At 61.0% G+C, this 56,055-nt stretch carries 54 protein-coding genes, 1 tRNA gene and 2 pseudogenes (1 of these 57 only partly in view); 27 read left to right on the forward strand and 30 right to left on the reverse strand.

The window, feature by feature from the left end; genetic code table 11:
- The 6 genes and pseudogenes from MLD24_RS00250 to MLD24_RS00275 form a co-directional block, all read left to right on the forward strand.
- Positions 1-157, forward strand: the 3' portion of a protein-coding gene (locus MLD24_RS00250) for a DUF2442 domain-containing protein (protein WP_248163137.1). The gene continues 128 nt to the left of window position 1, outside the view; the window shows 157 of its 285 coding nt (coding positions 129-285); its start codon lies off the left edge, out of view; it ends in the stop codon at positions 155-157.
- Between the two features lie 500 nt (positions 158-657).
- Positions 658-1,110, forward strand: a complete 453-nt coding sequence (locus MLD24_RS00255) for a hypothetical protein (protein WP_248163138.1) — start codon at positions 658-660, stop codon at positions 1,108-1,110.
- Between the two features lie 499 nt (positions 1,111-1,609).
- Positions 1,610-2,008: an aegerolysin family protein gene (locus MLD24_RS00260; RefSeq protein ID WP_227174072.1), complete on the forward strand. Its 399-nt coding sequence runs from the start codon at positions 1,610-1,612 to the stop codon at positions 2,006-2,008.
- 148 nt (positions 2,009-2,156) lie between these two features.
- Positions 2,157-2,867, forward strand: coding sequence for a hypothetical protein (locus MLD24_RS00265; protein WP_248163139.1), 711 nt, complete (start codon positions 2,157-2,159; stop codon positions 2,865-2,867).
- 23 nt (positions 2,868-2,890) lie between these two features.
- Positions 2,891-3,187, forward strand: a pseudogene (locus MLD24_RS00270) (integrase core domain-containing protein); the annotation flags it as partial.
- Positions 3,188-3,364: 177 nt separating this feature from the next.
- Positions 3,365-4,255 (forward strand): LysR family transcriptional regulator, encoded by an 891-nt coding sequence (locus tag MLD24_RS00275; protein WP_248163140.1) that lies wholly within the window; start codon positions 3,365-3,367, stop codon positions 4,253-4,255.
- Here the strand turns inward: MLD24_RS00275 and MLD24_RS00280 are convergent.
- The 6 genes from MLD24_RS00280 to MLD24_RS00305 are packed head-to-tail and all read right to left on the reverse strand — an operon-like array spanning position 4,237 to position 8,531.
- Positions 4,237-4,701, reverse strand: a complete 465-nt coding sequence (locus MLD24_RS00280; RefSeq protein ID WP_248163141.1) for a GNAT family N-acetyltransferase — start codon at positions 4,699-4,701, stop codon at positions 4,237-4,239. The two genes, MLD24_RS00275 and MLD24_RS00280, sit on opposite strands and share 19 nt — an antisense overlap.
- On the reverse strand, positions 4,698-5,081 hold the full coding sequence (locus MLD24_RS00285) for a hypothetical protein (protein WP_248163142.1): 384 nt from the start codon (positions 5,079-5,081) through the stop codon (positions 4,698-4,700). The genes MLD24_RS00280 and MLD24_RS00285 overlap by 4 nt, the downstream gene beginning before the upstream one ends.
- On the reverse strand, positions 5,078-6,058 hold the full coding sequence (locus MLD24_RS00290; RefSeq protein ID WP_248163143.1) for an aspartate-semialdehyde dehydrogenase: 981 nt from the start codon (positions 6,056-6,058) through the stop codon (positions 5,078-5,080). Before MLD24_RS00290 ends, MLD24_RS00285 begins: the two co-directional genes overlap by 4 nt.
- On the reverse strand, positions 6,055-6,975 hold the full coding sequence (rarD, locus tag MLD24_RS00295) for an EamA family transporter RarD (RefSeq protein WP_248163144.1): 921 nt from the start codon (positions 6,973-6,975) through the stop codon (positions 6,055-6,057). The genes MLD24_RS00290 and rarD overlap by 4 nt, the downstream gene beginning before the upstream one ends.
- A 48-nt stretch (positions 6,976-7,023) precedes the next feature.
- Positions 7,024-7,779 (reverse strand): iron-containing redox enzyme family protein, encoded by a 756-nt coding sequence (locus MLD24_RS00300; protein WP_248163145.1) that lies wholly within the window; start codon positions 7,777-7,779, stop codon positions 7,024-7,026.
- Positions 7,780-7,796: 17 nt separating this feature from the next.
- A complete protein-coding gene (locus MLD24_RS00305) occupies positions 7,797-8,531 on the reverse strand; it encodes a HalD/BesD family halogenase (protein ID WP_248163146.1) in 735 nt (244 codons plus the stop codon).
- Positions 8,532-9,091: 560 nt separating this feature from the next.
- Between MLD24_RS00305 and MLD24_RS00310 the strand changes: the two are divergent.
- Both MLD24_RS00310 and MLD24_RS00315 read left to right on the forward strand, forming a co-directional pair.
- Positions 9,092-9,445: pseudogene (locus tag MLD24_RS00310) on the forward strand (integrase core domain-containing protein); the annotation flags it as partial.
- Positions 9,446-9,544: 99 nt separating this feature from the next.
- Entirely contained in the window at positions 9,545-9,724 is a 180-nt protein-coding gene (locus MLD24_RS00315) for a hypothetical protein (protein WP_248163147.1), read from the forward strand.
- A gap of 198 nt (positions 9,725-9,922) precedes the next feature.
- Here the strand turns inward: MLD24_RS00315 and MLD24_RS00320 are convergent.
- From MLD24_RS00320 to MLD24_RS00335, 4 genes are all read right to left on the reverse strand, one after another.
- Positions 9,923-9,998 (reverse strand) — tRNA-Phe (locus tag MLD24_RS00320).
- 120 nt (positions 9,999-10,118) lie between these two features.
- Entirely contained in the window at positions 10,119-10,391 is a 273-nt protein-coding gene (locus tag MLD24_RS00325; protein ID WP_227174075.1) for an oxidative damage protection protein, read from the reverse strand.
- 63 nt (positions 10,392-10,454) lie between these two features.
- Positions 10,455-11,519 (reverse strand): A/G-specific adenine glycosylase, encoded by a 1,065-nt coding sequence (gene mutY, locus MLD24_RS00330; protein WP_248163148.1) that lies wholly within the window; start codon positions 11,517-11,519, stop codon positions 10,455-10,457.
- A complete protein-coding gene (locus MLD24_RS00335) occupies positions 11,519-13,723 on the reverse strand; it encodes an AsmA family protein (protein ID WP_248163149.1) in 2,205 nt (734 codons plus the stop codon). The genes mutY and MLD24_RS00335 overlap by 1 nt, the downstream gene beginning before the upstream one ends.
- Positions 13,724-13,987: 264 nt before the next feature.
- Between MLD24_RS00335 and MLD24_RS00340 the strand changes: the two genes are divergently transcribed.
- The 5 genes from MLD24_RS00340 (at position 13,988) to hisF (ending at position 17,472) form a co-directional block, all read left to right on the forward strand.
- Positions 13,988-14,449, forward strand: coding sequence for an SRPBCC family protein (locus MLD24_RS00340; RefSeq protein WP_227174079.1), 462 nt, complete (start codon positions 13,988-13,990; stop codon positions 14,447-14,449).
- A 175-nt stretch (positions 14,450-14,624) separates the two neighbouring features.
- Positions 14,625-15,218, forward strand: coding sequence for an imidazoleglycerol-phosphate dehydratase HisB (hisB, locus tag MLD24_RS00345; protein ID WP_248163150.1), 594 nt, complete (start codon positions 14,625-14,627; stop codon positions 15,216-15,218).
- A 20-nt stretch (positions 15,219-15,238) separates the two neighbouring features.
- A complete protein-coding gene (hisH, locus tag MLD24_RS00350; RefSeq protein WP_248163151.1) occupies positions 15,239-15,892 on the forward strand; it encodes an imidazole glycerol phosphate synthase subunit HisH in 654 nt (217 codons plus the stop codon).
- Positions 15,893-15,933: 41 nt separating this feature from the next.
- Positions 15,934-16,665, forward strand: coding sequence for a 1-(5-phosphoribosyl)-5-[(5-phosphoribosylamino)methylideneamino]imidazole-4-carboxamide isomerase (gene hisA / locus MLD24_RS00355; RefSeq protein WP_227174084.1), 732 nt, complete (start codon positions 15,934-15,936; stop codon positions 16,663-16,665).
- A gap of 33 nt (positions 16,666-16,698) precedes the next feature.
- The gene (gene hisF, locus MLD24_RS00360) at positions 16,699-17,472 is read left to right on the forward strand and encodes an imidazole glycerol phosphate synthase subunit HisF (RefSeq protein WP_248163152.1); all 774 of its coding nucleotides are present in this window, start codon (positions 16,699-16,701) and stop codon (positions 17,470-17,472) included.
- A gap of 57 nt (positions 17,473-17,529) precedes the next feature.
- On the opposite strand, the gene MLD24_RS00365 is transcribed toward hisF, so the two are convergent.
- The 4 genes from MLD24_RS00365 to gpmM all read right to left on the reverse strand — a co-directional run bounded on the left by MLD24_RS00365 (position 17,530) and on the right by gpmM (position 22,664).
- Entirely contained in the window at positions 17,530-18,366 is an 837-nt protein-coding gene (locus tag MLD24_RS00365; RefSeq protein WP_248163153.1) for a divergent polysaccharide deacetylase family protein, read from the reverse strand.
- A 4-nt stretch (positions 18,367-18,370) separates the two neighbouring features.
- Complete coding sequence (locus MLD24_RS00370) at positions 18,371-19,780, reverse strand: S41 family peptidase (protein WP_227174090.1); 1,410 nt, start codon at positions 19,778-19,780, stop codon at positions 18,371-18,373.
- Between the two features lie 117 nt (positions 19,781-19,897).
- Positions 19,898-21,001, reverse strand: a complete 1,104-nt coding sequence (locus tag MLD24_RS00375) for a murein hydrolase activator EnvC family protein (RefSeq protein WP_425562305.1) — start codon at positions 20,999-21,001, stop codon at positions 19,898-19,900.
- 115 nt (positions 21,002-21,116) lie between these two features.
- Positions 21,117-22,664, reverse strand: coding sequence for a 2,3-bisphosphoglycerate-independent phosphoglycerate mutase (gene gpmM, locus MLD24_RS00380; RefSeq protein ID WP_248163155.1), 1,548 nt, complete (start codon positions 22,662-22,664; stop codon positions 21,117-21,119).
- Between the two features lie 141 nt (positions 22,665-22,805).
- Here gpmM and MLD24_RS00385 point away from each other — a divergent pair, with 141 nt between their 5' ends.
- The 8 genes from MLD24_RS00385 (at position 22,806) to MLD24_RS00420 (ending at position 31,321) form a co-directional block, all read left to right on the forward strand.
- The gene (locus tag MLD24_RS00385) at positions 22,806-23,222 is read left to right on the forward strand and encodes a rhodanese-like domain-containing protein (RefSeq protein ID WP_227174094.1); all 417 of its coding nucleotides are present in this window, start codon (positions 22,806-22,808) and stop codon (positions 23,220-23,222) included.
- A 160-nt stretch (positions 23,223-23,382) separates the two neighbouring features.
- Positions 23,383-23,880 (forward strand): protein-export chaperone SecB, encoded by a 498-nt coding sequence (secB, locus tag MLD24_RS00390; protein ID WP_227174095.1) that lies wholly within the window; start codon positions 23,383-23,385, stop codon positions 23,878-23,880.
- 316 nt (positions 23,881-24,196) lie between these two features.
- Positions 24,197-26,236 carry a TonB-dependent receptor plug domain-containing protein gene (locus tag MLD24_RS00395; protein WP_248163156.1) on the forward strand — a complete coding sequence of 680 codons (2,040 nt, stop codon included), beginning with the start codon at positions 24,197-24,199 and terminating at the stop codon, positions 26,234-26,236.
- A gap of 90 nt (positions 26,237-26,326) precedes the next feature.
- On the forward strand, positions 26,327-27,499 hold the full coding sequence (locus MLD24_RS00400) for an HmuY family protein (RefSeq protein ID WP_248163157.1): 1,173 nt from the start codon (positions 26,327-26,329) through the stop codon (positions 27,497-27,499).
- Between the two features lie 4 nt (positions 27,500-27,503).
- Positions 27,504-28,616 carry a hemin-degrading factor gene (locus MLD24_RS00405; RefSeq protein ID WP_248163158.1) on the forward strand — a complete coding sequence of 371 codons (1,113 nt, stop codon included), beginning with the start codon at positions 27,504-27,506 and terminating at the stop codon, positions 28,614-28,616.
- Positions 28,607-29,458, forward strand: coding sequence for a heme/hemin ABC transporter substrate-binding protein (locus tag MLD24_RS00410; protein WP_248163159.1), 852 nt, complete (start codon positions 28,607-28,609; stop codon positions 29,456-29,458). The genes MLD24_RS00405 and MLD24_RS00410 overlap by 10 nt, the downstream gene beginning before the upstream one ends.
- The gene (locus MLD24_RS00415) at positions 29,448-30,488 is read left to right on the forward strand and encodes a FecCD family ABC transporter permease (RefSeq protein WP_248163160.1); all 1,041 of its coding nucleotides are present in this window, start codon (positions 29,448-29,450) and stop codon (positions 30,486-30,488) included. The genes MLD24_RS00410 and MLD24_RS00415 overlap by 11 nt, the downstream gene beginning before the upstream one ends.
- On the forward strand, positions 30,488-31,321 hold the full coding sequence (locus MLD24_RS00420; RefSeq protein WP_248163161.1) for a heme ABC transporter ATP-binding protein: 834 nt from the start codon (positions 30,488-30,490) through the stop codon (positions 31,319-31,321). The genes MLD24_RS00415 and MLD24_RS00420 overlap by 1 nt, the downstream gene beginning before the upstream one ends.
- Positions 31,322-31,360: 39 nt before the next feature.
- Here the strand turns inward: MLD24_RS00420 and trmL are convergent, their stop codons facing one another.
- The 5 genes from trmL to traF form a co-directional block, all read right to left on the reverse strand.
- On the reverse strand, positions 31,361-31,825 hold the full coding sequence (trmL, locus tag MLD24_RS00425) for a tRNA (uridine(34)/cytosine(34)/5-carboxymethylaminomethyluridine(34)-2'-O)-methyltransferase TrmL (protein WP_248163353.1): 465 nt from the start codon (positions 31,823-31,825) through the stop codon (positions 31,361-31,363).
- A gap of 5 nt (positions 31,826-31,830) precedes the next feature.
- A complete protein-coding gene (locus MLD24_RS00430) occupies positions 31,831-33,009 on the reverse strand; it encodes an acetyl-CoA C-acetyltransferase (protein WP_248163162.1) in 1,179 nt (392 codons plus the stop codon).
- Positions 33,010-33,110: 101 nt separating this feature from the next.
- Complete coding sequence (locus MLD24_RS00435) at positions 33,111-33,908, reverse strand: pteridine reductase (protein ID WP_248163163.1); 798 nt, start codon at positions 33,906-33,908, stop codon at positions 33,111-33,113.
- Positions 33,909-34,183: 275 nt separating this feature from the next.
- On the reverse strand, positions 34,184-35,302 hold the full coding sequence (locus tag MLD24_RS00440) for a tRNA nucleotidyltransferase/poly(A) polymerase-related protein (RefSeq protein ID WP_248163164.1): 1,119 nt from the start codon (positions 35,300-35,302) through the stop codon (positions 34,184-34,186).
- A gap of 114 nt (positions 35,303-35,416) precedes the next feature.
- Positions 35,417-36,661: a conjugal transfer protein TraF gene (traF, locus tag MLD24_RS00445; RefSeq protein WP_248163165.1), complete on the reverse strand. Its 1,245-nt coding sequence runs from the start codon at positions 36,659-36,661 to the stop codon at positions 35,417-35,419.
- Positions 36,662-37,334: 673 nt separating this feature from the next.
- Here traF and MLD24_RS00450 point away from each other — a divergent pair.
- The 5 genes from MLD24_RS00450 (at position 37,335) to MLD24_RS00470 (ending at position 45,026) form a co-directional block, all read left to right on the forward strand.
- Positions 37,335-37,997: a hypothetical protein gene (locus MLD24_RS00450; RefSeq protein WP_248163166.1), complete on the forward strand. Its 663-nt coding sequence runs from the start codon at positions 37,335-37,337 to the stop codon at positions 37,995-37,997.
- A 10-nt stretch (positions 37,998-38,007) separates the two neighbouring features.
- Entirely contained in the window at positions 38,008-39,030 is a 1,023-nt protein-coding gene (locus tag MLD24_RS00455; RefSeq protein ID WP_227174114.1) for a DUF4402 domain-containing protein, read from the forward strand.
- A 33-nt stretch (positions 39,031-39,063) separates the two neighbouring features.
- Complete coding sequence (locus MLD24_RS00460) at positions 39,064-39,903, forward strand: fimbrial biogenesis chaperone (protein WP_227174115.1); 840 nt, start codon at positions 39,064-39,066, stop codon at positions 39,901-39,903.
- A 129-nt stretch (positions 39,904-40,032) separates the two neighbouring features.
- Positions 40,033-43,146, forward strand: coding sequence for an SPOR domain-containing protein (locus MLD24_RS00465; RefSeq protein WP_248163167.1), 3,114 nt, complete (start codon positions 40,033-40,035; stop codon positions 43,144-43,146).
- 248 nt (positions 43,147-43,394) lie between these two features.
- Positions 43,395-45,026, forward strand: a complete 1,632-nt coding sequence (locus MLD24_RS00470; RefSeq protein ID WP_248163168.1) for a flagella assembly protein FlgT middle domain-containing protein — start codon at positions 43,395-43,397, stop codon at positions 45,024-45,026.
- Between the two features lie 21 nt (positions 45,027-45,047).
- Here the strand turns inward: MLD24_RS00470 and MLD24_RS00475 are convergent, their stop codons facing one another.
- The 9 genes from MLD24_RS00475 to trhP form a co-directional block, all read right to left on the reverse strand.
- Positions 45,048-45,506, reverse strand: a complete 459-nt coding sequence (locus tag MLD24_RS00475) for a SufE family protein (RefSeq protein ID WP_227174119.1) — start codon at positions 45,504-45,506, stop codon at positions 45,048-45,050.
- Complete coding sequence (gene sufT / locus MLD24_RS00480) at positions 45,507-46,061, reverse strand: putative Fe-S cluster assembly protein SufT (protein WP_282450378.1); 555 nt, start codon at positions 46,059-46,061, stop codon at positions 45,507-45,509.
- Positions 46,062-46,102: 41 nt separating this feature from the next.
- On the reverse strand, positions 46,103-46,456 hold the full coding sequence (locus tag MLD24_RS00485; protein ID WP_227174121.1) for a HesB/IscA family protein: 354 nt from the start codon (positions 46,454-46,456) through the stop codon (positions 46,103-46,105).
- Positions 46,457-46,471: 15 nt separating this feature from the next.
- Positions 46,472-47,737, reverse strand: coding sequence for an aminotransferase class V-fold PLP-dependent enzyme (locus tag MLD24_RS00490; RefSeq protein WP_248163170.1), 1,266 nt, complete (start codon positions 47,735-47,737; stop codon positions 46,472-46,474).
- Between the two features lie 3 nt (positions 47,738-47,740).
- Positions 47,741-49,027 (reverse strand): Fe-S cluster assembly protein SufD, encoded by a 1,287-nt coding sequence (sufD, locus tag MLD24_RS00495; RefSeq protein WP_248163171.1) that lies wholly within the window; start codon positions 49,025-49,027, stop codon positions 47,741-47,743.
- Positions 49,028-49,041: 14 nt separating this feature from the next.
- On the reverse strand, positions 49,042-49,812 hold the full coding sequence (sufC, locus tag MLD24_RS00500; protein ID WP_227174124.1) for a Fe-S cluster assembly ATPase SufC: 771 nt from the start codon (positions 49,810-49,812) through the stop codon (positions 49,042-49,044).
- Between the two features lie 88 nt (positions 49,813-49,900).
- Positions 49,901-51,349, reverse strand: coding sequence for a Fe-S cluster assembly protein SufB (gene sufB / locus MLD24_RS00505; protein ID WP_248163172.1), 1,449 nt, complete (start codon positions 51,347-51,349; stop codon positions 49,901-49,903).
- A gap of 492 nt (positions 51,350-51,841) precedes the next feature.
- On the reverse strand, positions 51,842-52,288 hold the full coding sequence (locus tag MLD24_RS00510) for a hypothetical protein (protein ID WP_248163173.1): 447 nt from the start codon (positions 52,286-52,288) through the stop codon (positions 51,842-51,844).
- A gap of 12 nt (positions 52,289-52,300) precedes the next feature.
- Positions 52,301-53,608, reverse strand: a complete 1,308-nt coding sequence (gene trhP / locus MLD24_RS00515; protein ID WP_248163174.1) for a prephenate-dependent tRNA uridine(34) hydroxylase TrhP — start codon at positions 53,606-53,608, stop codon at positions 52,301-52,303.
- Positions 53,609-53,775: 167 nt separating this feature from the next.
- Between trhP and MLD24_RS00520 the strand changes: the two genes are divergently transcribed.
- On the forward strand, positions 53,776-54,291 hold the full coding sequence (locus tag MLD24_RS00520; RefSeq protein ID WP_248163175.1) for a helix-turn-helix transcriptional regulator: 516 nt from the start codon (positions 53,776-53,778) through the stop codon (positions 54,289-54,291).
- A 12-nt stretch (positions 54,292-54,303) separates the two neighbouring features.
- Here MLD24_RS00520 and fabB read toward each other — a convergent pair whose 3' ends face one another.
- Together fabB and fabA are read right to left on the reverse strand one after the other, a co-directional pair.
- Positions 54,304-55,515, reverse strand: coding sequence for a beta-ketoacyl-ACP synthase I (gene fabB, locus MLD24_RS00525; protein WP_227174131.1), 1,212 nt, complete (start codon positions 55,513-55,515; stop codon positions 54,304-54,306).
- A 9-nt stretch (positions 55,516-55,524) separates the two neighbouring features.
- Positions 55,525-56,052: a bifunctional 3-hydroxydecanoyl-ACP dehydratase/trans-2-decenoyl-ACP isomerase gene (gene fabA, locus MLD24_RS00530; RefSeq protein ID WP_227174132.1), complete on the reverse strand. Its 528-nt coding sequence runs from the start codon at positions 56,050-56,052 to the stop codon at positions 55,525-55,527.
- Between the last annotated feature and the right edge of the window lie 3 nt (positions 56,053-56,055).

Below are 56,055 nucleotides of genomic sequence, written 5' to 3' on the forward strand. Positions count from 1 at the left end.
GGCGCAACTTCTGGATCTGGAATATTTCCGGAAGGTGGAGCTTAATGACGGCGGGAACCTAGAGTGGCCTGATGGGCAGGATTTTAACCCGGAAGCTCTTTACAATTGGGAGCGCTTCGAGAAAATTTACATTGAAGACGCTAAGAAGAAAGGATAAAGGAAGGAGGCAGGTAGATATTTCAAGCTGAGTCAACGTTTAGGGTATCAGTTTATTTTTCAGAAAATGTAAAGGTGTGCTAAGCCTTATGGAAATTCCAAAATCATGGGCGCCAATGCTGGTGTCTGCTGTCAGAGATGCCGTTCGATACAATGAGCGCTTGCTCACAAGCGAAACACTACGAAACCGAGCTGACTATGAAGAGCACCTGGTCCAACTCACCCAGTTTCTTGAATACGTGAAGGACGAGTATCAGACAATCGAGGGGGACGTTGGCATCCCGCTAAAGAAGCTGCTCTAAATCGCATTAGTTGATTCTGAGGCCGACAGGAAGTCAGGCCGGACGCGATACCTGCCTATTGGTGTGACGCTGCCAGGGATAGTTCTGGTTCTATAGTCTTGAACGACATCCTCTACGACACTCCGATACTATTGATATAGTCTTGTCGCCGGTTCCGTGAGCTGGGGGCGCTCACAATTACCTTGGGGATCATAGGGATATGAAAAATAAGTTGATCATTTCTTTTTTTGTGGCTTTTTTGATCGTTCTTGCCTTGCCTTTCGTTATCAAGGGGCAATCAGTCAACTTGTCGGGCGTTGAAATAACCTTGTTTCCTGGGCACCCGGCACAAGAAGTCTTGGACGAGTTTTCAATCCCTGACCCTTATGGCGCGAGCGGAGAAGTGGAGTTGATAAACCTTGATGGGAATAAACCCTATATTGCCTCTGTTGGCTTTATGGTTGAAGACGAAGCGGCTGTATTTTTGGCAAGAGAGTATTATATAAATCAGTGCGAAAAAAATGGGTTTTATGAGCCTGGTGACATGGAGCTAAGTTCAAGTCCTGGGTTGCTGTGTAAGAATAAGGGGAGTGATTATGTGCATAGATTTTTATTTGAACACAGTTGTGGTTCCAGTGGGTGCGAAGTATTTGTCCAAGTAAGGTCAATATAGAGAAATTTTAAAGATGAATTTCGTATGGCTGAAAGATCAGATATTGTGCCAAACTCTAAAGGTTGGAGTCGGCTGAGTTATACATATCATTGCGGTTGGGTTGACCGGGGACATGTAATGCCCGAGAGGCCTGATCGACCAACTGAGAAATCAAGGTCTTGGGAAAAATATGGCACCGGGAGAGCTGGATATAGTCTTTAATGGAAAAACCGGCTTTTATAATGAAGTATCGCCAGTATATGGGTTGGAGAAGTATTAGAGTTGGAACGCCCCGGCACTGGAATGTAAAAATAAGGCCTGACTGAACAAGAACTTCTAAGCGTTCGCGCACATCGCTATAAAAAGAAGATTCTTATTCAAATTTCATCCAACTCCTCGGCCACTAAATCCCCTGTTCGACTTTGCCCAATCAAACCTGATGGACTATCTTATTTTAGCTTGTCTCAAGTAGTCTGTTGTAGTGATAAGCATGTTGATGAATCATAAAAGGATGAATGATATGGCTTATGCGCAATGGATTAGTATTACCATAGAACCCAAAAACTATGATGTAACCATTAAAAACGTCACCAGTGATTGGGGTAAGTTCTACTCTGGCAGTAAAGACAACGAGGTATCCCCGGAAGATATTGAGGGGAAAGTGATCAAAGCCGGAGAGAAGTTCACCATCAGTTCGTGCGGACGGTCAGACTCAGCTTCCGGCACGGAAGGCTCTTTTGATCTTTACCATGGCAGTTCGCATGTGGGTAACTACTACTGGGATTGTCCCTGGGGTAGCAAAACCAACACCTCCACCTGGACCGCCGACAACTCCGAGTACATCACTCAGGTCACCGGCGGAAACCTCGACAGTGGTGCAATCGGGAACGTACAACTGGTGAGCTTCTACACCAGCTAATCGCCGTGTTCCTCAGCAGTAAGGCCTGGGAAATTTCTCAGGCCTTCAAGACATAACACTCTTTTACATCCTCCCCCCTTAGCGAACCCAACCCTGTAGGTTAGTATCTACTGATCAACGGACGAATCACCCGTCAACGGAGCTGACTGTGGGTTTTCTAAAGATCTTCCTCGCGGTAGTCGCCGCTCAACTCGTCATCCTGTTGATCCTGGCCGTAACGGCTGTCTTCTTTATGGAAGACAGTGCCGTCGAGCTGGCGCGGGACATCGGTATCGACCTGAATGGCCTGACCATCACCATTGCCGGGGAAGACTGGATCGTCTTCGACAACCAGAACACGCCAGACAACACTGTCCACCCCTACGTCGCCAGCGTAGCGCCGACCGTGCCTCCCTGGGACAGCAATCAGCCCTCCCGATCGAACCGCACCAACGATAACAACCGCCGCAACACCCTCAGCTCGGCGGCCCGGTCCTCCAGGGACATGTGCCGGTTCTGGCATGCGGAATTCGTAAAGGATCGCTCGGAACAAAGCCGCATCTACCGGGAAAGCGCCTGTAAACGATACGAACGCTTGAGCGGCCGCAGCCGCAGCACCATCGTGGGCAACGTTAACCGACAGCTCGACCGGGTCGACCAGGAACGGGAACAGGTACTTGCCCGCCGCAGAGAACAGCGGGAAGACCGACAACGGGAACAGGCTCAGCTACAGGCCAAGTGTGATCGCTACAACCGCCGCATCGACGTACTAGACGCCAAACTCCGCAGCGGCTATACCGTCTCCCAGGGTAATCGCTGGAGGGCGGAGCGAAGGGAGGTCAGTCAGAAGTATTCGAGGGAGTGTATTCTGGGGCGGTGAAAATAGATCTGACCCCTTTTTGCCAGGGAAGCCAGTATCCCAGTCGTAAGTTCCGTCAGAGGCTCTGGCGTTATCGAATGACCCAAAGCATGAGCCGGCGTGGCAACTGCTGGGAAAATGCCCCGATGGAGAGACTGTTCCGGAGTCTGAAATCTGAGTGGGTACCGGCCCTGGGATACCGGAATCTGCCGGAGGCCCAAAAAGATGTTGGTAGCTATCTGATGGACTACTACAACCGGCAGAGACCTCACGCATTCAACGGTGGCATTTCGCCTGTTGTTGCTGAGGAAAACCTTAAAATACTGTCCTGGATTAGTTGACCACTACAAAACCAACCGTAATTTGCTCGGGCTGTGAATCTGCCAACTCGATCACGCCATCGAGCACTGTGTTAAAAAAAACGGAAAATAACTAATCAATTAGCAGTGTTTTTTGCTAGATACTCCCCCTAAGATTGATCGTGAATTTCGCAAACGCGTTTAAGGAGGTTGTAACCCATGGATATTGGATCGCTGGAATCTTTCGTTTTGTTTTCCGAACTTGGCTCGTTCGCCAAAGTTGCAGAGAAACGATTTAGAACCAATGCGGCGATAAGCGCACAAATGAAGCGGCTGGAGGAAGATTTTGAAGCCCAGCTCTTCCAGAGAGAGGGACGCAATGTAATATTGACGCAAGCCGGTAAAGATTTGCTGCCTTTCGCTCAGTACATTCTGGACCTGAATCGCCAGGCAAAAGACTGCTTGCTGCAGAGCAGCAAGCCGCTGACGCTCGTTGTCGGCACCCCCACTGACTACGCCAACGACTTTTTGATGGTGATTCTGAACCATGTTCAGGAGATCGTCCCCGACCTCTCTACCAAGCTGATAATCCGACCGACCGCCGAGCTGAAGACGGCGTGGGAAAACAGTGAGATCGACATCATGCTGTTTAGCAGCGAATCGCTAATCAGTGAGGCCTCCGTCATCGGAAAGATCCGAGGGGTCTGGGTGAAAGCCCAAGGTGCTGAGGTCTCAAGCAACCCATGGCCCATCGTGCTATACGATGACTCGTGCTTGTTTAACCGTCACGCCATTCGCGGATTCAAAGTGGCCGAGATTGACTATCGTTTGGTCTCAACTAGCTCTGATACCAACGTGATCCACCACCTGCTGCATAAAAACCGTGTGATCGCAGCTATGGGCGATGCCTGTCTGACCAGTGGATTAGAGCAGGTAACGTCGACGCAGTTGCCTTCGTTGCCTACCGTTTATCTCATGGTTCGCGTATCTGAGCGGTTTTCCGCAATTGATCAGGACAATTTGGCGCAAGCGTTGCTGGGCATCTTGGACGATAGGATTGCGTCCTACCTGACACCGCGAGCGGGGATAACTCAGAGAGCCATGACATAATCAATTGCCTCGTCCGACTTGTCGGCGCGAATCTTTTGATAAAAGCGCTGAGCGACAACATTGGTTTTCAGCGCTTGCCATCGCAGCTCTCGACACCCCAATCCCTTTGCGACGGTCTTCATCTCTTTGACGACCCTCTCTCCCAGACCACGTCGGCGGACGCTTTCCTCTAGGTAAATATCGTCGATGAATAAGATTGGCTGTGCGCTGGAAGAATTGATGCCGGTGTATCCAGTAACGTAGCCGACAATTACTTCATCGAAGGTGATGAACCAAGCAAGTCCAGGTTCACCCGAGAGAAAATTCTCTCGGATGTCGCTTTCCTTGGCACTGACCGGGTGTGGCAGTTCGATTGCATCCGCCATTTCCACGAACAGCTCTTTGAGCAGCCCAGCTTCGTTTGGCTGAACAGAAACCAGACAAAACTCTTGAGTGGTACCACTCACGCTGAGACCTCCGAGCCCATAAACGAGCCCAAAAGTCGTCGCGAGGGCTTGGCCGCTTCCAGCTGCTCAGCCAGCCTCTCCCGCAGAGCACTTCGGATCTCTACTGCGTCCTCCCGATCATGAATGTAGTAGTGCACCTCTTTCATGTCGTAACAACATTGCTCAATGCTAAACGTCATCTGATAAAAGAGGCATCCTACGATCTGCATATCCTTGCGAGCCACCAAGGCTTTGAGGCAGTGATAGCGCCCAAACAAGACATCGTCTAGCTGATCGAACGAGATCAGGTTGCGCGAGTTGCCCTTTTGGCAACGTGCCACCAGATCAACGATGGCCTCGATATCAAACGGTGCAACCGTCTTTACATGGACTCTGCTCATCGCTCTAGCTCCTGCGCAATTCTTACCGCATTCCATGCCGCGCCTACCCATAGGTTGTCCGCAACGACCCATAACCACAAACCGTTGCGGGCGCCCGGCTCTCGACGGATCCGGCCCACGTAGACGTCTTCTTTGTCCTCGATAGTCCGAGGGGTGGGGAAGTCCTCCGGATTGTGAGCAACCTTGATCCCCTTCCCCACCAGTGCCGCCTTAACTGTGCCCATATCGAACGCCTTGTCAGTCTCGATGTAGGCCGCCACGCTGTGGCCGCGGAAAACCGGGACACGCACCGCCGTGCAAGTCACAAACATGTCCGGCTCGTTCAGAATCTTCCGCGTCTCAAACCGGACTTTCTCCTCTTCAAAGGTAAAGCCGTTATCCATGAAGCGATCAATTTGAGGAATCACGTTATGGGCAATGGGACGGCTAAACGGCGAAGAATTCCCAGTGCCCTCTGAATCTATCAAAGAGGCATGAAGGCCATTAACGCCCTCGTTGCCCGCACCGGAGACCGCCTGGTAGGTGGACGCAATGACTTTCCGCACACCAAACCGCTCATGAATCGGCGCGAGCGCACGAACCAGCTGGATCGTCGAGCAGTTCGGATTGGAAATCAGCTTCTGGCCTGTGTAGGCAGACTGGTTAATTTCCGGAACGATCAACGGCACCGTATCCTGCATCCGGAATGCGCTCGTGTTATCAATCACGATCGCCCCCTGAGCAGCGACTTTGGGCGCCCATTCCCGGCTGACATTTCCGCCAGCTGAGAAAAAGGCATATTTCACCTGAGAGAAATCAAACTGCTCGATATTAACGACTTCATGGTCTCCGAACACCGTTTTCAGGACTCTGCCAGCAGAGCGCTTTGAGGCGACAAGATGAAGCTGTTCAAACTTGAACCCCATCTTTTTCAGGACCAGCAGGAACTCGGAGCCAACGGCTCCGGTTGCACCTACGATCGCGATCACTGGTTTCATTGTTCACTCGCCGCAAGAGTCTTTCGTGAAAAAACTTTCGCCTGATCCAGCAGGTACACAAGGCTCGCCAGGAACACCAGTGCGAACGTGACTTGATGATGTTCTGTAAATTCTTCACCAAAGAGGAAAACCGCGAAGATGAAGTTACAGGTCGGCGGAATCAGCTGGAAAAAAGCCAGTGTGATCATCTCTAGGTTCTGCGCGGCGACGGTGTACCACCACAAAGGCAGAACACTGATCAGGCCAACGATCGCTAGAACCGCCCACTGAGTCGTGGTTGTCTCATCACCAAAGCTCGGACCGCCCTGAAACGCCAGGAAGATGAAATAGCCAATAGCAAATGGAAACAGGAATACGCACTCGATCGTCAGTCCCGGCAGAGGCTTGATGGCTACACCCTTTCGGATGGCTGCATAGAGCGAGAAACACATGCCAATGATCAGCGCGATCCAAGGCGTCTGGCCGTAACCTGCGATCAAGTTCAGGATTGCTGCCGCTGTCAGGATGATGGCGAACCATTGGACCATACTGGGCCGCTCTTTAAACACTAGGAACCCGAACATCACGGAGAAGATCGGGCTGATGTAATAGCCGAGCGAAGCTTCCAGAACCATATTGTTGGTCACCCCAATGATGTAGGTGAGCCACCAGATACCAGAGATTGCAGCACTGCTGGCCAAAACCAGCCTGGCACGCTTGTCCTTCAACAACGCTTTCACGTCAGAGAACGAGGCGTTCTTTGCCATCCCCAGAAGAATCAGAACAAATAGAAGCGAGCCGACCACTCGTACAGCCAGAACATCGACCGAATCGATACCTTTAAGAGGGCTATACCACAGCGGGTAAGAACCCCATAGCAGGGTGGCCATCAAGGCGAAGACCACGCCCACAGACATATTGGCTTGATTGTTTTGCATATCTCATTTCCTTTGGGTGCGATCGCTCGCACCCGTTGATTTTCCCTATTAGGCGCACGCCGCTGCTGTGTCTTTCACGCGCAGCTCAACGTTGTTCCAGAACTTTTCCATCAGCTGCAAGTAATGAGCGATGCCAGACTCGAAACGCTCTTTTCCTTCATCGTCGGTTACATAGGGACCGAGGATGTTGTAGATGGCGTTGCTGTGTCCGATTTCTGCCTCAATGTGCAGCTCCCAAAAATGCCGGGTACGAGCATCGTAGCCCTGATTCTTCAGGCCTTCGTTGTAGCGCGAGCACATCGCTGCAGACTGGGTCTCGTCGGCGAACAGAGCGCCAAGCGCACGCTCCAGAGGCAGGCTGTTGTAGATTTCCTTGATGCCTTCATTTAGTGCTACCGAAGATTCCAGAGGCTCGTAGGCTTCGATGTCTTCGGAGGTGATATCAAGCATGTTCAGGAATTGCGCGAACATATCACTGTGTGATTTCTGGGTACCCAGCTCATCCGTAGAGTTATGGAGCACCTCGCGAAGCACCGCTTCGTCCCGCGTAATGGTCGAGATGTTCGCCACGTAAAAGGGCAGATACTTGAAGTAGGCGTTCGTCTCCAGATACAGCTGCTTTTCCTGCTCCTTGGACAGAGCATTCTCGCCATACCACGCCAGGAATGGATGATTGACCGAACGGTGAGCCAGGATCTCTTCCACCTTCTGGTCGAGATACGCTTTCACTGACTCAGACACGCCTGATGATCTCTGCATGACTTTGAAGTCGTTCTCTTGGAAGTCTTTTGCTAATACAGTCATTGATTCAATTCCTTTTGTTAAATGAATGCCGCAACCATGGTTTCGTGCTCGACCTGCTCACGCTTGTCGTTCGCACTCGCCCAGCACGTATTGAGAATGATCCGGGGGACCTCACCTTTCATCGGCGTGACACGGTGCAAAGTGGTGTCTGACTTCAGGAAATACGCCTGTCCGGTAACGTGGTAATAAGAACGAATGGGGTTATCGACGATGTACTGATCGATCTGAGGGTTTTGCTTATCCCAGGTGGTGTGAGGGATACACTGCAGGACTCCGCCATGCTCGATCGCCGGTGCTTCCAGAATCCAGATCACGGTATAGGGGTAGTCACCCCAGTGCCAGCCGTGGGTGTCGCCTTCCCGCTCCAGCTTGTTGATCAGGAAATGCTCTTCTTCCCAGCAATCCGCCAGCTTGTCACCCGCGATTTTGCCCAGCAGTCCCCGCAGCGCGGGAGACTTGTACAGCGCGTTGATGATTGCGCCGTGGTCCCGGATGCCCTGCGCTGTCACATTGCTCATGAAGCGCTTACTGTATCCGGTTGATGCAACTTGCACGTCGCGGCGGATGCTGTGCTCTTCAAGCAGTTGATCAGATTCAGCAATCACTTGGTCGAACAGCTGCGCCGGAATAAGCTCTCCCATATCGAATTTGAGATAGCCATTGCGAGAGAACTCCTCGGCACACTTTTTCAGCTTCTGTGCCGGGAAGGCATCTCGGTGATGTGTTTCCAGCAAACTTTCAAGATTTTCCATTGCTTATCCCTATATTACGTTGTTGTGCTTCCTTGCCAGTGTTCAACAAGTGATGGCTACTTTATTAAATGGCTAACCGCATGAATAACGAAAAATTTTTAGGGATCGCCAAATATTTCTTGCCGATTCGATGCCAACATTTGTGATTCAGTTCCTCGCCACTTAAAGTTCTTACTACCGGGGCCAAGCATTCGATGCGATAGCCAGGCGTTCAACCGGATGCCAAACGCGTGGTGCTTTTGGTTCTCTGCGCTGGCGCTCCGGCGCCGATTACCTCAGCGCTAGGTTATTATCGCCAAAGCTGAAGGTTCGCTTTGCGACCGTCCCGTATCCTGGCCCGGATTTCTCATAGCTACCCAACAACTCTCGCAGACTGGGCGGTTTACCGCTATGAACGCTCAGATGCGGTTATGACTGTCTGATAGTTGATCAATTCCTGTTGTCTGGACACACCACCCCCTTACCCCCATTGCGTCGGGCCGGGGGAGCCCGGGCATCTATCCCGGAACCAGCCGACGAGCCAGATCCGTGAGTTCGTTTTTGTAAGGATAGCTATCACTCTGGATCACGCCTGGGAACAGCGTAGTCGACCAGAAAAAGTCATGTTCCACTCGGATCAGGGAAGCCAGTACGCCAGCCGCAAGTTCCGTCAGCGGCTTTGGCGCTACCGGATGACCCAAAGCATGAGTCGGCGTGGCAACTGCTGGGACAATGCTCCGATGGAAAGGTTGTTCCGAAGCCTGAAATCGGAGTGGGTGCCAGTCTTGGGGTATCGAAGCCTGTTGGAGGCAGAGAAGGATGTTGGTGGCTATCTGATGGGCTACTACAACCAGCAGCGACCACACTCATTCAACGGTGGCATGTCTCCGGTTGCTGCAGAGGAGAAACTTAAAATACTGTCCGGGATTAGTTGACCACTACAGATTGGTTTGAAATGGCGCTTCGATGGGGAGGACAGCGAGAGAGACGATAGCATAGAGATAGTTAATAGCGTCAATATCCTGAGCACTTGCATGATATTGAATGCGCTATTGGCGAAAAAGTTCTACTACTCAGTGATGGTCGATGCAGTTGCTGAAGGTATTGCTGTAACCAATGAATTGAGTGAGCCAGAGGGCATCCTCAACAATGCAATTGATGAAGAGTTTCAAACCTTGGAGAGACTTCGGCCAGTCATTGAAGATCTTCAGTAAGGCTCCATTGAGCCTAGGTTAGGGGGATGCCGCTGGCTTAATCCTGGGGCTATGGCAGTGCTTTCGGGAGGGACAAAGCTGTCGCAAATCGGTGCCAAAACTGCCGCCGCGCTACACTACGGCTAAAATTCTGTTGACACTTCGTTGACACCCAAAAACAACAAAGCCCGCACGAGGCGGGCTAAGTCATTGAATTCGTGGTGCCCGGAGGCGGAATCGAACCACCGACACGGGGATTTTCAATCCCCTGCTCTACCAACTGAGCTATCCGGGCAAGTCGCTGCTGTGCTGCAACGGGGCGCTATTAAACCGGTTTCGCCGGGGTGAGTCAAGGCCGTGTTTGAAAAAAGTTTGAAACTTTTCGGTCTTGCTCAAACCCTGATCAATTCCGGGCTTATTGCTCCGGTGGCACGTAGCCTTCGGCCTGGTCGAAGGGCTCGTTGTTGAAGAAATGGTCCATCTGGGCCTGAAGGTATTTGCGGGTGTCCGGGTCCATCAGGTTGAGGTGTTTCTCGTTGATCAGCATGGTTTGCTGGTGCTGCCATTCCTGCCAGGCTTTCTTGGAGACGTTCTGGAAAAGCTCCTCGCCTTTTTTGCCCGGCATGGGGGGGAAGTCCAGTCCTTCGAGGTCCTGCTGGTATTTGCGGCAAAAGACGGTACGGCTCATGGCATCTCCTTCTGTGTCGGTGCCTGCGGGTGTGTCTGGACGATAGATGATAACAGAGGCCCGCTAGATCAGCGCAGCCTGTGCGGGTTCGGTCAGTAGCGTGCGGATGGGGGCGGGCAGGCCCAGGGTCAGGGCCTCGTCCCGGTGGAACCAGCCGTGGTCGGGGGCTTCATGGACGCCGATGTGGCCTGCGGTCAGCAGCCGGGCGGGCTGGATGTGCAGGTGGTAGTGGCTGAAGGTGTGGCGGAAGCCGGCCTGGGCGATTGCTTCGCTGCAGGTCAGGCCGAAGGTGTCGGCACAGGCGTCTGCCAGCTCTTCCAAGTTGTAGGCCGGGTCCAGCTCCGGCAGGCTCCACAGGCCGCCCCAGATGCCGCTGGGTGGGCGTCGCTGCAACAGCACCCGGCCCTCGTGGTCTTCCAGAATCAGCATCCAGGTGGTTTTCTCCGGCTTCTGTTTCTTCGGCTTGGAGCCAGGGTACAGGCGAACCTCGTCCCGGGCGTAGGCCTCGCAGGTGGCCACCACCGGGCAGTCCTCACAGGCGGGCCGGCTGCGGGTGCAGACCATGGCGCCGAGGTCCATGATGGCCTGGGTGTAGTCCCGCACCCGTTGATGTGGGGTATGGGTTTCGGCGTGCTGCCAGAGGCGATTGAGCACAGCGGTCTGGCCCGGCCAGCCGGGCACTGCATGGTGGCGGGCCAGCACCCGTTTGACGTTGCCGTCGAGGATGGTGGCCCGCTGCTGGAACGCCTGGGCGAGAATGGCGGCGGCGGTTGAACGGCCGATGCCGGGCAGGGATTCCAGCTCATCCTGGTTGCCGGGGAACTCGCCATCGAACCGCTCCACCACCTGCTGCGCGGCTTTCTGCAGGTTTCTGGCGCGGGCGTAGTAGCCCAGGCCGGACCAGTGGCTGAGGACGTCGTCCACCGGGGCAGATGCGAGTTCATGAACGCCCGGGAAGCGCTCCATGAACGCTTCGAAGTAGGGGATGACGGTGGTTACCTGGGTCTGCTGGAGCATGATCTCCGAAACCCAGACCCGGTAGGCGTTGCGGTTGTGGTGCCACGGCAGCTGCTTGCGGCCGTGGCGGTCGTACCAGCCCAGCAGGCGCTGGGCGAATCGGTCTGGCATTACTTGAACAGCCCCCGGATGGCGTCTTTGACCTTTTCGGCGTCCTCGCTGTCGAGGCGCTCGTCCAGTTCTTCGTTGATTCGCTCTTCAGCCCGACGGCGGCCGCGGTCGATCTCTTCTTCGGCCTTGGCGCGGGCGGCGTTTTCGGCCATGTCCTTGAGGGTATCGCGGAAGCGGGAACCATCGAAGGAGCAGAGCTTGGCGGTGTCGCCGTCCAGGCTGCCGCGGCATTCTACCGGAATGATGACGTTCTCCACATACTTGGTGACCCGGCAGGCCTCGTCGCGGTGAATCTCGCCGACGATTCGCAGGCCGGCTTCGTAATCCACCTCGCTCTGTGCCAGGTCGACGGTGCCGTTGCCCTCCAGCCGCATGCCGGCCAGGGCGGCCACCAGGTCGCTGTTGGTGAGGGTATTGCCGTCGATCACCAGGGTGCCGTGCATGTCGTTGAATGGCGTGGTGGTGCCCCAGCCGGTGTCGCCCAGTTGATCCTGGTTGGCCAAGGCGATGCCGCGACAGGCCATACGGGTCAGGTTCATGCGGGTGAACTGGCCCTCCGCCAGATTGAAGTCAATCCGGCCCTTGGCGTTGCTGCGGATGGCTGCCATGGAGTTGCCGTTGGTGCGCACGTCCACCACCAGGTTGGCGGCACCGTCGAGCATGTCCAGTTCTGCCAGGTCTGTGAGCAGCGGTTGCATCTTCACGCCGGTGAGATCCTGGCGAACCTGCCACTGCGGGTTGTCGCTGCGGGCGTCCAGGGTGGCGGAGGCCTTCATCTGGCCATCGTAGAGGTTGGCGCTCAGTTGCTCGGCTTTCAGCAGGCCGTTGTTGCCGGTGATCACCGCCTTGAGATCGCTGATGGTGAGGTTGCTGGCCACCAGTTGGCCGAGCCCGAGGTCAATATCGAGGCCCAGTCCGCGCAGGGTCTCCAGTGGCAGCAGGTCTGCCTCCGGGTCGCTGGCGGCCTGGGCCGGTGCTTCGCTTTCCGCTGCCGGGGCAGCTTCATTGTCGTCGCCGGCAGGCGGCAGGTAGCGGTCCAGGTTGAAGCTGTCGCCCTGCAGCTTCAGGGCAATGGCGCCGTTGCTGAGGCCGTAGCGGGCGTTGCCCGTGAAGGTGGTGTCATCCAGCGCCAGGGACAGGTTGTCCAGGGTGACCTGGCCTGCCGGGCCGTTGAGGTTGGTTTTGAACGAGACCGCCTGCAGCACGTCTTCGTCGGCGGTCTCGATCGGTGCCTGTCCGAGGGCGGCGAGCAGTTCCTGCAGCGAGAATTCCGCGATGTTGAGGTTGCCGGCAAGCTGCGGCGCGTCACCAAATCCGTTGACGCTCAGGTTGCTGGTCAGCGACAGGTTGGCCACGGTGACCTTGAGGTCGTTGATTGAGGCGGTTTCGTTTTCAAGATCGGCGGCGAGGGCGCCGGTCAGGCGGGTTTCAACGGTTTGGGCGCCGAAAGGTTCCCCGCTGAGGGCGAACTTGCCGTCAAGACCGTCCACATCGAACCGGTTGAGCGCTTCGTTGGCGGTCAGGTTGGCGCGTACCGAGCCATCCACCGCCATCTGTGGCTGGCCCAGGGCGACCCGAAACGCCAGTTGCAGCGGAAAGCTCTTGCCCAGGGTGATGGCACTGGCGTTGGCAGTAACGCCTTCCAGAGCAAAGGACTGGCCGGTGGCCTGATCATCGTAGCGAACGCGGGCGTTGCTGATCTGGACGCTGTTGACATTGAAGTTCAGCGGCTGCTGTTCGCCGCTCTCCGTCGACGTCACCTGCGATGGTTGTTGGTCGGCGGCCTCGGCTGCGGTAGCGGCAATGTCGCTGGTGGACTCCGGTATGATCCGGGTCCAGTTGCCTTCGCCCTGCGGGTTCACCACCAGGTGAGCATCCAGGCCGTCCAGGACAAAGGTATCCACCTGCGGCGCCATCTTCACCAGCGACCAGAAATCCAGCTGCGCCACCAGTTGTTCCAGTGCCACAAAGCGTTCGCCCTCAAGGTTGGCTTCCACCTTGTTCAGTTCCAGGCCAAGGGGAATGAACGACCAGCCAATATCGCCATCCAGCACCAGATCCAGATTGGTGGCTTTCTCGACCACCCGTTCGATCTGTGGTTTGTAGGTGTTGGGATCGATGACGGCAACGGCGATGGCGACAGCGGCGGCGGCCAGCACAATGATGGCCAGCACGGCGAGCACCAGGTAACGAACAGCTTTCATGGCGTTTGCGTCCTTTCTGATGTATCTGGGCCATCAGTGTAAACCGCTCTGACGGCCTGGTGTGATCCGAAGTTGTCCAGAGGCTTACTTGATCGAGGATATCTCAGGCATAGCAGAATTAAACCCGAAGAGTATGACAATGCGTTAGTGTTAGGCCAGAATAGGCCCTTTGCCGAACCCAGGCGCGAAGGTCTTTATTATCATCAGGCCCGGTCGCCCATTGGACGGACCATACGGGACATTCAAAAACAAGAGGAGTCGTTTGTGGCTATCACCGTATCCATTGAGCTGAGTCGGGAATTCGAAATTCCGGCGGGTTATGACGAGGTATTTGATCTGCTGGCGGATGTTCCCCGGTCGGCGGCTCATTTTCCCAAGGTCGACAAGCTGGTGGACCTGGGCGACAACGCCTATCGCTGGGAAATGGAAAAGATCGGTGTCGACAAGCACGCGATCCAGTCGGTTTATGCCAGCAAGTACTACGCCGATAAAGACGCCGGCAGCATTACCTGGGAGCCGGTGAAAGGCGAGGGCAATGGTGTGGTAAAAGGTTCCTGGTCGATCCGCGCTAACGGCGACAGCGCTACGGCCCTCAAGTTCAAGACCACCGCTGAGTTGACCCTGCCGCTGCCGAGCCTGCTCAAGCTGGCGATCAGTCCGGTCATCAAGCACGAGTTCAACAGCCTGGTCGACACCTACGTCGCCAACCTGAAAAAAGCCTTCTGAACCTGCCGGGCCGGCGACCGCTCGCCGGCACCCCTTGTCCGCCGCTTCCTGCTGTTCATTAGCCGATGGCTAAGGCCTCGATAGTTCCTGGCAGGGGACGCTGGCGGGCAGAATAGGTATAATCCCCACTCACTCGATTTCCGGCGCTATGCCGTCCTTTTGTACTGGAGTCCCCATGGCCGAACGTAAGGCTCGGGTAGAACGCGATACCCTTGAAACCCAGATCACGGTTGAGATCAACCTCGATGGCACCGGTAAGGCCCATTTCGATACCGGCGTCCCTTTCCTTGAACACATGATGGATCAGATCGCCCGCCATGGTCTGGTGGACCTGAACATCGTGGCGAAAGGGGATCTGCACATCGACGACCACCACACCGTGGAGGACATCGGCATCACCCTGGGGCAGGCGTTCAAGCAGGCCGTGGGTGACAAGAAAGGCATTCGCCGTTATGGCCACGCTTATGTTCCGCTGGATGAAGCACTCTCGCGGGTGGTGATTGACCTGTCCGGACGTCCCGGTCTGATCATGGATGTGCCCTACACCCGTGGTGCGGTGGGTGGCTTTGACGTCGATCTGTTCGAAGAGTTTTTCCACGGCTTTGTTAACCACTCCATGGTCAGCCTGCACATCGATAACCTGCGTGGCAAGAATACCCACCACCAGATCGAGACGGTGTTCAAGGCCTTTGGCCGTGCCCTGCGCATGGCCATTGAAATGGACGAGCGCATGGCGGGGATCACCCCGTCCACCAAAGGTGCGCTGTAACCGGCTGGAGTAGGTAAACGATGAAGACCGTCGCCATTATCGATTACGGCATGGGCAACCTGCACTCCGTCAGCAAGGCGGTGGAGCATGTGGCGCCCGATACCCGGGTGCTGGTCACCGACGATGCCGCTCTTATTCGCGAGGCTGACCGGGTGATCCTGCCTGGTGTTGGCGCCATTCGCGACTGCATGGCGGAGATCCGCCGGCTGGGGGTGGATGAGCTGGTGAAAGATGTCTCCCGGGACCGGCCGCTGTTGGGTATTTGTGTTGGTATGCAGGCGCTGATGTCCCGCAGCGAGGAAAACGGCGGCGTTGACTGCATCAATCTGTTCCCTGCCGAGGTGCGTTATTTCGGTGAGGGGCTGACGGAGCGGTCCGGCCCCCACGCCGGCGAGCGCCTCAAGGTCCCCCACATGGGCTGGAACGAGGTCTATCAAACCCAGGACCATCCGCTGTGGCACAACATCCCGGATGGCGAACGGTTCTATTTTGTGCACAGTTTCTACGCCGAGGCCGAGCACAATCCGGACCTGGCTGGCCGCACCCATTATGGCGTCGACCTGGCCGCTGCGGTTGCCCGGGACAACATTTTCGCCGCCCAGTTCCACCCGGAGAAGAGCCACAACGCCGGCCTGCAACTGCTGAAGAATTTCGTCAACTGGACCGGCGCCTGAGCCGGTCATGATGCCTAACTGACAACAACGGATTCCCTCTCATGCTGATTATCCCCGCCATCGATCTGAAAGACGGCAAGTGTGTACGCCTGCGCCAGGGCCGTATGGATGACTCCACAGTATTCTCCGACGACCCCGTCGATATGGCGGCCCGCTGGGTCGACGCCGGCGCCCGGCGCCTGCACCTGGTGGACCTGAACGGCGCCTTTGCCGGTGAGCCGGTGAATGGCGAAATCGTGCAGGCCATCGCCAAGCGTTTTCCGGATCTGCCAATCCAGATCGGTGGCGGTATCCGCTCTGCCGATACCATCGAGGCTTACCTCAAGGCCGGTGTGCAGTGGGTGATCATCGGCACCAAGGCGGTGAAAGAGCCGGAATTCGTTACTGAGATGTGCCAGCGCTTCCCTGGCCATATCATTGTTGGTCTGGATGCCAAAGACGGCCGCGTGGCCACCGACGGCTGGGCCGAAGTCTCCGAAGTGATGGCCACCGATCTGGCCAAGCGCTTTGCCAGCGATGGGGTGGATTCCATTGTCTATACCGACATCGCCCGCGACGGCATGATGCAGGGTGTCAATGTGGAAGCCACCGCGGCCCTGGCCGAAGCTGGTGGTATTCCGGTGATTGCCTCTGGCGGTGTCACCAACATGGACGACCTCAAACGTCTGGCGACCGTCGCCGACAAGGGTATCCTGGGGGCCATCACCGGCCGCGCGATCTATGAAGGCACCCTGGATGTCGCCGAAGCCCAGGCCTACTGCGACAGCCTGTAATTTCGAATCTACTGACTAGCGGAGTGCACACTCATGTCTCTGGCCAAACGCATCATTCCCTGTCTCGACGTCGACAAGGGCCGGGTGGTGAAAGGGGTCAACTTCGTCGATATCCGTGACGCCGGTGATCCGGTAGAAGTGGCCCGCAAATACAACGAGCAGGGCGCGGATGAGATCACCTTCCTCGACATCACCGCCAGCCATGAAAGTCGGGACACCACCTACGAGACCGTGGAGCGGATGGCGGCGGAAGTGTTCATCCCGCTCACCGTGGGCGGCGGTGTGCGCACCGTGGACGACATCCGCAAGCTGCTGAATGCGGGCGCCGACAAGGTCTCCATCAACACCGCGGCGGTGTTCAACCCGGAGTTTGTGCGCGAGGCCGCCGAGCGGTTTGGCAGCCAGTGCATCGTGGTAGCAATTGATGCCAAGAAGGTCAGCGGTGACGGTGAGCCCGAGCGCTGGGAGATCTTCACTCACGGTGGCCGTAAGCCCACGGGGCTGGACGCCATCGAATGGGCCCGCAAGATGACCGAACTGGGCGCCGGCGAGCTGCTGCTGACCAGCATGGACCGCGACGGCACCAAGGTGGGCTTCGATCTGGGTCTGACCCGGGCGGTCAGCGACGCGGTGTCGGTACCGGTGATCGCTTCCGGCGGCGTCGGCGAGCTTCAGCATCTGGCGGACGGTGTGACCGAAGGCGGCGCCGACGCCGTGCTGGCCGCGTCGATCTTCCACTTTGGTCAGCACACCATTCCCGAAGCCAAAGAAGCCATGCGGGACCAGGGGATTGAAGTCCGGCTTTGACGATCTGAGCCTGATACCGGTAGCAGAAGGCAGACCTCCAGCGGGGCCTGCCTTTTTTTATGGCTGAAGCCTGGTGGGGCGCTTGGCGAGGGTGGGCGCGACGGGTTGTTTCTCGCCCTCGGCAAACATCGTCTGGTTGTTGTTGCGCAGGGCCCAGACGGCGCTGACGGTGGCGATGGCAATGCCCTGCTGGTCCAGTTGCGGCAGGTGCTTTTCGAGGTAGTCCACAGTGACCTGGTGGGGATGGCCAATGCCAATGGCGCTGCCATTGCGCCTGGCCAGCTGAACCAGCCGCTTGAACTGCTGGTCGACGAATTCCTCGGTCTGCTCGTGATCGAGGAACACATCGCGGGTCAGGGTGGGAATGCGGTAGGCCTCGGCCACATCGCTGGCGACGGAGCTGGCAATGGTGCGGCTGTCGACGAAGTACAGCGGGTAGCGGTACAGCTCCGACATCACCCACTCCATGGGTTCGATCTGTTGGGTCAGCAGGCTGCCCATGTGGTTGTTGACGCCCTGAACGTGGGGGATTGCCTGCAGCGAGCGACGCAGGGTGGTGATCACGTCCTGTCGCGACATACTGCTGGTAAGACCGCCGGGGCCCAGATCAAAGTTGTGGGTATTGGCCATTGGCGCATGGAGCATGATCTCCTTGTTGCGTCGATGGGCCGATTCCGCCAGTGATCGGGTAAAGCGCCGGTAGGGCAGGAACGCCAGGGTGATGGGCTGGTCGAGGGCGATCAGTCGCTCGCCCTCCCGCAGGTTGTGGCCCATGTCATCAATGATGATGGCGATGGTGGGCGGCACCGCCTGGCCGTCGACCCTGGGGGGAGCATCGGCAAAGGCGGGCAGCGACGCCACCAGGGCGCCGATCAGCAGTACCAGGCGTAGCATCCGGCTAGTTGTCCCCGTCGTCCTGTTTGTTCTGGAAGATGGTCATGCCCTTGAGTAGGTTGAGCGCTGAACGCAGCTGGAAGTCCCGCTCCATGTGGGATTCGTTGGCGTCGCTGTTCTGGTCCTGCTGCTTGCGTTGTTCACTGTTGAGCTCGTCTTCACCGTCGCCGTTTTCCAGGTGGCCGCTGAGATCGGCCTCGGTGAAGAACGGCTGGCCTTCGAACTCGGTGAAGCGGGCCGGCCGCACCTCGATGTCGGGAGTGATGCCGCGGGCCTGGATGGAGCGGCCATCCGGCGTGAAGTAGCGGGCGGTGGTCATCTTGATGGCGTGGGTCTCATCCAGCGGAATGACCGTCTGTACCGAGCCCTTGCCGAAGGACTGGGTGCCCATGACAACCGCACGATGATGATCCTGCAGCGCGCCGGCGAGGATCTCCGAGGCGGACGCCGAGCCGCCGTTGATCAGCACCACGATGGGGGTGTCGGCAATGATATCGCCCGGGGTGGCGCTGAAGCGCAGTCGTGAGCTCTGGATGCGGCCTTCGGTATAGACGATCAGGCCTTCGTCCAGCAGGGCGTCTGCCGCACCCACCGCCGCCTGCAATACACCGCCGGGGTTGTTGCGAACGTCGATCACCAGACCGTCCAGCTGGCCGTCGCTGTCGTCGGCCAGGCTGCGGATGGCGTCGCGGAACTCATTGCCGGTTTCAGACTGGAACTGGGTGATGCGCACGTAACCGTAGCCGGGCTCCAGCAGTCGTGACTTGATGCTGGTGACCTTGATCACATCCCGCACCACATCGATCTCGATGGGGGCGTTCTCGGTTTCCCGCATGATGGTCAGGGACAGTGTGGTGCCGGGCTTGCCGCGCATCAGGTTCACGGCTTCCTCCAGTGACAGCCCCTTGACCGGCTGGTCACCCAGCTTGATGATCAGGTCGCCCGCCTGCACGCCGGCTTTCTGGGCCGGGGTGTCGTCGATGGGGGTGATAACCTTGATGAAGCCGTCTTCCATGCCCACTTCGATGCCCAGACCACCGAATTCACCGGAGGTGCTTTCTTCAAGTTCTTCGTATTCCTTTGGGGCCAGGTAGGTGGAGTGGGGGTCCAGGTCGGCGAGCATGCCCTTGATCGCGCTTTCCAGCAGCTGGCGATCATCCACCTCTTCCACGTAGGCCTCTTTGATGCGGCCAAACACCTCGGTGAACTTGCGCAGGTCTTCCAGCGGCAGTTGCTCTTCCGGGTCGGGCAGGCGGATCTGAACCTGCTGGCCGTTGGCGGTCCCTTCGAGGATCACCTCCTGGTCAGGTGCCTGTTCCTGGGCGGCGGTCAGACCGGGCAGGGTGGTGAGACAGATGGCTGTGGCCAATGCACGAAAAGCTGTTGTCTGGCGTGTACTTCTAACCGTTCCCATTCACCCGTCCTGTATACCTGATTGATTGGGGAGCCCTGAATTTTCCTGCTCGACAGTATGGCGTCCCGTGCCTGCTTTGTCAGCCCTGGCTGCCGGCATCCGTCCCGGCTGGTGGGCTCAGCGAGGTGCCAGCCAGCGACGGGGATTCTGCGGTGTGCCCTTGTGGCGGATCTCGAAGTACACCGCTGGCTGCTCGGTGCCGCCGCTCTGGCCGGCAATGGCGATGGCCTGGCCGGCCGCCACCCAGTCACCGGGGCTGGCTAGCAGGCTGCTGCTGTGGCCGTAGAGGCTCATGTAGCCGTCGCCATGATCGATGATGGTCATCAGCCCGAAGCCTCGCAGCCAGTTGGCGAACACCACGCGGCCATAGTGTACCGCCTTCACCTCGGTCTCGGCGTCAGTGATCAGCAGCAGGCCGTTGTGGCGCAGCCGGCCCTGGGCAAGCTGTTCGCCGAAGTTACGGCTGACCCGTCCGGCGGCAACCGGCCACGGCAGTTTAGCGCGCAGTGACCGGAAAGGTTGTGACTCGTTTGGCGCCGGGATGTTGGCAATGGCGGCCTCAACTTCCTTGAGCAGTTTCTCCAGCCGTACCCGGTCGGATTCCAGCTGTTCCCGCTCATTCTGGCGCTGGCTGATCTCGGTTCGCAGTCGGGCCAGGGTCTGTTGCCGTTCCGCCTTCCTGGTCTCCAGCTGTTGCTGGCGGCTGGCCACGTCCCGCTCCAGCCGGGCCAGTTCGGTCTGGGTCCGGTTGACCTCTTCGCGGGTCGTCTTGAGTGCCTGTAGGCTGGCGTTGAAGGCTTCCAGCCGGCGCACCGTGTCGGCGCTGAGGTACTCGTAGTAGGTCATGGTGCGGGCGACATTCTGGGGATCGATCTCATTCAGCAGGACCTTGATCGCCGGGGTGTCGCCCGCCATCCAGGCCGCGCGGATCTGCTGCTTGAGGCTGTCCCGCTGGCGCGCCAGGGAGGCGGTCAGTTCCTGCTCTTTCTCGCCCAGTTGCGCCAGTCGCGTTCGCTGATTGCCGATCTGGCGGCGCAGGTCGCGACGTTCCCGGGTCAGACGGCTGATGGTTTGCTCGGTGCTGACCAGCTGCTCTTCCAGATCGGAGCGGTCCTCGCGGGCGTCCTGGAGCCAGTCATCGATGTCTTCGATGCGTTCCTTGAGGGCTTCGATCTGAGCTGGTGACACGTCATCGTTAGCGGCCAGCACAGGGGCATTAATCAGGGTCAGGAGCAACAGCAGAGCCGTGCCCAGGCCCCGGGTTCCGCAGGTGCGAAAACCGGAGCCGGGTGAGGGGAGGCGGGTGCGCATCAGCGAGCGCAGGATGATGGCGAGATCAGTGCCGCTCGACCAGGCTGTGCCCGGTCATTTCGGCAGGCTGTTCCAGTCCCATCAGGTCCAGCAGTGACGGTGCGATGTCACTGAGGGCGCCATCGTCCTTCAGCGACAGTGACGCCGAGCCCAGGTAAACCAGCGGCACCGGACCAATGGTGTGAGCGGTATGGACCTGGCCGGAGTTGGGGTCGGTCATCTGCTCGCAGTTACCGTGGTCGGCGGTGACCAAAGCCTGGCCATCGACTTCCTCCAGCGCTTCGGCAATACGTCTGACGCACTGGTCAATGCATTCAGCGGCCTTGATGGCGGCTTCCAGATTGCCGGTATGGCCCACCATATCGCCGTTGGCGTAGTTGCACACCACCAGGTCGTACTTGCCGCTCTTGATGGCTTCCACCAGCTTGTCGGTGACTTCCGGTGCGCTCATTTCTGGCTGCAGGTCGTAAGTGGCTACCTTGGGGGAGGGCACCAGAATCCGGTCTTCGCCCTCGAACGGCGTTTCCAGGCCACCGTTGAAGAAGAAGGTGACGTGGGCGTACTTCTCGGTTTCGGCAATCCGCAGCTGGGTCTTGCCCTGCTGGGCCATGATCTCGCCGAGGCCGTTGACCAGTTTCTCCGGCGGGTAGGCACAGCTGGTGTCGATGTCGGCGGCGTATTCGGTCAGCATCACGAAGTCAGCCAGTTGCGGCCGCTTGCGACGCCCAAACCCTTCCAGCTCGGCTTCAACAAAAGCGCGGGTCATTTCGCGGGCGCGGTCGGCACGGAAGTTCATGAACAGCACCGTGTCGCCTTCATTGATTGTGGCTTCCGACTCGCCGGCGGCCTGGATGCGGGTGGCCTTGACGAACTCGTCGTTTTCACCACGCTCGTAGGCCTGCTCCAGGGCGGCAACCGGGTTGTCGGCAGTGAACTCCGCCTCGCCCAGGGTCATCAGGTTGTAGGCTGCCTCGATGCGATCCCAGCGATTATCCCGGTCCATGGCGTAGTAGCGCCCGATGATCGAGGCCACGCGGCCAACGCCGAGGGATTTGAGCTTGGCGGCTGCCTTTTCCAGTGACGGCTGGGCGCTGCGGGGGGGCATGTCGCGGCCATCCAGGAATGCGTGAACGTAGACTTCCTTGGCACCCCGGCTGGCGGCCAGCTCGGCGGCGGCGAGGATATGATCTTCGTGGCTATGGACGCCGCCAGGGGACAGCAGTCCCATCAGGTGCACGGCACGACCGGCCGCTACGGCCTTGTCGATGGCGGCACACAGCACCGGGTTGGTCTGGAAATCGCCGTCAGCGAGTTCCTTGTCGATACGGGTCAGGCTCTGGTACACCACGCGGCCGGCGCCCAGATTCATGTGACCGACTTCGGAGTTGCCCATCTGGCCCTGGGGCAGCCCCACAAACATGCCGGACGTGTTCACCAGGGTTTTGGGGCGCTGGTGCCAGACCTGGTCCCAGAACGGGGTATTGGCCTTGCTGATGGCGTTGTCTTCCGCCGGGTCTCGGTGTCCCCAGCCATCGAGGATAAGCAGTGCAGTGGGCTTGCGCGTCACAGTCATCACATCGTCCGGTTGAATTGCGGTGAAAAGAACTGCGGCGATTCTACCCGTTTTGCCGGGTGCAGGCTATGTGGGGCGCCTTCTGTCCCCGGGGAGGGGTGTGTATAATCGCGCCAAAATCACTGTTTGCAGGGTCAGTTCATGGACAGGTTGTTCGAGTTCGTTGTCAATCATTACATTCTGGTGTCGGTCTTCGTGGTGCTGTTGATTGCCCTGCTGACGCTGGAATCCCGCCGGGGTGGCCAGAAAGTATCGGCCCAGGCGGCGGTCAGCCTGATCAACCGGGACGAGGCCATTGTGCTGGATATCCGCGACCGCAAGGACTTTGGCGAAGGCCACATCACCGGGTCCCTGCACATTCCCCTCAGCAGCCTGAAAGAGCGTGCCGGTGAACTCGACAAGCACAAGGGCAAACAGATTATTGTTGCGGACAAGATGGGGCAGCACGCCGCCATGGCGGTGAAGCAACTGGTCGCCGATGGCTATGAGAATGTGGTGCGTCTCAACGGCGGTATCGCCGACTGGAAAGCCAGCAACCTGCCGCTGGTCAAGAAGTGATGATCGCCGGGTGACTCCGGTCACCGTCGGGGCCTTGAATTGCCGCGCGATCTGCCGCACTGTCTTACCACAGCACGCAGAACCAGAGAGCTCTGGCCTGCCGCTCATAACCGAATGATAACCGGGCGCATGCCCATCAAGAGATCGAAAAGGATTCACTATGGCTGACAATCAGCAGGCCGCCGCCGGCAACGAAAACCAACCTCAGTTCGCACTGCAGCGTATCTACGTCAAGGACCTGTCTTTCGAGTCTCCGAACTCTCCGGACGTGTTTCAGGAGCAGTGGAAGCCGCAGGTCAGCCTGGACCTCAACACGTCCCACAGCAAGCTGAGTGACAACCAGTTCGAAGTCGTGCTGTCTCTTACTGTCACCGCCAAAGTGGGCGAGAAAGTGGCTTACATCGTCGAAATCCAACAGGGCGGTGTGTTCATGGTTCAGGGCATTGAAGGTCCGCAACTGGGCCAGATGCTGGGTGCGTACTGCCCCAACATCCTGTTCCCCTACGCCCGCGAAGCCATCGACGGAGTCGTCAACAAGGGCAGCTTCCCGGCCCTGATGCTGGCACCGGTCAACTTTGACGCCATCTACGCCCAGGCCCTCAAGCGTCAGCAGGACGAAGCCAAAGGCGAAGCGGCCGAAGAAGGCTCCGCGCACTGATCGCCTGATCGGAGGCTCCCCGGGCCTCCTGATCCTCCCCGGCGTGGCCTCTCGATGGGCGCGCCGGCCCTCCCGCCCAAGCTGTTTACCCATCTCTTTTCGCCAGCGTTTCCCCAGCGCCTTGGCGATGTTTCGAGCGCCCTGCCAGGGCACAACCATCTGGCATCACTGAAAGCCGGTTTTTGAACACTGTCACAACGATGGCCGCCTGGCCCGATCGGCCGTCACCCTCTGCCCGGTATGTCGCATCTCTCATTGACTTGGAGCTAAAAATAAAAAAGAATCACTCTCATTAGCGTTAGCTCTAAGGTTTAAAATGATCCCTCTCACACTCCGGTCTTCCTTTTCGTCCTGCTCACTGTCCGGTTCCCTGCTGCTGACTCTGGCTCTGTCCGGTGTCGTGACGCCCGCTATGGCGGCCAACGAAGAGCAGTCGCACTACCTTGATGAGATTGTAGTCACCGGTACCCGCTCGGCCCGCACTGTCAGCGACACGCCTGTGCGCACCGAAGTGGTGACCCGGCGGGAACTGGAGAAAACCCACGCCCGCTCGGTGGCTGATGCCCTGGAGGATGTACCTGGCCTGCTGCTGCGCAACATCCACGGCAAGGCCGGGCAGGAAGTCTGGTTGCAGGGCATCAACGCCGATCGCGTACTGGTGCTGATTGATGGCATGCCGATGACGGCAACCACCGGGTCGTCGGTGGATGTCAGTCAGCTGGCCATTCTCGATGTTGAACGTATCGAAGTGGTCAAGGGCGCGGTTTCGGCGCAGTACGGCAGTGCCGCCATGGGCGGGGTGATCAATGTCATTACCCGTCAGGTGGAGCCGGGACTGGCGGGCGAGCTGACGATGGATGTCGGCAGCTATGGTGACCAGAACCCCAGCGGCGATCACTGGGATGTGGGCCGCCACAGCCTCCGTGGCGGTGTCGATCTTGGTAATGACCAGTGGCGGCTGCGGGTGTCCGGTTCCAGCCAGGAGTCCGATGGTATCGATCCGCAGCCGGATACCTGGCAGCGGCCGGGGGATGAGTACGAACGTAACCAGTTCAACTCCCGGCTGACCTGGTTGCCACAGGCTGGCCAGGAGGTCTTTGCCGAGGTTGGCGGGTTCGAGGAACAGGCGGCCTCGCGGTTTATTCAGGCTCGCCCCGGCGGGCTCACCGAGAATCACATCAAGGACGAGTCGGTAGAACGGGTGCGGCTGGGCTCGGGTGGCCATCATCAGTTGTCGGAGCGCCAGCAGCTGCACTGGAATCTGTTGCATGAAACCCTGACCGATGACACTGAGAAGTCCGACGCCGCCAGTCGCTACGACTTCCGCAGTGCGGACCTGACCCTGTCCCAGCTGTCTGCCCACACCGAACTGGCCGCGACCGAGTTTCACACCCTGATGGTGGGGGGCGATTACCGTCATGAATCGCTGGAACAGACCAAGGATGGCGTCTCTGAGCTGTTCGGCGACGACCGTGCCAGCCGCAGCAGTCGGGAGCTTTGGCTGCAGGACACCTGGATGCCGAGTGACCGCTGGGAGTGGGTGGTGGGCCTGCGGGGCCAGTACGACTCCGATTTTGGCGACCACTTTGCCCCCAAGCTCAACCTGCGTTACGACCTGGCGCCGGGGAGCGACGTCAACCACTACATCCGCGCCAGTTGGGGTGGCGGCTATCGGGTGCCGAACCTCAAGGAACGCCACTACCTGTTTGATCACAGCCAGCTGGGTTACGTGGTGGTGGGGCAGCCGGAGCTGCGGCCGGAGTCTTCCGAGAGCGTTCAGCTGGGGTGGGGCATAAATGTGCGCCAGCAGGGCTGGTTGGAGGTCAATGCCTTTCTCAACAACATCGAAGACCTGATCCAGACCGAGTTCGATGCCATAGCCACCACCGAGCGGGGCGATGGCGTGGCGGTCTACACCTATCGCAATGTCGCCAAGGCCCGCACCCGCGGTATCGAAACCACCGCCGGCTGGCAGCTCGCTCCCGGCTGGGAACTGACCGCGGGCTACACCTACACCGAGGCCGAAGACCGCTCCGGCGGCGTCGACCTGACCCGCCGCCCGGAACACCAGGGCCGGGTGGCGCTCGATGGCCGTACCGGCATTCCCGGCATGTCCTGGTCCACCCGCATCCGCAGCCAGAGTTCGGAAGTGGTGGACGCCAGTTTCGGCCGCACCTCGCCAGGCTTCACGACGGTCGACCTGAAGCTCAATCAACGTCTCGGCGACAACCTGAAGCTGTTTGCCGGCGTCGACAACCTCACCGACCGCCAGCGCGATTTCGACAACCAGAACGATTTTGGCCCGGTGGCGGGGCGCTTCATCTACGGCGGCCTGACACTGAAGTTCGCCCGCTGATGACTCGAGACGCTGGTGAAACGCCAGTGGCAACCCATTGAAAAAATGAAAACCAACCCTTCACGCTTGATAACAGAAAAGGACAGATCCATGGCACAGACACGCTGGATGATTGGAATGGCCCTGACCACCACACTCCTGACCGGGTGCGGCGGCAGCAGCGACAACAAGATCGACGACAACCCCGATAACGGCGGTTCCGACAATGGTGGTGACGGCATCACCCGCATGGTGGTCGATGCCTCCAGCAGTGACACCATGGCCTACCTCAATCTGGCGTCTGGCGAGGTACTGAACCTGACCGCAGCCCAGGCCGCCGAGTCCGAGGACTGGCACCTGGCCCTGCGCCGCTACAACATCCAGCTCAATGGCGGTGCGTCCGGGCCGGGCGCCGTGGTCGGCGTGGTCGGTGACGATCAGGCGGACTTCTATGATGACAGTGGCGAGCCAGTGGCCAACGTGTTCCTCAACGCCACCCCGGATTCCGAACTGGAGCACCTGAAAGACACCTTTACCGCGCCCGCCCGCTGGAGCCAGGACTCTGTAGTCAGTGGTCTCGGCGAAGCCTGGTACAACTACGACCACAGCAACGGCAACATGTCGGCCAACAGCGACAACGGCTATCTGCTGCGCTCCGGCGAAGGCGACAGCTACGCCCGCCTGCGGGCCACCGAGTTTACCTTCCCGACCCGTACCGGGCAGGGCATTACCAGCTTTGAGTTCAGCTTTGACGTCCAGCCCGCCGGTACCGAACAGTTCACCGGCACCGCCACCTTTACCGGATCGATTCCGCCGGAAGGTGGTGAGCGCTGCTTCGATTTCGACAGCAATGCCACCGTCGACTGCGCCAGCTCCGAGAACTGGGACCTGGTCCTCGGCTTTGCCGATCGCAGTCTCTACCTGCGAACCAACAGTGGCCCTTCCGGCAATGGGGACGGCGGTGCCTTCGGCCCGATGACCTGGAGCGATCTGTCCGATTACACCAGCGCCACCACCGATCCCGGTGGCAATTCACTGGCCAGCCATTTCAACGCCGATTCCACCGGCGGGGTGTTTGTGGATCATGGCTGGTACGCCTACAACCTGAGCGAACAGCACCAGCTCTGGCCAAACTACCGGGTCTACCTGATCGATACCGACCGCAACGATGACGCCTCGCCGGTCTACGCCGTGCAGCTGATCGGCTACTACGGTGACGACGGCGAAAGCGGTCAGCCGGTGCTGCGCTGGCGTGAAGTCACCCTGACCGAAGCAGCGGAGTAACAGCATGGCTGCGATGGATACCATTTCAGAAGTGCCACAGGCGCCGATCGATCACACGCTGGCCCAGCGCTGGCAGGCGTTGCTGGCGGAACAGCCCAATCTGCGGATTCGCAACGCCGCCCGCGAGTTGGGGGTGAGTGAACTGGAGCTGCTGCTGTGCCGTGAAGCCGGCTCGGTCACTCCGTTGGTGGCCGACTTTGGCGGCCTGCTCAAGGCGATGGACCCGGTTGGGGAGGTGATGATCCTCAGTCGCAACGAGCAGGTTGTCCATGAAGTAACCGCCGCCTTCCACGACTTCAAGGTGGGGGGCTCCGGGGCCATGGGGCTGGCCGTGGGGGACATCGATGTGCGGGTGTTCTTCAATAACTGGCACTACGGCTACCGGGTGCTGGAATCCGGACGCGGTGGCACCCGCGAGAGCCTGCAGTTCTTCGATGGTCATGGTCGGGCGGTGCACAAGATCTACCGCACCGACGGCACCGATGCCGAAGCCTGGGAGGCGCTGGTAGCGCGCTTTCAGGCCGACGCCGATACCTTACCGGCGCTGGCTCCGGTACTGAATCCGGCGCCGGCGCCCCAGCCCCGAACACCGGTCGCCGAGGTTGAGCTGGCACCGTTACAGGCGGACTGGGCCGCGCTCAAGGACGTCCATCACTTCCACGCCATGCTCAAGCGCAACAAGGTGGACCGGCTGACGGCGGTAGAGCTGATGGGGCCGGACTGGTGCCGACAGCTGCAGACCCAGCCCGAACTGGCACCATCGCCGCTGGATCTATTGTTGCACCAGGTGCAGCGCAGTGAATGCCCGGTGATGGTGTTTGTGGGCAATCCCGGCATCGTGCAGATCTTTACCGGCACCGTCAGTAACCTGCGCCGCACCGGACCGTGGATGAACGTGCTGGACCCTGGTTTCAACCTGCATGCCAACACCGACGGCATCACCGCCTGGTGGGTGACCCGACGGCCCTCCACCGACGGCACCATCACCTCGGTGGAAGGCTACAACGCCGACGGCGAGCTGGTGATCACCGTGTTTGGCAAGCGCAAACCCGGGCAGGCGGAATCGGAAGCCTGGCGGGCGGAAGTGTGGGCTCTGGAGGAGGCGTTATGCGTATAACCCTGCTGGCTGCTCTGACGCTGCTGACATCGGTGGCCCAGGCGGCAGACCCGGCATCCGATCTTCGGGTTGTCAGTGCCAACGGCGCCATCACCGAAACCATCTATGCCCTGGGGGGCGAAGAGGCTCTGGTAGCGGTAGACACCACCAGTGTCTATCCGGCAGAGGCCCGCCGCCTGCCCAAGGTTGGCTATCTGCGGGCGCTGCCATTTGAAGGCGTGCTGTCGCTGCAGCCGGATCGGCTGATCACCACCGTGGAGGCCCAGCCGAAACAGACCCTGGAGCGTCTGGCGGCCGCCGGCGTGGAGGTGGAACAGCTGCCGCTGGCCCGTTCGCCCGAGGCCACCATGGCGCGGGTCACCCGGGTGGGTGAGCTGCTTGGCAAACAGACGGAGGCGGCCGCGCTGGTGGCGGAAATGGCCGATGACTTCGCTGCACTTGCCAAAGACGTCGAGGCCCGGGGCTGGCGGCCGAGGGTGCTGCTGATCATGTCTGCCGGTAACCATGGCGTGGTGTTTGGTGGCGCCGACACCGGGGCTGATGCCTTTATCCAGAGCCTGGGCGCCGACAACGCCGTGGCGACGGTGACGGGCTACAAGCCGGCAAGCCGGGAGGCAATCATCAGTGCCAGCCCCGATGCGATCATCATCGCCGAAGCGACCCCGGGCCAGTTCCGGATAGAGGATTGGCCGGAACTGGCGCAGCTGCCGGCCTGGAGCAGCGGCCACCATTACACCGGCGACAGCATGTTCCTGCTGGGGTATGGCCCGCGCCTGGCGGACGCGCTGGCAGAGGTGAACGAGATCCTGCCGAGTCAGCCCGTGTCGGGCCATGACGACTGAGGCAACGGTCAGGCGCCTGCCGCCGGCGCCGGTGTATGCCGCGCTGTTGCTGCTGTCACTGGCGGTGGCGCTGCTGTCACTGACCAGTGGTGCCTACCCGCTGCCAGCCAGGCAGGTACTGGCATTGCTGGCAAACAGCAATGCCGGTGACACCGCGGCACAGATGGTGCTGTTCGATATTCGTATGCCGCGGCTGCTGCTGGGGTTCCTGACCGGGGCGGTGCTGGCGGTGTCCGGCGCAATCCTGCAGGGGCTGTTTCGCAACCCGTTGGCGGACCCGGTGTTGATCGGGGTGTCCGGTGGCGCGGCGATGGCTGCGGTGGCGGTGATTGTGCTGGGCAGCACCTGGCTGTCGGGCTGGACCCTGTTTGCCGGTCGCTGGGCGATCCCGGTGGCCGCGTTCCTGGGGGCCACCGGCACCACGCTGCTGGCCTGGCGCATTGCCAGCCGCTCCGGCCAGGTCTCGGTGGCCACCCTGCTGCTGGCGGGGATCGCCATCAACGCCATCGCCGCCGCGATCACCGGGTTGCTGACCTTCCATGCCGACGACGGTGAGCTCCGCTCCCTGACCTTCTGGAACATGGGCAGCCTGGGGCAGGCGCGCTGGGACGACCTGGTGGTGGCGGGGCCGTGGATGCTGCTGGCACTGGTGCTGGCGCCCTGGCTGGCAAGACCGCTGGACGCCTTCACCATGGGCGAGGCGGTCGCCGGCCACCTGGGCTATTCGGTGGTGTGGATCAAGCGCGGCGCGATCCTGCTGGTGGCACTGGGTGCGGGAGCGGCAGTGGCGGTGACCGGGCTGATCGGCTTTGTGGGCCTGGTGGTGCCGCATCTGCTGCGGCAACTGGTGGGCGCCGGCCATCGCCTGCTGCTGCCAGGCTCCGCCCTCGCCGGGGGCGCGCTGCTGGTGGGGGCGGACTGCATTGCGCGGGTCATTGTGGCGCCGGCGGAGTTGCCCATCGGGCTGATGATGGCGCTGCTGGGCGGCCCGTTCTTTCTGTTTCTGTTGATGCGAATGAGGGTGAGCTGATGGTGTTCGATGTAGGCCGGGTCTTGCAGATTGACGACGTCAGCCTCAGTTTGGGTGGCAAGACCGTACTGAGCCAGGCGTCGCTGTCACTGCAGCAGGGAGAGCTTCTGGCGCTGCTGGGCCCCAACGGCGCGGGCAAATCCTCATTGCTGAAAGTCGCCTCCGGCGATCTGGAGCTGCAGAGTGGACGGGTGCACATCGCCGGCAAGCGCCTGCAGGTCTGGCGTCGGCCTGAGCTGGCGCGGCACCGGGCGGTGATGCCCCAGCGGGTGGAAGTGAACTTTCCGTTCACCGCCCGCGAGATTGTTGCCCTCGGTTGTTGCCGTGGCAGCCAGGAAGAGCGGGATGAGCTGATCGAGCATTTGCTAAGGCGACTGGAGGTGGCGGCGCTGGCTGACCGGCTGATTTCAACCCTGTCCGGCGGTGAGCAGCAGCGAGTGCAGCTGGCGCGGGTACTGGCCCAGCTCTGGCACAGTTCCGGGCCCCGGTTGCTGCTGCTGGACGAATGCACCTCCGCCCTCGATCCGGCCCAGCAACAGCTGGTGTTCGGATTGCTGCGGGAACTGGCGAGTGACCAGGGCTACGCCATCCTGGCGGTGGTGCACGATCTCAACCTGGCGGCCGCCTACGCCGATCGTCTGGTGGTGATGTCCCGGGGCCAAACCCGGATAGATGGCTGCCCCGGGGACGTCCTCACGCCAGCCATGCTGGAGCGGGTCTACGGGTTGCGGGCCCGGGTGGAGCAGTTGCCGGAAGGCTACCCCATGGTGGTGCCACTGGGGACCTCGGGGGCGTCGTTCGCGCCCATGGCTGCCGCCATGGGCGCAGGTTAGTTAACCGGGGGCTTTAACGTCTTCCCCCGCACCGCGCGCTCAAGCGCCACCGGCAAAGCCCAGCTGGCGCCAGGCTTCGTAAACCACCAGCGCGGCGGTGTTGGACAGATTGAGGCTGCGGCTGTCCGCCCGCATTGGCACCCGCAGCCGCCGGTCTTCCGCCAGACCCTCGCGGACCGCCGCCGGCAGACCGCGGGTTTCGGGGCCGAACATCAGGTAGTCACCGTCTTCGTAGTGAACCTCATGGTAGCCGCGCTGTCCCCGCGTGGTGAGGCCGAACAGCCGTTGCGGCTGTTCCCGTTCCAGAAAGCTGGCGTAGTCCAGGTGCACCCGGACTGAGGCGTACTCCCGGTAATCCAGTCCCGCCCGGCGCATTTGCTTGTCCTCCAGGCTGAAGCCCAGCGGCTCGATCAGATGCAGCTGGCAGCCGGTGTTGGCGCAGAGCCGGATGATGTTGCCGGTGTTCGGCGGTATCTCCGGCTCGTACAGCACCACATTGAGCAGGGCCATTACCGCTCAACAGCGAGGGCCACGCCCATACCGCCACCAATGCACAGGGTTGCCAGGCCCTTGTGGGCATCGCGCCGCATCATTTCGTGAATCAGGGTGACCAGTACCCGGCAGCCGGAGGCGCCGATGGGGTGGCCCAGCGCAATCGCGCCACCGTTCACATTGACCTTGTCGGTATCCCAGCCCAGATCCCGGTTGACGGAGATGGCCTGGGCGGCAAAGGCCTCGTTGGCCTCCACCAGGTCCAGATCGTCCACCGACCAGCCGGCCCGCTCCAGACAGCGACGGCTGGCGGGAATCGGGCCGGTGCCCATGATGGTGGGGTCGACGCCGGCACTGGCGTGGGCGCGAATGGTTACCAGCGGCGTCAGGCCCAGGGCCTGGGCTTTCTCCGCGCTGCACACCATCACCGCCGCGGCGCCGTCGTTGAGTGAAGAGGCGTTACCGGCAGTCACGGAGCCGTCCTTGCGGAATGCCGGGCGCAGCTTGGCGAGGCCATCGGCGCTGACGCCATCACGGGGGCATTCGTCCTTATCCACCACCACCGGGTCGCCTTTGCGCTGGGGAATGCTCACCGGCACGATCTGGCCGCTGAAATGACCCGCCTGCTGGGCTGCTACGGCTTTCTGCTGGGAGGCGGCAGCAAAGGCGTCCTGCTCCTCGCGGCTGATGTCGTACTTGTCGACGATATTCTCCGCGGTGATGCCCATGTGGTAGTCGTTGAAGGCATCCCAGAGGCCGTCGTGCACCATGGTGTCGATCATGGTCCAGTTGCCCATGCGCTGGCCGTTACGGCTGTTGGGCACCACGTGGGGAGACTGGCTCATGCTTTCCTGGCCACCGGCAATGATCATGTCGGCATCGCCGCAGCGGATGGCCTGCACCGCCATATGGACCGCTTTCAGCCCGGAGCCACACACCTTGTTGATGGTGATGGCGGGAACCGAGGCCGGCAGGCCGGCATGGATGGCAGCCTGGCGAGCCGGGTTCTGGCCACTGCCAGCGGTGAGTACCTGGCCCAGCACCACCTCGTTGATCTGCTCGGGGGCCACGCCGGTTTCCTCCAGCAGGTTGCGGATCACCGCGGCACCGAGCTGGTCGGCCCGCAGGCTGGACAGGCCACCACCGAAGCTTCCGATGGCGGTACGTTTGGCGGCAACAATGACTACGTCACGCATGGCAATTCTCCTGATTGATTGGGCGGTCCGGCGTTATGGTATGCGGCGTTTATGGTGCGGACCTCAGAAAGTCGTTCATTGTACCTGCTGGCCGGTGTGAGCTACAGGCTCAGGCTGCGGCCGCCATCGACGGACAGGATCTGCCCGGTCACGAAGGGCGCGTCGCACAGCAGATAGGCCACCGCACCGGCGATGTCCTCCGGTGTCCCCGTCCGGCCCAGCGGGGTCTGGCGGAGGATGCCCTGGCGGTAGTCGCCGTCATCGTTGGCGGGGTTGCCATCGTTGTCGTCGTTAGGACGGTAACCATCGTCCTGGTCCGGCCACAGGATCGCGCCGGGGGAGACCCCGTTCACCCGAATCGCCGGGCCCAGGTCGTTGGCCCAGCTGCGGGTCAGGGCCGCCAGGCCGGCCTTGCTGGCGCAGTAGAGCGGGTGATCCGCCAGTGGCCGCTCGCTGTAGATGTCGATCAGGTTGATCACCGCGCCCTGGGTTGCCGTGAGTGCCGCCTGGCAGCCCTGCAGCAGAAAATAGGGCGCCCGCAGGTTGGTGTGTAACAGTCGCGACCAATCGTCGGCGCTGGTTTCGCCAACCGGGGTGGGGAAGAACTCCGACGCGTTGTTGATCAGAGCGTCCAGGCGCCCCCATTGGTCGACGGCCTGTTGCGCAAGTGCCTCAACCTGGTTGAGATCGGCAAGGTCCGCCGCCAGGGTGGTGGCGGAACCCTTTCGCTGCCGGTTCAGCTCCCGGGCCAGAGCGTCGGCCTGGGCGCGGCGGGAGCGACAGTGGATCAGCACCCGCCAGCCCCGCTGGTGCAGGTGGCGGGCCATGGTGGCGCCAAGCCGGTGGGCCGCGCCGGTGATGAGAACAACCGGTGATTTCTGGTCCTGCTGATGGGTCATGGTGGCTTCCTAGTGTCCCGTCTGGCTCATTCGTTGACTTACTGAGCCACTGACAACCCGAAGAGCTAGGCGTGCTGGTGACGGTTTGGTGGTTCCAAATCGAGACAGTACAACAACGCTATTCGGGTTGTCAGTGGCTCCCGAAGGGCTTGTCTCTGAGGGCTCTGAGCCTGTGTTGCCACTGTTTGATGTGGAACCACCACATCGGCACAGCGGCGCCTTGGTCAGAACCCTCAGAGACAAGCAGTAAGCCAACGAATGAGCCAGACGGGACACTAGTAAACGGCGTTCTGGGTTAACCGCTGGAGCCGCGCCAGCTTCTCCTTGCGGATGGCGTCTCCCAATGCCTTGCCCTGATGGCCCTCTGCCATCAGCGCCTGAGCATCCACCCGGGCGGTCAGGTCGCGGGCCTTACTCAGCCAGTCGGCCTGGTCGGCGGTCAGAGCGGCGTGGGTGCAGCGGCAGGTCTGCAGCAGGCGTTCAAAGCGGTCAGCTTTGCGCCAGGCATCGACGCGCTCCAGCCAGCCCAGTAGGGCCTCGGCGTCAGGTTGGTTGACGATACACGCGGCTTCCGGTCCCTGCCCGGCAACGAGTGCGGTCAGTTGGATACCGTCGTTGGGGGCCTTCAAGGCCTTGGCTCGGGCCTGGGCGATCCTGGCTGTCAGCGGCGACAGCAGGCCGGCGAGCCGCATCTCGGTGGTCGCGGCTGTGGGGGCCAGGCACCGGAGCGTGGCCATGGCCTGGTTGAATGTCTCAGCCGGGGCGAGTTCCGGTATCAGGACCTCGAGGGCGCCACAGTCCCTCAGGACCTGGAAGAATACCTCCGGGGCCTGTTCGTGCAGGGCCCGCTGGATCTCCTGCCAGACCCGCTCCGCGACCAGATGGGCCACCTCCCCATCGGCGGTCATCCTCGCCATCAGTGCCTGGGTCTCCTCCGCGACCGTAAAACCCAGCGGCGCGAAACGGGCGGCAAAGCGGGCGGTACGGAGGATGCGCAACGGGTCCTCACTGAACGCGGGCGAGACGTGACGAAGCCGTCGGGCTTTAAGGTCGGCCTGACCATTGAAGGGGTCCACTACCTGGCCTGCCTGATCCCGGGCCATGGCGTTGATGGTGAGGTCCCGGCGGATCAGGTCGTCTTCCAGGGTGACGTCCGGTGCGCTGTAGACGGTGAAGCCGTGGTAGCCGTGGCCCTGCTTGCGTTCGGTGCGGGCGAGGGCGTACTCCTCATGGCTGTCGGGGTGGAGGAACACCGGGAAGTCTGCGCCGACCTGTTTGAACCCCTTGGCCAGCATGTCTTCGGGGGTTGCGCCCACCACCACCCAGTCCCGGTCCTTGACCGGTAATTGCAGCAGGTCGTCGCGCACCGCGCCACCGACGAGGTAGATCTCCATAGTGCTCCTTAATTCTGCCCCTGACTTGGTGCTGCCGAGGTGTCTGCCCGGGGGCTCGTAGCGGGAAACCCTGTCGGATGCAGCTCGGCTGTTGCGGGATTATGCCGAGCCAGGCTAGAAACGCCAACCCAGCTCAATCGCGCCGCCCTGCTCGGTATCGCTGAGCACGGCGGCGATATCCAGGCGGGCGCCGAAGGGGCTGAGGCCCAGGCCCAGGGTGAGCTGGCTGTCTTCCTCCACGCCGCGGTGCTGATCCTCTCCCGCTAGGTTGTGACGAAGCCCCAGGCGCACCTGGGCCAGCATTGCCACATCGAATTCCGCGCCCAGGGCCAGCCAGCGCTGGTCATCGCTGAAGCCAAAGCCCGGCTGCTCGGTGAGGTCGAGTTCTGCGGTCACCACGTGATAGACCCCGTGATGGGCGAGGCCCGCGGTTACCTTGGGGTCCACCTCGAATGTCAGCCCACCGCGGCTTTGCAGGTCCATTGGCACCAGGTTGCGGATGGCCAGGCCGGCATTCCACTGTTGGCGTTCACCAAAGGTGTAGGCCGCACCCAGATCGAGGTTTAGCTGGCTGTCATCGGTACGGTTCTCATCACGATCGAAGTCGTCCTCGTCGAATTCGTCGACCCGCACGTCATACTCGAAGGTTTCCATCCGCACCCATTTGGGGGTGACGCCCAGGGCCAGGTGTTGGTCTTCCGCCAGGCGAATGCTCCTGGCGAAGGCAACTCCGACTTCCGCGATCGAGGCGGCGAGGGTGCGTCCCCTGGATTGCAGGTCGTCGGAGATCGTTATTGCGGCCGCTGCTGCCAGCGGATCGTCTTCCACCAGTTGCAGCAGCGCCAGATCCTCGTCGCTGATATCGCCGCGCGCGGTGAAGCGAACGCTGGCGCGGCTGAATACCCCAACCGACAGGTCTGGTGAGGGCACCGCCAGGCTGAAGGCGAGTCCGGCATCCAGGCGGGCGGTATCCCGATCCAGTGCCCGGAGCTGATTGTCCAGGTCTTTGGCTGCGGCCTGGGCCTGCGGGATCTGTTGCTGGCGGGCGCTGTTTTCCAGCCGGTCAATGGTGTCCTGGACCCGGTCGATCTGGTCGACGACGTCTTCGTCATCCGCCAACTGGACGGTGAAGCTGGGGAGAATCAGGTCAACCTCATTACCGCGGGCATGGTAGCGGCTGGCCATCATGGCCGGGTTGGTCAGGTTGGCGGCAGCCGGCTGTGCCACCGCGACGCCCGTGCCCGCCATGGCGCTGGCGCGGGCGCCCGCGACCGGTGACGGCGCGGCCAGAGTGTGAGTGGTGGCGATCAGTACGCCAAGGCCGAGGGTCAGACGGCAGACAGTGTCCGAGGCAGGCACGGTGAACTCCAGTATCAGTTTGTCACGGCGATCAGCTTCCAGAGTACTCCTGTGCTGCCTGGACGTCACCGTCAGAGCCCGTCATCACTGCGTTTTGGTGAGCCCGGGCAGTAGGCGAGATGCGGGGAGGCCGGAAATATGTCCTTACATCCCTGCGCCCTATGTAGCCTTGCTGATGATTTGTGTTCAGATTGGTTGCCAAGGCTTACATTTTTCATAGGAAAAATTTGTTAACTGCTGTTAAGTTTTTGGAAAGGTGTCCGATAGCCAATCATGACCCCAAACCAAACAGGTGCTGACAAGCGTGCCCGTGAAATGGACGGTGGCCGTTGGCAGGGGGCAGCCCGGAATTGAGCATCAGCAGGCATTGAGTCTGTGCGATGTGCTTGGGCAGCGCAGGAGGCAACGACGGAAGGATATGTTTTGACAAAGCTTTACGATCTTCCAGGCTGTTGAAAAGTAAGCCGTAATTTGGCCGTCAGTCTGATTTCAGGTGGGCCGATTCAGTGACCGGGAAGTGGGTTCATTAAGTTTTGTACATGGATGTCGTAAAACTCAGAGAGCGCTGGCGGTTCCGTTGATGAACTCTGCCAAGGGCGCAGCTCCTCCTCGGGAGCAGACAATTTGACTTGGGCCCTCTAACCAATGGGCATAAAACCTAAGGGGTTTTGGTATGACAAAGACAATCAGTAATGTGATGATGCGCAAGATCGGTTTGGGGGTTGCTGCTGGCGGTCTCGCCATCGGCGCGGGTTCCAGTTACGCCGCAGACTTTGGTGTGACTGCGGATGTTCAGAATACTCTGGAAGTGACTGTTGTCGCACCGATGAGCCTGGGTACACTGTTTGTAAACGCCACCGACGGCACCGGTATCGGTACCCTGGTACTGAACCCGGACGGTTCCTTTACCCCGGGCGAGACGGACCAGGTGATCACCAGCCTTGGCGGCCAGACCGCGGCTCAGGCATCCGTAGCGACCGACCAGAACTTTATTGTTAACGTACCGACAGCGGCATTTGATGCCAGCACCTGGGCCAACCCGGATGACATCGCCACGTTGGCGAATGTGGTAGAAGTTCGTCTGGGCGGCACCACGGGGGACCCGAACGTGGCGCGGCTCTACCTGGCCAACTTCACCGTGGGCGATATCACCGACGGCGTTGAGTCTGGCGGTCCTGCGGTTCCCGGTGCCCCGGTGACCATTGACCCGGACTTCGGCGCAACTGCCGTTACCTTCGGTATTGGTGCAGAGGTTTTCACTGATGACAGCGGTACACGTACCCAGTATGAAACCGGAACCTATGAGGGAACCTTTGAGGTCACAGCCGAATTCTAAGGCCTCGGGCGTGACGGGGCGGGGTTATCGCCACGCCACGTCGCTGACCCATCGACAGGAGGTGCCTCGTTGGCACCTCTTTTTTGTGGCTCTTTCTGCCTGGCTGCTGGCCCTGTCACCGGTCCGGGCGGCCACCGAAATCGAAGAGCTGAGCGTTTTTGATTTTGGCACCATTGCCATCACCGGCAATGGCAGCGTATCGGTGCTGGAGTTTCCCCGCTCCGGCCGCAATCTCAATGTGATTGGTGACATCGTGGTGGTGGCGGTCGGTCAGCCCGGTCGTTATCGTCTGACGGGGTTTCCGCCCAACACCAATATTGATGTCGAAATCGATGACATCACCCTGTCTGCCGGAGGCACCGGCATACCCGAGCTACTTTCTGTTGGCAGCTACGATACCGGTTCGGTGCGTACCAACGAGCTTGGGGAAGTTGAGTTCCAGCTTGGCGCCAGCTTTAGCACCTCCGGCAATGGCGGTAGCTATGAAGATGCGCCCTACAGCGGCAATGCCCAGCTTCGGTTTCACTATTGGGAACCCAGCCTGAGTGACTACGTGACGGTCAGCGAGAACGTCACCTTTGCAGGCGAGGTGCGCAGCAGTTTTGAATTGACGGAAGCCGACCGGCTCAACTTTGGTGTGTTGTACGCGGTTGGCACACCGGATGATCAGGCCAGCCTGAGGCTGTTTCCTGATGGTCGTCGGGATGTGACCAACGCTGGCAACGCCCGTATTGTGTCGCTGACTCAGCCCACGCCCGGTGTGGTTGCGGTCAGTGGGGCTGCGCCCTTCCGGGAGCTGGATATTACTGTATCAGCCACGGACGTGCTGCTCCGGCATACTCAGGCTCCTGCCGGTCCCCACTTCATCCTCAATGCGATGGCAACCCTGCCGGATCAGAGTGGCCGCACCGATGAATTTGGTGCCCTGGAGATTCGCGTTGGGGGCACCCTCAGTACCCAGATTACGGCGACCGAGGTCGTCTACCCAGCGGGTACTTACGAGGGGACCTATACCATCACCGTGTCCTACTGACCCTAACCAATGACTTGTGGAGAGCTCGTGACCATGCACAGACTTCCTTCCCTGCGGGCCTGGCCGATATGGGCCCTGCTGATGGTGATGCTGGCGCCGCCGGCCTGGGCAGAGATGCTGATCAGCCCGACCCGGGCAGCCATGGACATCAACAATCGCTCGGCGACCCTGGTCCTGCGCAACACCAGCGACGGCCCCAAGACCTACCGGCTGAGCTGGGAAGACAAACGTATGAGCCCCGAGGGCACCTATCAGCCGGTGGCAGAAGGTGAAGACTGGCCATCCGCGGCGGCCATGGTCCGCTTTTCGCCACGTCAGATTACCGTCGGCGCCGGTGAGAATCAGACCGTGCGGCTGAACTTCCGCCCGCCTGCCGATCTGGCGCCGGGGGAGTATCGGTCCCATCTCAAGCTCAAGGTGATTGCGGAGGAGTCCGAACCTGCGGGGGTGATCGAGATGGGGAGTCAGGATCAGGAGGGCATTGGCTTTCGCCTGTTCATGCAGATGTCCTTCTCGGTGCCGGTGATTGTTCGGCACCAGGTGGCACCGCCGCAGGTGGCCATCGAGAACGTGGAGGTGGTGCCCGCCACTGGTGACCAGAACATGTCGCTGGCGGTGACCCTCAGTCGTCAGGGTGAGAGCAGCAGTTACGGTGACCTGAGGGTGGAAATGCAGCAGGACGCCAACAGCCCGGTGGAGCTGATTGGCCGCCGCAAGGAGCTGTACCTGTTTACCGAAACCGACCGCAAGGTGGTGAACGTACCGCTGAGGGATGCGGCCATACCTGCCGGCTCGTGGATACGGATTGGTTACGAAGGGGTGGCGGAGTACGACGGTCGGCTCTGGGACGAGCGTGTCTTTCAGAGCCGCTGATAGACAGAGGCTTGCCAATAGCAATAGCCCCCAATAGCAACAGATAGAAGAGTTAACTAATTGGCGTGATACTTGCTGCTGTTCCCGGAAACGTCGACTTTTCGACAGCCATTGTCCGGAGACCCGCCCATGTCACGTCGCCAACCTCATTCCCTGCATCGCCGCCTGGCACTGGTGGTGAGCCTGCTGGTGTGGGGCGGCCTGGTACCAGTGGCGCCGGTCTCAGCCCAGCAGGTGAATGACGAGACTGTGCTGCGGATTGAAAACGAGCTGCTGCTGGATGTCCGTCTGGACGGCGCGCCGCTGGGGGCGGCCATCCTGGGTTACCACCGGGGTGATGAGGTGTTGCTGGCGCTGTCTGAGCTGATGGACGTGCTGCAGTTTCCGGTCAATGTCGACGCCGATGCCGGCCGTGCCGGTGGCTGGTTCGTTGAAGAGGCCCGCAGCTTCTCACTGAACCGGGCGACCGGTGAGGTCAATGCCGGTGATCGCAACTTCAGCCTGGCGGACGCCGAGGCCATTCCCTTCCAGGGCGATCTGTATGTGCCCACCAGCAGCCTGGAACGCTGGTTTCCGATTACCCTGGCGCCACAGATCCGTCAGCTGTCCCTGGATGTCAGTACCCGGGAGACCATTCCCCTGCAGGAGCGGATGGCCCGATCCAGTACCCGCCGGGTCGGTGGCGTCGGTGGCCTGAGCCGGGAAGCCCAACTGCCATTCCAGCCCACGCCCTATCGGTTCCTGGGGCCTCATGCCACCGACATTCGCCTTAACCTCAGTAGCGTCCTTGAGGACGAGGACGACACCAGTACCAGCCTGGGGGGCAATTATTCCATCCTCTCCCGCGGGGATCTGCTGTGGATGACTTCCACCATTGCCGTCAGTGGCAACAAGGATGATGACGTCAGCGATGGCCGCTTCCAGCTTGAACGATCCGACCTGGATGGCCCGCTTGCGCTGGAGCACGTGGAAGTGGGGGATGTCGATGTGGGCAATGCCCGGGGGCTGTTGATCCGTGGTGGTGGCGCCCAGGAGGGGATGAGTGGACTGTTTGCGGACGAACAGGTCGACCTGCGGGGCGATATCCCGCCGGACTGGGAGGTGGAGCTTTACCGCAATGGCGTGCTGATCGATTTCCAGGTGGTCGGCGGTGACGCCCAGTACGAGTTTCTCAATGTGCCCCTGGAGTTCGGTGAAAACCGGTTCGAGTTTGTCTTCTACGGTCCCTTTGGTGAGAACCGGCGGGAGGAGCAGGTGTTTTACGCCGGTCGCAGTGGTCTTGAGCTGGGTGACGTCAGCTACGAGCTGGCTGCGGTCCAGGATGGTCGCACGGTCTTCGATGTGCGTTCGCCAAGTGCCCGTGGCGATGTGGACAGTGCCCGCTACCTTGGCGATGTCAATATTGGCCTGGCGAGTAACGCGGTGGCCACTCTGGGGGTCGACAGCTTTGTGGTGGACGATGAGCGTCACGAAGACTACAGCGCCGGCCTCAGTATCAACTTCGCCACCCTGCAGACCAGCCTCGGTTATCAGGATCGGGCCCTGGAGCAGGATGAAGCCACCGGCCTGCTGCGTGGTCGTATGGGAAGCCAGGCCACCGGCTCGCTAAGATACACCCATTACCTCAAGGGCGACCTGGACGCCGATCAGTTGCCGTCAGATCGCCAACGCTGGAGTGCGACCGGCAGTCTGGCAACCCGGGCGGCGTCCCTGCCGATCAACCTGGACGCCTTCCATCTGGAGCGTCAGCGCAGCAGTGCCTCGGCGGCGTCGATTGGCACCACCCACAGCACCGAAACCGGCTGGCGCCTGTCCAAGTCGTTTTTCTACGAGCGCGAGGAGCTGATTGGTGACACCGACCAGCGCACCGGTGGTGCCTTCAACGTCTCCACCAGTCTGCGGCCGTGGCGATTCCGCGCGGGCGTTGGCTACAACCTGTCACCGGATACCGAGATCAGCACGGTTAATTCTTCGGCCACGCTGCGGGTGGACTCCCGCATGACGATGAACCTGGACATCACCCACAGCGCACTCACCGATTACACCACCTACCGGACCGGCTTCAACTGGCTGCTGGATGTTGTCCAGATCAGCCCTCAGATCGTCTATGACAGCAACGAGCGCTGGACCGGCCTGGTAAGCGTGTCCACCAGCATCAACCCCCGCCCGGGTCACGCCTGGCCTGAGTTCAGCCGGCTGTCCCAGACCGGCTACGGTGCGGCCTACGCCCGAGCCTTCCTGGATGCCAACGGCAACGGCGTTCTGGACCCGGGTGAGGCGCCGTTGCAGGGCGCTCAGATTGACGCGGTGCAGGCCTGGCAGACCGCGCAGACCGATGCCGAGGGCCGCGCCTATCTGCACCGGCTGCGGCCGGACCGGCTGACCGACATTGCCATGGTTTCATCCTCCCTGGCGGACATCGAACTCAATCCGTCGACCCCGGGGGTGTCGATTGAGCCTCGTCCCGGTAGCTGGAGTCAGGTGGATTTTCCCGTCATACGTACGCTTGAGCTGGAAGGGCATGTCTACGGCCAGGGCGGTAAGGACGACCGCATTCCGCTGGAACGGGTGGTGGTGCAGTTGCTGGATGCCGAGGGCCAGGTACGGGCCAGTCAGCGCACTGCCTTCGACGGTTTCTTTCTGTTTGCGGCGGTACCGCCCGGACAGTACCAGTTGCGGTTGGGGGATGCCTGGCGGGACCGGGTGGTTGAACGGCCCGGGCCGATCAACGCCCGTAGCAGTGGCGGGGTTCTGCGGGACCAGGACTTCCTGCTGGCCGCCGAGGGGCGTCAGCTGGTGGAGTTCGACGAACTGGAACCGTCGACTCCGGCAGAACCGGAGTCGGTGCCCGAAGCCGAGGCGGGGCCGTCGCGGCCGTCGCCATCACCGGGGTTCGCTCCGCCGGTGGAAGATGTCGACGAGCCGGCGGTTCTGATGGACGTTCCCGTCACGGCCCCTGAGCCGGTGCGAATGGAGGCTGCTGGCGCTGGCGCCAGACCGGCCGGGAATTGGTTTGTGCAACTGGGTGCCTTTGGTGAGCGCGGCAATGCCGAGCGCTATTGGCGTCGCCTGAGTGAAGACGGAGTCTTGCCGGCGAGCGCCGAGGCCCGATATCAGGAGGCCGGCCGCCTGGTCCGCCTGCTGGCCGGCCCGGGACAGCCGGAATCCGCCGCAAGAGGCCTGTGTCAGCGTCTCAAGTCAGAAGGCGCTGATTGCCTGGTCCGGGAAATAACCGGGCAATGACCGAGCCGCGCGGCGGCGTTGTACTGCCAGGCAGTGGCAACCGCTTGCCGCCAGCAAACGGCAAAGTGGCGGAGGTGGATCGCACCGGGGCCGCTAACAGCGGCCGATTGTCCCGATTGGCGCGATTCTTGTTTCTGATCACTGCAGCTTCAGAACACTGTAGTTTCAAATGACGCAGTTTCGAATGACTTGAGCTTCGGATGACTTTGGTTTCAGATCACGAGCGTTTCAACGCTATGGAGACAGCAATGCGGATTCGACAGGTCAGTCAGGCCCGGTTCCGGCGGACCACGGCGGTTATCGGTGCGATGGCCCTGGCGCTGGCGCCGGTCAGTCTCCAGGCCGAAGAGCAGGACCAGGACATGCTGACCGAGCAAACCGAGGACTTTCTGGCCGATCGCAGCAGTGTTGGCGCCCTGGTGGGCGGCATCCTCGCCGGTGCCGCCTTTGCCAATCCGTTTGCGCCCCTGGGGGGCACCATTCTGGGCTTCTTTGTGGGCAAGAGCACCGATTACTCCGAGGACGAAAGCGAGGCCAGAAGCGTGGCCCAGCGCCGTGGCTTTGCCCCCTCCGGCAGCGATGGCCAGCCGGTGGCGGCGCTGGGGCTCAGTGGTGGCGAAGCCGGGACGGGAGAAGCCCTGTCGCTGTCTGAGTCGATGCCGACCGTGGCACCGGTGTCGGCGGAACCGTCCTCACAACCTGCCGATGGCCGCCTTGCCAGTCTGGAGCGGGGGACGATGATATCGACCGAATCGGCGTCTGCGGCCTCAACGCCTCGCCATACTCCGGAGCAGGATGACGTTGCCGATATTACCGTCACCGCGGCGCCGGCCGGCTTACCCATGCAACGTACCCGACAGGGAGCGGGCGCGGCGAGCGGCGCCGATGCGGCTGACACCTACGAGCCGATTCACCCCATCATCACTGAAGATGTTGGCGGGACCCAGGAAAAGCTCGATGAACTGGCGGCGATTATCCGAGCTGAACAGGGGCGGCCGGAGTTCGTGCCTCACGAACGCTGCCCCAGCAACCGCGCGCCCGGCTATCGCAAGAAGATCGCTGTCGCCGGTTTTGCTGTCGAAACCCCGGAGCAGGGTGTGCTGGGTGGTTTTGAACAGCCCGGCCAGCGGGTTTCCGAGCTGCTCTACCAGCGCTTCCAGCAGGCTCATCAGGTGCAACCCTACGCTGCGCCACAGCAATTGATGTACGCCAGCCTGGAGCAAACACCTCACTGGACCGAGTTCGACAACCGGCTGCGGGATTACTCCGCCGTCAGCCGCCAGATGGGCGTGCAGTTCGTGGTCTCAGGGGTGATCCGCAACCTCGGCGTGCGCAATGGCGAGGCCTGGGATACCTCGGTCTATTCCGGCCTGCAGCGGCGCTGGAGCGGGGCGGATACTACCCGTGACTTTGTGGTGGATGTGGTGGTTCACGACGGTTACACCGGCCGGGTGGTGATCGAGAAACGCTACGCCGCCTCCGGCCGCTGGGATCTGCCGCGCACCGAACGGGCGGGCTTTGGCTCGGCGCGGTTCATGAGTACCGGTTATGGCGTGGCGGTGGACAACCTGTTGGCGGACATCAGCGATGACATCACCGACAAGATCGCCTGTCAGCCGATGCTGGTGCCGATTCTGGAGGTTAAGGGCAGAGATCTGCTGCTGGACATCGGCACCAAGTCCGGGCTGCTACCCGGGGCGCGAATGGAGCTGGTACGCAGCGAGACCTCGCTGATGCGGCCGGATGCGCCGCCCCAGTTGTGGGAAACCGGGGTGGAGCTGCACATCCACAGTCTCAGCCTGGACACCAGCCGGGCGTGGATGCCCCAGACCGGGGGCGAACTCAATATTCAGCAGGGGGATTACGCCGTCATCTACTGACGGCGCATAGCGGGTGGTCGCTCAGGCGGCCTCGCGGGCGGCAATGTCGCGGATTTTTCCCACCATGGCCCGCAGGCCGTTGCCACGGGTCGGCGAGATGTGGCGGAACAGGTCGAGGCGCTCGAACAGCTCGTCAATGTCGGTGCTCAACAACTCGCGGGGCGCCTTGCCATTCAGGGCCACCAGAATGATGGCGGCGAGGCCGCGCACAATCATGGCGTCGGAGTCGATCAGCAGGTAGAGCTTGCCGTCGTCCTCGTCCAGGTGGTGAATCAGCCACACCTGGCTCTGGCAGCCATGAACGTAGTTTTCTTCCACCCGCTCATCGTCCGGAAAGGCTGGTAACTGCTTGCCGAGATCGATGATGTAGGCGTAACGCTCTTCCCAGTCATCGAGGAACTCAAAGGCGTCGAGCACGTCTTCCAGGTTGACGTCCTTGCCCAGCGGGTTGTCACGGAACTGTTGTTCGGTGGCGGTCATTTACAGCATCCCCAGTTCAAGTTTGGCCTCATCACTCAGCATATCGTTGTTCCAGGGCGGGTCAAAGGTCAGCTCGACCGTGACCCTGTCCACGTTGGGGACATGCTCGACTTTGCGCTGGACGTCATCGGTGATCACCGGGCCCATGCCACAGCCGGCGGCGGTGAGGGTCATCTTGATGTGGACCTGGTTGCCCTCCGGGTCGCCGTTGAGAGCGCCGTTGATCACGTTGCATTCGTAGATCAGTCCCAGCTCCACCACGTTGACCGGAATCTCCGGGTCGTAGCAGTTGCGCAGCGCTTCCCAGACCTGATTCTCGTTGACGCTGCCGTCTTCCGGCGTCTCGTAGCTGCTCTCCAGCGGCTTCTTGCCCAGGGCATCGGCGTCGTGGCCCTCGATCCGGGCGAGGTTACCGTTGACGGCCACCGTGAAAGACCCACCCAGTGACTGGGTAATGGTGACGAAGGTGTCGGCGGGCACCATGATCTCGGTACCGGCGGGAACCAGGCGGGCTTCCACCTCGCGTTTGGTCAGAACCACTTCCCGTTCTTGCATGCGCTCAATGACCTCGTGACTGCGGGACTGGGCCTTGCGGCTCAGGCCACGGTGAAACTTTCGCCGCACCCGCACTCCGCCGTGGCGTTGGGGTTGCGGAACTGGAACATGGAATTGACACCCTGGGTGATGAAGTCGATCTCGGTGCCATTCACCATCGGCAGGTGCTCGTGCTTGACGTAGATGTCGATGCCATCCACCGAAAACACGTCGTCATCGTCCGCCGGTGTTTCCACCCACTGGGTTTCATACTTGAAGCCGGAGCAGCCACTCTTTCTGATGGCCAGGCGAATGCCCTTGGCGTCCGGTTTGCGCTCCAGTTGTTTGCGGACATGGGACACCGCGCTGGGTGTCATGGTGACCCCCATGGTGGGGGTGAAGGTTTCTGCGGTCATGGAACCACCCTTGAATCAGACAAACAGGCGCTGAATTTTCTGCAAGGCGGTGAACAGTTGCTCCACCTCTTCCAGAGTATTGTAAAACGCGAACGAGGCCCGTGCCGTACCGGGAACCCCATAGAAATCCATCAGCGGCATGGCGCAATGGTGGCCGGTGCGGATGGCAATGCCCTGCTGATCAAGCAGGGTGCCGATGTCGCTGGGGTGCAGGCCGTCGATCAGGAACGACATCACCGCCGCCTTGTTGCGGGCGGTGCCGATGATCCGCAGGCCCGGCACGCTGTCAGCGAGCTCGTGGGCGCGTTGGATCAGCGCGCTTTCGCTCGCTTCCAGGGCCACCCGGTCAATGCCGTTGAGGTAGTCAATGGCCGCGCCCAGGCCCACCGCTTCGGCGATGGCGGGGGTGCCGGCCTCAAACTTGTAGGGCAGGGCGTTCCAGGTGGTCTTCTCGAAACTGACCCGTTCGATCATCTCGCCGCCGTATTGGTAGGGCGGCAGTTCCTCCAGCAGCTGTTCGCGGCCATAGAGCACGCCAATGCCGGTGGGGCCGAACACCTTGTGAGAGGAGAAGGCGTAGAAGTCGCAGCCCAGGGCCTGCACGTCCGGTTGCAGGTGTGGCACCGCCTGGGCGCCATCGACAACTGTAATGGCACCGATCGCCCTGGCACGGGCAACCAGCTCGGCAACCGGGTTGATGGTGCCAAGGGCGTTGGACACGTGAGTAAACGCCAGTACCCGGGTGCGTTCGCTGAGTTGCTGCTCGAGACTGTCCTGGTCCAGCTCGCCTTCCGGGGTGATGGCAATCACCTTGAGGGTCGCGCCGGTGCGCTCGGCCAGCATCTGCCAGGGCACGATGTTGGCGTGGTGCTCCATGTGGCTGACCAGAATCTCATCGCCGGCCGACAGCTTACCGGTCAGGCCATTGGCAACCAGGTTGATGGCCTCGGTGGTGCCGCGGGTCCAGATGATCTCGCGGGTGCTGGCGGCGTTGAGGAATTGGCGGACGGTCTCGCGAGCCCCTTCGAACGCCACGGTGGCGGCATCACCCAGAGAGTGGGCGCCACGGTGAACGTTGGAATGCTGCTGCTGGTAATAACGGTCCATGGCATCCAGTACCGCCTGCGGTTTCTGGGCGGACGCGCCATTGTCCAGATACACCAGCGGCTTGCCGTTGACCTGCCGGCTGAGAATCGGGAAATCACGGCGGATCGCGGCGACGTCAAATCCGCCGGTGGTGGGCGTGGCGCCGGATGTGCGTGCCATGGAAAGATCCGTCATACCTCAGGCCTCCTCGAATGTCTGATCGATGAAGTGGTTGAGCCGCGCCTGGGCGGTTTCCCTTACTGCTTCGACCGGGATCTGTTCGATCAATTCATTGATGAACGCCATTGTGAGCAGGGTACGGGCATTACGCCGGTCGATACCGCGGGAAACCAGATAGAAAATCGACTCTTCATTGAGCTGGCCAACGGTGGCGCCGTGGGCGCACTTGACGTCGTCGGCGTAGATCTCCAGCTCGGGTTTGGTGTCGATCTCCGCGCCGGTGGAGAGCAGCAGGTTCTTGTTGCTCATGTTGGCGTTAGACTTCTGGGCATCCTGATGGATGTGGATACGGCCATTGAACACCGCGTGGGACTGGCCGGCGGCGATGTTGCGGTAGGTCTCTTCACTGTCGCAATGGGGCGCAACGTGCTCGATCACCGTGTGGTTGTCGTAATGCTGCCTGCCCTGGGTAACCACCACGCCGTTCAGGCGGCAGTTGGCGCCGGATTCTTCCAGTCGAACCTGCAGGTCGTGGCGACGCATGGGGCCACCAAAGCCGACGCAGTGGCTGTCGAAACGGGAGTGAGCGGCCTGTCGTACACCGGTGGCGCCGACATGCTGGACATTCTCGCCTTCAGCGGATAGTCGCACGCTGGTGATCTGGGCGCCCTCGGCCAGCACGAACTCGCTGACGGCGTTGACCATCACCGGCTCGGCGCCGTTGGCGATGTATTCCTCCACCAAGGTGGCCTGGCTGTGGCGGCCGGCGTCGACGTAGATCCGCGGGTAGGCGGAGCCGCTGACGTGGGCGTCGGTTTCGCTGATGATGAACAGCGGGTGCTCCAGCACGGCGTCTGGAGCCAGCCGGATCAGCAGGCCATCTTCGAAACGGGCGGAGTTGAGCCGGGCCAGTTGCACGGCGTTGGCATCTAGGGTGTTATCCAGGCGTTCCGCCAGTTCCCGGGCTTCGTCATCCGTCAGGTCGGCAAAGCGTTTGATGGTGACGCCGTTGGTGTCGGGAAAGTCGCTGGCTTCCGGTACCATCACGCCGTTGCGGAACACCACGTGGTGACCCGGAGCCGCGAGGGCGGTGCCGTGCTTGCCAGTGGTTGGCAGGCTGGTGGCCAGCTCGTCAGACAGCTTGAGGTAGCGGCTGGAGTACTTCCAGTTTTCCGTCTTGCGGGTCGGCAGCGGCATATCGGCCAGTGCCGCGCCCCGCTGCTGGCGCAGCTCAAGCAGCGGCGCCGGCAGAAAGTCTCCAGCGGGCTTGAGGAAAGCGCTGGAAAGCGTCGGTGCGGGTTTCATTCCTGCGATCTCCTTCAGCTGGCTGGGGTGGCTTCGTCTGCGTCCTTGATGCCGAGCCAGCCGTAGCCGCGCTCTTCCAGCTCCAGGGCCAGCTCGCGACCGCCGGATTTGATGATTCTGCCGCCGGCGAGAACGTGTACGTGGTCCGGGACAATGTGGTTCAGCAGCCGCTGATAGTGGGTCACCATCAGAATGGCCCGGTCGTCTGAACGCAGGGCGTTGACGCCGTCAGACACCACCTTGAGGGCGTCAATGTCGAGGCCGGAGTCGGTTTCGTCGAGGATCGCCAGTTGCGGTTGCAGCAGCAGCGCCTGCATGATCTCGTTACGCTTTTTCTCACCGCCGGAGAAGCCTTCGTTGACGCCGCGCTTGAGGAACGCCGGGTCCAGGTCCACCTGTTTGGAAACCTCTTTCGCCAGCTTCATGAATTCCGCCGCGTTCATCTCTTCCTCACCACGGTGCTTGCGCATGGCGTTGACCGCGGTGCGGAGGAACTGCAGGTTGCTGACGCCGGGAATCTCCACCGGGTACTGGAACGCCAGGAATATGCCTTCGCGGGCGCGCTCTTCGGTTTCCTGCTCCAGCAGGTTCTCGCCGTTGAGCAGTACTTCGCCGTCGGTGACCTCAAACGCTTCGTTGCCTGCCAGCACCTGGGACAGGGTACTCTTGCCGGAACCGTTGGGGCCCATGATGGCGTGAACTTCCCCGGCCTTGATCTCCAGGTTGATGCCTTTGAGGATCTCTTTGCCCTCAACGGAAGCGTGCAGGTTCTTGATGCTCAGCATGCGTCGGATTCTCTCTCGTTAATCTGTCTGAATTCTGTGTCCGTGGCCGCGCGCTTGCCCGGCCATCCTGATCGTTGCAGCCGGTGCCTCAGCCCACCGAACCTTCCAGGCTGACTTCAAGCAGCTTGCCGGCCTCGACGGCGAACTCCATCGGCAGCTCCTTGAACACCTCCTTACAGAAACCGTTCACGATCATTGAGACGGCCTGCTCCGGGTCAATACCGCGCTGGCGGCAGAGGAACATCTGCTCGTCGCTGACCTTGGAGGTGGTGGCCTCGTGTTCGACGATGGCGGATTTGTTCTTGCTCTCGATGTACGGGAAGGTGTGGGCGGCACAGCGATCACCGATCAGCAGCGAGTCACACTGGGTGAAGTTGCGGGCACCCTCGGCGGTGGGGCCGAACTTCACCAGACCACGATAGGCATTGCTGCTGCGTCCGGCGGAAATCCCCTTGGAGATGATGGTGCTGGACGTGTTTTTGCCCATGTGAATCATCTTGGTGCCGGTGTCGGCCTGCTGGAAATTGTGGGTCAGGGCCACGGAGTAGAACTCGCCCACACTGTTGTCACCGCGCAGCACGCAGCTGGGGTATTTCCAGGTGATGGCGGAGCCGGTCTCGACCTGGGTCCAGGACACCTTGGAGTTGTTGCCGATGCAGGCGGCGCGTTTGGTCACGAAATTGTAGATGCCGCCCTTGCCGTTCTCGTCACCGGGGTACCAGTTCTGCACGGTGGAGTACTTGATCTGGGCATTGTCCAGTACCACCAGTTCCACCACTGCAGCGTGCAGCTGGTTCTCGTCCCGCATCGGCGCGGTGCAGCCTTCCAGGTAGCTGACGTAGCTGTCGTCATCGGCAACGATCAGGGTGCGCTCGAACTGGCCGGTGTTGGCCGCGTTGATGCGGAAGTAGGTGGACAGCTCCAGCGGGCAGCGGACGCCTTTGGGGATGTAGACGAACGAACCGTCGGAGAACACCGCGGAATTGAGCGCGGCGAAGTAGTTGTCGCCAGCCGGTACCACGCTGCCCAGGTATTTCTGGACCAGCTCGGGGTACTTTTGCACCGCTTCTGAAATCGGGCAGAAGATCACGCCGGCTTTCTCCAGCGGCTCCTTGAAGGTGGTGGCCACTGACACCGAGTCGAATACCGCATCCACCGCGACGCCGGCCAGGCGCTCACGTTCGTGCAGCGGGATGCCCAGCTTTTCGTAGGTTTTCAGCAGCTCCGGATCGACATCGTCCAGGCTCTGGGGCATGTCTTCTTTTTTCTTCGGCGCCGAGTAGTAAGAGATGGCGTTGTAATCCACCTTGGGAAAATCGACGTGGGCCCAGTCCGGTTCGTCCATCTCCAGCCAGCGACGATAGGCTTTCAGGCGCCATTCCAGCATGAACTCAGGCTCGTTCTTGATCGCCGACAGACGGCGGATCACGTCTTCGTTGAGGCCGGGTTCGAAGGTATCGGCTTCGATTTCGGTAACGAAACCGTGCTCGTATTCCCGTTTGATCAGCTCGTTCACCTGTTTGTCGGTGTTCGCCATGATCGTCGCTCCGTATGCTTTTCTCATCAGGGGTCTGCGACCCGTGTACCAGGCGAGGCATGGGCCTCACCAGCGGCTGTCATCTGTGTGCTTGCTGTCGGGGTCGCGTCGCCAGGTGCCTGGTCAGTGTCGCCCCGCAGTCGGTTATTGATTGGCGAAGTCCCTGTCGCGAATTGCGCAAGCCTGTCTGGCCATTGAAAAAAAGAGGGTTTTCCAGGCTTCTGGCGAGTGATTGTACAATATCAGACCAAAATAGTCAGGTATTATTGTTCAGCGGATGGTCGGAGCTGCTGGGGCGGTTTGGTGGGCGGTCAGGCAGTGCGGCACGCCGGGCCCCTGGCGCGACACCCGCGGCCATCAAAAATGAGTGTGCAGATTATACAGGAATCCGGGGGGCTGGCACCAAGGCTCCTTGTCTCGCCAGAAAAGCTGAGCCAGAAGAGCCGAGCCGCAACACGCCGCCGATGAGTGGGGGAGTGGTCGACAGATTGATTACCGGTAGAGCGACGCCAGATCGGTGGAGTAGCTGACGCCCACCAGCTTCCAGCCTTCCCGGGGCTGGTAGAAGGTAAACGTCCAGGCGATGGCGGCGGTGTCGAACTTCTGCAGCCAGACGGTGCGGTAGAAATCCTCACCGATGCTTTCGGTCAGCACGTGACTGTAGCCGATGGGATCGCCCACCTGTTCGGTGACCCGGCGGAAGTAGTCGTCGGCTTCCCGGGCGGAGGCGTCGAACGGAGCCTGCTCCACCCCCAGAAAGGGGCGCAGCGCCCGGTAAGCCTCGGCGAGCTGGCCATCGACGGCGCTGGCGAGGAAGCGTTCGGTGGTGGCCTGCAGCGCGGCCGGAGTTTCCAGGGTATCGGCACTGACGGTGCTGGTGGCGCTCAGTAAGCTGGCGAGTGCGGTGAGCGTCAGCAGCAGGGTCAGTAATGGGCGCACGGATCGGGTCTCCTAGTCGATGGTTGGGGCCTGGTGGCGAGTGAGGTAGCTGAAGTCCAGGCTGTCCGGCGTGCCCTCGGGCCGCTGGACACGGACAATGTAGCCACTGCCCGGGGCGCAGTCCAGCGCCTTGCCGGCCACGGTTTCCATGGCGTCAGTGGCAAAGTCGACATTGCCGCCCGGAGTGATCAGGCTAAGGCGATCACCCACCGCGAAGCGGTTCTTGACCTCCACGGTCAGGGTCTGGTCGTCCTGGGCGATGATCTTGCCCACCACCTGCTCGGTGCCCTGCTGTGAGGAGCCCTGCTCGTAAGTCTGGTATTCTTGGGGCAGGTGACGACGCAGGAAGCCCTCGGTATAGCCCCGGTTGGACAGCGCTTCCAGTTCATCCATCTGTGCCATGTCGAACGGCTGGCCGGCTGAGGCCCGATCGATGGCGCGGCGATAGACCTGGGTGGTGCGGGCGACGTAGTAGGGACTCTTGGTGCGGCCCTCGATCTTCAACGAGTGCACGCCCATCCGGCACAGCGCCTCCACATGCTGGACGGCGCGCAGATCGCGGGAGTTCATGATGTAGCTGCCGTGTTCATCCTCATAGGCGGGGATGAAGCTGCCCGGCCGGTTGGGTTCCTCAAGCAGCACCTCTTTGGGCTCCACCGTCTCGGCGACCGGTATCAGGTCGCCCGTGCCGTCTTTCTGGTGGCTCACTTCCCGGTAGTTCCAGCGGCAGGCGTTGGTGCAGGTACCCTGGTTGGCGTCACGATGGTTCATGTAGCCGGACAGCAGGCAGCGGCCGGAGTAGGCCATACACAGGGCACCGTGGACAAACACCTCCAGTTCCATCTCAGGCACCCGGTCGCGGATGTCGGCGATTTCTTCCAGAGCCAGTTCCCGCGACAGGATCACCCGCTCAACCCCCTGGCGTCGCCAGAACTCCACCGTCGCCCAGTTGACCGCGTTGGCCTGCACTGACAGATGGATTGCCTGCTCCGGCCAGCGCTCCCGCACCAGCATGATCAGCCCCGGATCGGACATGATCAGGGCATCCGGTTGCAGCTCCACCAGTGGCGCCATGTCGTCAAGAAAGGTGCGTACCTTGCTGTTGTGGGGGGCGATGTTGGTGACCAGATAGAACTGTTTGCCCTGCTGGTGAGTGCGTTCAATCCCGGTGGCCAGGGAGGCGACGGTCTTGAAGCTGTTGTTGCGGGCGCGCAGGGAATAACGGGGCTGGCCAGCGTAGACCGCATCGGCCCCATAGGCCAGGGCGGTTTCCAGGTGTTCCAGGGTGCCGGCGGGAGCAAGCAGTTCGGGGGTGGTCATGGTGGTCTCCAGATCGTCGGTGACAGGGCGGCGATCGCCTTGGGCAAAAGCGGGGAGTGTGCCTTATGCCAGGCTCGGGCGGCTTGACCAGGCTCAAGGATCGGGCTGGCTATTTCAGCTAACATGTGTACGCTGAACTAATCTGCGAAATCGTGAGGAAAGGGACAATGAGTGACGATGCCAGGAGTGAACTGGCGGCCGCCATGATGGCTTACCTGGAGCGTGAAGATGGCAGCGGCGATCTCGACTCGCTGGCCGAGCTGGGCATGCTGACGTCGTATCCCGGTCAGGGCACGGCGCCCACCAGCGGTCAGTTAGAGCAGTTGTGGCAGCTGGTGCAGCTGCGATTGTCCCGCGCCAGTACCATCACTGCGCGGGTGCGGAAACTGATCCGCGCGCAGCTTGCCCGTGGGCGGATCGGTATGGACTCGGTGGCCTGTCAGCTCCACATCAGCCGCCATACCCTCTACCAGCGCCTGAAGGCCGAGAACCAGTGTTTTGCCGGACTGCTCGAGCAAGAGCGGCGGGAGCAGGCCATGCGTTATCTGGCGATGCCTGACCCGCCACTGGTAATTGTGGCGGAGCGGCTGGGGTTCTCGGAACTGAGCGCCTTCAGCCGCGCCTTTAAACGCTGGGCCGGGCTGTCGCCTGCAGCGTACCGGGCCAGGATGCTGGCCGGCTGACTGAACGGGACACTAGCCCCGTTCAAACACCAGCGTGCCATTGGTTCCGCCAAAGCCGAAGCTGTTGCTCATGACCCGCCGCAGCGGTGCATCGGTGACCGGCTGCCGCAGGATCGGGTAGCCCTCGGCGGCTGGGTCCAGCTCATCGATATGGGCCGATGGTGTCAGGAAACCGTGCTGCAGCATCAACAGGCTGTAGATTGCCTCATGGACACCGGCAGCGCCAAGGGCATGGCCACTCAGGGGCTTGGTGGAGCTGATCGGCGGCATGCGTTCACCGAAGACCGAGCGGATGGCCGCCAGCTCGGTGATGTCTCCGGCGGGGGTGCTGGTGCCATGGCTGTTGATGTAGTCAATGTCGCCCTCGACGTTGGCCAGCGCCTGGCGCATGCAGCGTTCGGCGCCCTCACCACTGGGAGCGACCATATCGGCACCGTCAGAGGTGGCACCGAAGCCCACCAGTTCCGCGAGGATGGTGGCGCCCCGGGCCTCGGCGTGTTCCAGGGCCTCCAGCGCCAGCACGCCGGCGCCACCTGAGATCACGAAACCGTCGCGGTGGCGGTCGTAGGTACGGGAGGCCCGGCTGGCCTGGTCGTTGTAGCGGGAAGACAGGGCGCCCATGGCGTCGAACAGCAGGCTCAGGGTCCAGTGGATATCCTCTCCGCCGCCGGCGAACATCACATCCTGGCGGCCCCAGGCAATCAGGTCGCGGGCATGACCAATGCAGTGGGCGCTGGTGGCGCAGGCCGAAGTGATGCCGTAGTTCACGCCACGAATGCCAAACGCTGTGGCCAGGTTGGCGTTGATGGTGCTGCCCATGGTGCGGGGGACCCGATAGGGGCCAACCCGGCGCAACCCGCGATCCCGGTGAGTGTCCACGGCGTCGGTCAGTTCCACCGTGGAGGCGCCGCCGGTGCCCATGACAATGCCTGTACTGTCGGCGTGCAGGTGCTGGTCACCCAGTCCCGACTGGGTCAATGCTTCCCGCATGGCCAGGTAGCTGTAGGCGGAGGCAGGACACATGAACCGCATCAGCTTGCGATCAATGTGATCCGCCGGCTCCAGGTCGATCTGGCCGCAAACCTGGCTGCGCAACCCGGCATCCCGGGCCTGTTCACTGAATCCAATGCCACTGCGCACCTGGCGCAGAGCGTCTTCCACTTCGGCCAGGTTGCGGCCCAGGCTGGAGACAATGCCCATTCCGGTAACGACGACGCGACGCATAACGCTTCCTCAGAACTGATCGGTATTGGTGAAGAGGCCAACCCGCAGGTCAGCGGCGGTGTAGATCTCACGGCCATCCACCAGCATGCGGCCGTCGGCAATGGCCATGGTGAGCTTGCGGCGGACTACCCGCTTGATGTCGAGTTGGTACTGCACCAGACGGGCTTCGGGGAGCACCTGGCCGAAGAAGCGTACTTCCCCGGCGCCCAGCGCCCGCCCACGGCCTTCGCCGCCACCCCAGGCAAGGAAGAACCCCAGCAGTTGCCAGAGTGCGTCCAGTCCCAGGCAACCGGGCATGACCGGGTCATCCTGAAAGTGGCAGCCGAAGAACCAGAGGTCGGGACGGATGTCGAGTTCCGCTTCCACCAGACCCAGGCCATGAGAACCACCGTCGGCATTGATGTTCTGGATGCGGTCCATCATCAGCATGGGGCCGGTGGGCAGTCGCATGTCGCCGGTGAACAGCTCGCCCCGGCCACAGGCTTCCAGGGCGGCTTTGTCGAATTGATTGGGGCCGAGTTGATTGGGCTTGGACATACG

Source organism: Marinobacter xestospongiae (assembly GCF_023156385.1).
Lineage (GTDB): Bacteria > Pseudomonadota > Gammaproteobacteria > Pseudomonadales > Oleiphilaceae > Marinobacter > Marinobacter xestospongiae.

Bases quoted from the DNA above. Each gene is read 5' to 3' on its own strand.
- MLD24_RS00255 (WP_248163138.1), top strand. From the start codon at position 658: ATGAAAAATAAGTTGATCATTTCTTTTTTTGTGGCTTTTTTGATCGTT.
- MLD24_RS00260 (WP_227174072.1), top strand. From the start codon at position 1,610: ATGGCTTATGCGCAATGGATTAGTATTACCATAGAACCCAAAAACTAT.
- MLD24_RS00275 (WP_248163140.1), top strand. From the start codon at position 3,365: ATGGATATTGGATCGCTGGAATCTTTCGTTTTGTTTTCCGAACTTGGC.
- MLD24_RS00285 (WP_248163142.1), bottom strand. From the start codon at position 5,081: ATGAGCAGAGTCCATGTAAAGACGGTTGCACCGTTTGATATCGAGGCC.
- MLD24_RS00290 (WP_248163143.1), bottom strand. From the start codon at position 6,058: ATGAAACCAGTGATCGCGATCGTAGGTGCAACCGGAGCCGTTGGCTCC.
- rarD (WP_248163144.1), bottom strand. From the start codon at position 6,975: ATGCAAAACAATCAAGCCAATATGTCTGTGGGCGTGGTCTTCGCCTTG.
- MLD24_RS00300 (WP_248163145.1), bottom strand. From the start codon at position 7,779: ATGACTGTATTAGCAAAAGACTTCCAAGAGAACGACTTCAAAGTCATG.
- MLD24_RS00305 (WP_248163146.1), bottom strand. From the start codon at position 8,531: ATGGAAAATCTTGAAAGTTTGCTGGAAACACATCACCGAGATGCCTTC.
- MLD24_RS00315 (WP_248163147.1), top strand. From the start codon at position 9,545: ATGATATTGAATGCGCTATTGGCGAAAAAGTTCTACTACTCAGTGATG.
- MLD24_RS00325 (WP_227174075.1), bottom strand. From the start codon at position 10,391: ATGAGCCGTACCGTCTTTTGCCGCAAATACCAGCAGGACCTCGAAGGA.
- mutY (WP_248163148.1), bottom strand. From the start codon at position 11,519: ATGCCAGACCGATTCGCCCAGCGCCTGCTGGGCTGGTACGACCGCCAC.
- MLD24_RS00335 (WP_248163149.1), bottom strand. From the start codon at position 13,723: ATGAAAGCTGTTCGTTACCTGGTGCTCGCCGTGCTGGCCATCATTGTG.
- hisB (WP_248163150.1), top strand. From the start codon at position 14,625: ATGGCCGAACGTAAGGCTCGGGTAGAACGCGATACCCTTGAAACCCAG.
- hisH (WP_248163151.1), top strand. From the start codon at position 15,239: ATGAAGACCGTCGCCATTATCGATTACGGCATGGGCAACCTGCACTCC.
- hisA (WP_227174084.1), top strand. From the start codon at position 15,934: ATGCTGATTATCCCCGCCATCGATCTGAAAGACGGCAAGTGTGTACGC.
- hisF (WP_248163152.1), top strand. From the start codon at position 16,699: ATGTCTCTGGCCAAACGCATCATTCCCTGTCTCGACGTCGACAAGGGC.
- MLD24_RS00365 (WP_248163153.1), bottom strand. From the start codon at position 18,366: ATGCTACGCCTGGTACTGCTGATCGGCGCCCTGGTGGCGTCGCTGCCC.
- MLD24_RS00370 (WP_227174090.1), bottom strand. From the start codon at position 19,780: ATGGGAACGGTTAGAAGTACACGCCAGACAACAGCTTTTCGTGCATTG.
- gpmM (WP_248163155.1), bottom strand. From the start codon at position 22,664: ATGACTGTGACGCGCAAGCCCACTGCACTGCTTATCCTCGATGGCTGG.
- MLD24_RS00385 (WP_227174094.1), top strand. From the start codon at position 22,806: ATGGACAGGTTGTTCGAGTTCGTTGTCAATCATTACATTCTGGTGTCG.
- secB (WP_227174095.1), top strand. From the start codon at position 23,383: ATGGCTGACAATCAGCAGGCCGCCGCCGGCAACGAAAACCAACCTCAG.
- MLD24_RS00395 (WP_248163156.1), top strand. From the start codon at position 24,197: ATGATCCCTCTCACACTCCGGTCTTCCTTTTCGTCCTGCTCACTGTCC.
- MLD24_RS00400 (WP_248163157.1), top strand. From the start codon at position 26,327: ATGGCACAGACACGCTGGATGATTGGAATGGCCCTGACCACCACACTC.
- MLD24_RS00405 (WP_248163158.1), top strand. From the start codon at position 27,504: ATGGCTGCGATGGATACCATTTCAGAAGTGCCACAGGCGCCGATCGAT.
- MLD24_RS00410 (WP_248163159.1), top strand. From the start codon at position 28,607: ATGCGTATAACCCTGCTGGCTGCTCTGACGCTGCTGACATCGGTGGCC.
- MLD24_RS00415 (WP_248163160.1), top strand. From the start codon at position 29,448: ATGACGACTGAGGCAACGGTCAGGCGCCTGCCGCCGGCGCCGGTGTAT.
- MLD24_RS00420 (WP_248163161.1), top strand. From the start codon at position 30,488: ATGGTGTTCGATGTAGGCCGGGTCTTGCAGATTGACGACGTCAGCCTC.
- MLD24_RS00430 (WP_248163162.1), bottom strand. From the start codon at position 33,009: ATGCGTGACGTAGTCATTGTTGCCGCCAAACGTACCGCCATCGGAAGC.
- MLD24_RS00435 (WP_248163163.1), bottom strand. From the start codon at position 33,908: ATGACCCATCAGCAGGACCAGAAATCACCGGTTGTTCTCATCACCGGC.
- MLD24_RS00440 (WP_248163164.1), bottom strand. From the start codon at position 35,302: ATGGAGATCTACCTCGTCGGTGGCGCGGTGCGCGACGACCTGCTGCAA.
- MLD24_RS00450 (WP_248163166.1), top strand. From the start codon at position 37,335: ATGACAAAGACAATCAGTAATGTGATGATGCGCAAGATCGGTTTGGGG.
- MLD24_RS00460 (WP_227174115.1), top strand. From the start codon at position 39,064: ATGCACAGACTTCCTTCCCTGCGGGCCTGGCCGATATGGGCCCTGCTG.
- MLD24_RS00465 (WP_248163167.1), top strand. From the start codon at position 40,033: ATGTCACGTCGCCAACCTCATTCCCTGCATCGCCGCCTGGCACTGGTG.
- MLD24_RS00470 (WP_248163168.1), top strand. From the start codon at position 43,395: ATGCGGATTCGACAGGTCAGTCAGGCCCGGTTCCGGCGGACCACGGCG.
- MLD24_RS00475 (WP_227174119.1), bottom strand. From the start codon at position 45,506: ATGACCGCCACCGAACAACAGTTCCGTGACAACCCGCTGGGCAAGGAC.
- sufT (WP_282450378.1), bottom strand. From the start codon at position 46,061: ATGCAAGAACGGGAAGTGGTTCTGACCAAACGCGAGGTGGAAGCCCGC.
- MLD24_RS00485 (WP_227174121.1), bottom strand. From the start codon at position 46,456: ATGACCGCAGAAACCTTCACCCCCACCATGGGGGTCACCATGACACCC.
- MLD24_RS00490 (WP_248163170.1), bottom strand. From the start codon at position 47,737: ATGACGGATCTTTCCATGGCACGCACATCCGGCGCCACGCCCACCACC.
- sufD (WP_248163171.1), bottom strand. From the start codon at position 49,027: ATGAAACCCGCACCGACGCTTTCCAGCGCTTTCCTCAAGCCCGCTGGA.
- sufC (WP_227174124.1), bottom strand. From the start codon at position 49,812: ATGCTGAGCATCAAGAACCTGCACGCTTCCGTTGAGGGCAAAGAGATC.
- sufB (WP_248163172.1), bottom strand. From the start codon at position 51,349: ATGGCGAACACCGACAAACAGGTGAACGAGCTGATCAAACGGGAATAC.
- trhP (WP_248163174.1), bottom strand. From the start codon at position 53,608: ATGACCACCCCCGAACTGCTTGCTCCCGCCGGCACCCTGGAACACCTG.
- MLD24_RS00520 (WP_248163175.1), top strand. From the start codon at position 53,776: ATGAGTGACGATGCCAGGAGTGAACTGGCGGCCGCCATGATGGCTTAC.
- fabB (WP_227174131.1), bottom strand. From the start codon at position 55,515: ATGCGTCGCGTCGTCGTTACCGGAATGGGCATTGTCTCCAGCCTGGGC.
- fabA (WP_227174132.1), bottom strand. From the start codon at position 56,052: ATGTCCAAGCCCAATCAACTCGGCCCCAATCAATTCGACAAAGCCGCC.